42 protein-coding genes are annotated in these 47,859 nt (G+C 46.1%); 12 read left to right on the forward strand and 30 right to left on the reverse strand.

The features are described 5' to 3' along the window. Together A3766_RS22080 and A3766_RS22085 are read right to left on the reverse strand one after the other, a co-directional pair. The coding region (locus A3766_RS22080) for a hypothetical protein (RefSeq protein WP_156509048.1) at positions 1-389 on the reverse strand (389 nt) is incomplete at its 3' end. A 90-nt stretch (positions 390-479) separates the two neighbouring features. Further along, a complete protein-coding gene (locus tag A3766_RS22085; RefSeq protein WP_068516241.1) occupies positions 480-2,933 on the reverse strand; it encodes a hypothetical protein in 2,454 nt (817 codons plus the stop codon). 223 nt (positions 2,934-3,156) lie between these two features. Here A3766_RS22085 and A3766_RS22090 point away from each other — a divergent pair, with 223 nt between their 5' ends. The 5 genes from A3766_RS22090 (at position 3,157) to A3766_RS22110 (ending at position 8,794) form a co-directional block, all read left to right on the forward strand. Further along, the gene (locus A3766_RS22090; RefSeq protein WP_068516238.1) at positions 3,157-4,839 is read left to right on the forward strand and encodes a flagellar hook-length control protein FliK; all 1,683 of its coding nucleotides are present in this window, start codon (positions 3,157-3,159) and stop codon (positions 4,837-4,839) included. Next, the gene (locus A3766_RS22095; RefSeq protein WP_068516235.1) at positions 4,836-5,141 is read left to right on the forward strand and encodes an EscU/YscU/HrcU family type III secretion system export apparatus switch protein; all 306 of its coding nucleotides are present in this window, start codon (positions 4,836-4,838) and stop codon (positions 5,139-5,141) included. The genes A3766_RS22090 and A3766_RS22095 overlap by 4 nt, the downstream gene beginning before the upstream one ends. A 17-nt stretch (positions 5,142-5,158) precedes the next feature. Further along, the gene (locus A3766_RS22100; RefSeq protein WP_068516232.1) at positions 5,159-6,181 is read left to right on the forward strand and encodes a diguanylate cyclase domain-containing protein; all 1,023 of its coding nucleotides are present in this window, start codon (positions 5,159-5,161) and stop codon (positions 6,179-6,181) included. Beyond that, positions 6,181-7,182: a GGDEF domain-containing protein gene (locus A3766_RS22105; protein ID WP_068516229.1), complete on the forward strand. Its 1,002-nt coding sequence runs from the start codon at positions 6,181-6,183 to the stop codon at positions 7,180-7,182. The genes A3766_RS22100 and A3766_RS22105 overlap by 1 nt, the downstream gene beginning before the upstream one ends. A gap of 163 nt (positions 7,183-7,345) precedes the next feature. Beyond that, positions 7,346-8,794, forward strand: a complete 1,449-nt coding sequence (locus tag A3766_RS22110) for a bifunctional DedA family/phosphatase PAP2 family protein (RefSeq protein ID WP_068516227.1) — start codon at positions 7,346-7,348, stop codon at positions 8,792-8,794. Between the two features lie 39 nt (positions 8,795-8,833). On the opposite strand, the gene A3766_RS22115 is transcribed toward A3766_RS22110, so the two are convergent. Then, on the reverse strand, positions 8,834-9,421 hold the full coding sequence (locus A3766_RS22115) for an LON peptidase substrate-binding domain-containing protein (protein WP_082865204.1): 588 nt from the start codon (positions 9,419-9,421) through the stop codon (positions 8,834-8,836). Between the two features lie 167 nt (positions 9,422-9,588). On the opposite strand from A3766_RS22115, the gene ilvD reads away from it, so the two are divergent. Continuing rightward, complete coding sequence (ilvD, locus tag A3766_RS22120) at positions 9,589-11,433, forward strand: dihydroxy-acid dehydratase (RefSeq protein ID WP_068516225.1); 1,845 nt, start codon at positions 9,589-9,591, stop codon at positions 11,431-11,433. A 45-nt stretch (positions 11,434-11,478) separates the two neighbouring features. On the opposite strand, the gene A3766_RS22125 is transcribed toward ilvD, so the two are convergent. Genes A3766_RS22125 through A3766_RS22140 form a run of 4 tightly spaced genes read right to left on the reverse strand, consistent with a single transcriptional unit; the run spans position 11,479 to position 14,516 of the window. Further along, entirely contained in the window at positions 11,479-11,982 is a 504-nt protein-coding gene (locus A3766_RS22125) for a dihydrofolate reductase (RefSeq protein WP_068516222.1), read from the reverse strand. A gap of 24 nt (positions 11,983-12,006) precedes the next feature. Next, positions 12,007-12,858 (reverse strand): thymidylate synthase, encoded by an 852-nt coding sequence (locus tag A3766_RS22130; protein WP_068516218.1) that lies wholly within the window; start codon positions 12,856-12,858, stop codon positions 12,007-12,009. Between the two features lie 29 nt (positions 12,859-12,887). Next, positions 12,888-13,697: a prolipoprotein diacylglyceryl transferase gene (gene lgt / locus A3766_RS22135; protein WP_068516215.1), complete on the reverse strand. Its 810-nt coding sequence runs from the start codon at positions 13,695-13,697 to the stop codon at positions 12,888-12,890. Between the two features lie 33 nt (positions 13,698-13,730). Continuing rightward, complete coding sequence (locus tag A3766_RS22140) at positions 13,731-14,516, reverse strand: sulfite exporter TauE/SafE family protein (protein ID WP_068516211.1); 786 nt, start codon at positions 14,514-14,516, stop codon at positions 13,731-13,733. A 68-nt stretch (positions 14,517-14,584) separates the two neighbouring features. Here A3766_RS22140 and A3766_RS22145 point away from each other — a divergent pair, with 68 nt between their 5' ends. Then, on the forward strand, positions 14,585-15,379 hold the full coding sequence (locus A3766_RS22145) for an NRDE family protein (RefSeq protein ID WP_068642983.1): 795 nt from the start codon (positions 14,585-14,587) through the stop codon (positions 15,377-15,379). 23 nt (positions 15,380-15,402) lie between these two features. Here A3766_RS22145 and A3766_RS22150 read toward each other — a convergent pair whose 3' ends face one another. The 3 genes from A3766_RS22150 to pomA are packed head-to-tail and all read right to left on the reverse strand — an operon-like array spanning position 15,403 to position 17,866. Next, positions 15,403-16,011 carry a PilZ domain-containing protein gene (locus A3766_RS22150; protein WP_068516205.1) on the reverse strand — a complete coding sequence of 203 codons (609 nt, stop codon included), beginning with the start codon at positions 16,009-16,011 and terminating at the stop codon, positions 15,403-15,405. Positions 16,012-16,051: 40 nt separating this feature from the next. Next, entirely contained in the window at positions 16,052-17,047 is a 996-nt protein-coding gene (locus tag A3766_RS22155) for a flagellar motor protein MotB (protein WP_068553495.1), read from the reverse strand. A gap of 60 nt (positions 17,048-17,107) precedes the next feature. Then, positions 17,108-17,866: a flagellar motor protein PomA gene (gene pomA / locus A3766_RS22160; RefSeq protein WP_068516334.1), complete on the reverse strand. Its 759-nt coding sequence runs from the start codon at positions 17,864-17,866 to the stop codon at positions 17,108-17,110. A 291-nt stretch (positions 17,867-18,157) separates the two neighbouring features. Here pomA and A3766_RS22165 point away from each other — a divergent pair, with 291 nt between their 5' ends. The 3 genes from A3766_RS22165 to dxs all read left to right on the forward strand — a co-directional run bounded on the left by A3766_RS22165 (position 18,158) and on the right by dxs (position 21,363). Further along, positions 18,158-18,406: an exodeoxyribonuclease VII small subunit gene (locus A3766_RS22165; RefSeq protein WP_068515370.1), complete on the forward strand. Its 249-nt coding sequence runs from the start codon at positions 18,158-18,160 to the stop codon at positions 18,404-18,406. Positions 18,407-18,438: 32 nt separating this feature from the next. After that, positions 18,439-19,344 (forward strand): polyprenyl synthetase family protein, encoded by a 906-nt coding sequence (locus A3766_RS22170; RefSeq protein WP_068516336.1) that lies wholly within the window; start codon positions 18,439-18,441, stop codon positions 19,342-19,344. A 96-nt stretch (positions 19,345-19,440) separates the two neighbouring features. Then, positions 19,441-21,363: a 1-deoxy-D-xylulose-5-phosphate synthase gene (dxs, locus tag A3766_RS22175; RefSeq protein WP_068516339.1), complete on the forward strand. Its 1,923-nt coding sequence runs from the start codon at positions 19,441-19,443 to the stop codon at positions 21,361-21,363. Here the strand turns inward: dxs and ribA are convergent. Further along, positions 21,360-21,977 carry a GTP cyclohydrolase II gene (gene ribA, locus A3766_RS22180; protein ID WP_068508589.1) on the reverse strand — a complete coding sequence of 206 codons (618 nt, stop codon included), beginning with the start codon at positions 21,975-21,977 and terminating at the stop codon, positions 21,360-21,362. The genes dxs and ribA overlap by 4 nt on opposite strands. 238 nt (positions 21,978-22,215) lie before the next feature. Here ribA and A3766_RS22185 point away from each other — a divergent pair, with 238 nt between their 5' ends. Further along, positions 22,216-22,836, forward strand: coding sequence for a class I SAM-dependent methyltransferase (locus tag A3766_RS22185; RefSeq protein ID WP_068516341.1), 621 nt, complete (start codon positions 22,216-22,218; stop codon positions 22,834-22,836). Positions 22,837-22,852: 16 nt separating this feature from the next. On the opposite strand, the gene moaA is transcribed toward A3766_RS22185, so the two are convergent. The 6 genes from moaA to A3766_RS22215 all read right to left on the reverse strand — a co-directional run bounded on the left by moaA (position 22,853) and on the right by A3766_RS22215 (position 30,810). Further along, positions 22,853-23,860, reverse strand: a complete 1,008-nt coding sequence (gene moaA / locus A3766_RS22190) for a GTP 3',8-cyclase MoaA (RefSeq protein ID WP_068516344.1) — start codon at positions 23,858-23,860, stop codon at positions 22,853-22,855. 24 nt (positions 23,861-23,884) lie between these two features. Beyond that, the gene (moaC, locus tag A3766_RS22195) at positions 23,885-24,373 is read right to left on the reverse strand and encodes a cyclic pyranopterin monophosphate synthase MoaC (protein WP_068516348.1); all 489 of its coding nucleotides are present in this window, start codon (positions 24,371-24,373) and stop codon (positions 23,885-23,887) included. A 49-nt stretch (positions 24,374-24,422) separates the two neighbouring features. Next, the gene (locus A3766_RS32510) at positions 24,423-25,463 is read right to left on the reverse strand and encodes a Nudix family hydrolase (RefSeq protein ID WP_082865281.1); all 1,041 of its coding nucleotides are present in this window, start codon (positions 25,461-25,463) and stop codon (positions 24,423-24,425) included. Between the two features lie 91 nt (positions 25,464-25,554). Further along, positions 25,555-26,787: a bifunctional glutamate N-acetyltransferase/amino-acid acetyltransferase ArgJ gene (gene argJ / locus A3766_RS22205; protein WP_068516350.1), complete on the reverse strand. Its 1,233-nt coding sequence runs from the start codon at positions 26,785-26,787 to the stop codon at positions 25,555-25,557. Positions 26,788-26,823: 36 nt separating this feature from the next. Then, positions 26,824-29,559 carry a preprotein translocase subunit SecA gene (gene secA, locus A3766_RS22210; protein ID WP_068516353.1) on the reverse strand — a complete coding sequence of 912 codons (2,736 nt, stop codon included), beginning with the start codon at positions 29,557-29,559 and terminating at the stop codon, positions 26,824-26,826. Between the two features lie 318 nt (positions 29,560-29,877). Further along, positions 29,878-30,810 (reverse strand): M23 family metallopeptidase, encoded by a 933-nt coding sequence (locus A3766_RS22215; RefSeq protein WP_068516356.1) that lies wholly within the window; start codon positions 30,808-30,810, stop codon positions 29,878-29,880. Positions 30,811-30,985: 175 nt separating this feature from the next. On the opposite strand from A3766_RS22215, the gene A3766_RS22220 reads away from it, so the two are divergent. Further along, positions 30,986-31,459, forward strand: coding sequence for a DciA family protein (locus A3766_RS22220; RefSeq protein WP_068512459.1), 474 nt, complete (start codon positions 30,986-30,988; stop codon positions 31,457-31,459). Positions 31,460-31,509: 50 nt separating this feature from the next. On the opposite strand, the gene lpxC is transcribed toward A3766_RS22220, so the two are convergent. From lpxC to A3766_RS22285, 13 genes are all read right to left on the reverse strand, one after another. Then, on the reverse strand, positions 31,510-32,421 hold the full coding sequence (lpxC, locus tag A3766_RS22225) for a UDP-3-O-acyl-N-acetylglucosamine deacetylase (RefSeq protein ID WP_068512462.1): 912 nt from the start codon (positions 32,419-32,421) through the stop codon (positions 31,510-31,512). Positions 32,422-32,551: 130 nt separating this feature from the next. Then, on the reverse strand, positions 32,552-33,718 hold the full coding sequence (ftsZ, locus tag A3766_RS22230) for a cell division protein FtsZ (protein ID WP_068516357.1): 1,167 nt from the start codon (positions 33,716-33,718) through the stop codon (positions 32,552-32,554). Positions 33,719-33,791: 73 nt separating this feature from the next. Then, a complete protein-coding gene (gene ftsA, locus A3766_RS22235; RefSeq protein WP_068516361.1) occupies positions 33,792-35,027 on the reverse strand; it encodes a cell division protein FtsA in 1,236 nt (411 codons plus the stop codon). 90 nt (positions 35,028-35,117) lie between these two features. Then, positions 35,118-35,939: a cell division protein FtsQ/DivIB gene (locus tag A3766_RS22240; RefSeq protein WP_068515626.1), complete on the reverse strand. Its 822-nt coding sequence runs from the start codon at positions 35,937-35,939 to the stop codon at positions 35,118-35,120. After that, the gene (locus A3766_RS22245) at positions 35,940-36,911 is read right to left on the reverse strand and encodes a D-alanine--D-alanine ligase (protein ID WP_068516364.1); all 972 of its coding nucleotides are present in this window, start codon (positions 36,909-36,911) and stop codon (positions 35,940-35,942) included. Then, positions 36,908-38,425 (reverse strand): UDP-N-acetylmuramate--L-alanine ligase, encoded by a 1,518-nt coding sequence (gene murC / locus A3766_RS22250; RefSeq protein ID WP_082865279.1) that lies wholly within the window; start codon positions 38,423-38,425, stop codon positions 36,908-36,910. Before murC ends, A3766_RS22245 begins: the two co-directional genes overlap by 4 nt. After that, a complete protein-coding gene (gene murG, locus A3766_RS22255) occupies positions 38,418-39,500 on the reverse strand; it encodes an undecaprenyldiphospho-muramoylpentapeptide beta-N-acetylglucosaminyltransferase (protein WP_068516366.1) in 1,083 nt (360 codons plus the stop codon). The genes murC and murG overlap by 8 nt, the downstream gene beginning before the upstream one ends. After that, positions 39,493-40,710 carry a putative lipid II flippase FtsW gene (gene ftsW / locus A3766_RS22260; protein ID WP_082885796.1) on the reverse strand — a complete coding sequence of 406 codons (1,218 nt, stop codon included), beginning with the start codon at positions 40,708-40,710 and terminating at the stop codon, positions 39,493-39,495. Before ftsW ends, murG begins: the two co-directional genes overlap by 8 nt. Then, the gene (murD, locus tag A3766_RS22265) at positions 40,707-42,050 is read right to left on the reverse strand and encodes a UDP-N-acetylmuramoyl-L-alanine--D-glutamate ligase (RefSeq protein WP_068516369.1); all 1,344 of its coding nucleotides are present in this window, start codon (positions 42,048-42,050) and stop codon (positions 40,707-40,709) included. Before murD ends, ftsW begins: the two co-directional genes overlap by 4 nt. Before the next feature lie 8 nt (positions 42,051-42,058). Beyond that, positions 42,059-43,141, reverse strand: coding sequence for a phospho-N-acetylmuramoyl-pentapeptide-transferase (gene mraY / locus A3766_RS22270; RefSeq protein ID WP_068516372.1), 1,083 nt, complete (start codon positions 43,139-43,141; stop codon positions 42,059-42,061). Then, positions 43,141-44,532, reverse strand: a complete 1,392-nt coding sequence (gene murF / locus A3766_RS22275) for a UDP-N-acetylmuramoyl-tripeptide--D-alanyl-D-alanine ligase (RefSeq protein ID WP_068516376.1) — start codon at positions 44,530-44,532, stop codon at positions 43,141-43,143. Before murF ends, mraY begins: the two co-directional genes overlap by 1 nt. Continuing rightward, the gene (locus tag A3766_RS22280) at positions 44,525-46,054 is read right to left on the reverse strand and encodes a UDP-N-acetylmuramoyl-L-alanyl-D-glutamate--2,6-diaminopimelate ligase (RefSeq protein ID WP_068516379.1); all 1,530 of its coding nucleotides are present in this window, start codon (positions 46,052-46,054) and stop codon (positions 44,525-44,527) included. The genes murF and A3766_RS22280 overlap by 8 nt, the downstream gene beginning before the upstream one ends. Position 46,055: 1 nt before the next feature. Further along, a complete protein-coding gene (locus tag A3766_RS22285; RefSeq protein WP_068642985.1) occupies positions 46,056-47,777 on the reverse strand; it encodes a penicillin-binding protein 2 in 1,722 nt (573 codons plus the stop codon). Positions 47,778-47,859: the final 82 nt, after the last annotated feature.

A 47,859-nucleotide genomic window follows, 5' to 3' on the forward strand; every position in this document is an offset into this window, starting at 1 on the left:
AACTGAGAGTCCACCAGTAGACGCAAATCGTACAAGTAGACTATTGCGTCCTGAACATTACCTTGAGCAAGTTTTTGCTTGGCAACACTAAAAATGACCTGAAAGTCAGTCTCGGATAGCTGAGCCTTATTCTCAAGCTGATCGGCAAGAAGCTCGATATCGGTCATTTCGGTTTTTGTAGAAGTACTGTCAACAGAATCCAGGCTAGCCGGTTTCTTTAAATTCTGCTCCTTTGAGCGCAAGTTTTTTAGGCGCTGCTCATTTCGAAGCAAATCTCTCTGAGAGCTGGAAACTTGCTGATCGAGACCAGCAAACCAGAACTGCTGCGCTAGCCAACCCAAAGATACTCCAGCACAGAGCGCTAATAAGTAGCCTGACGTTCTATTCAAGATAAGCCCCCTTTCAGACCAGTGATAGCTCACTACACCACTCATGAAGACGCGGACTACCTATTCTGAACTTGAAATATTTTTCTTTGTCTATTCAGATGAACCCGTTGACTTTGGCGCAGTGTCAAATCGTTTAAAGACTGTTTCCGCCAACCTTGGAGTCTGACGTACCGAAACAGCACTATTATCATCACTCAAGGTATTAACAATAGCATACTTGGAATGACGACTAAGTAATTCCTGACCTGAAGCACCCTCTTCCTCCGAGACAGACACGTCATAAGAAAGGACATCCAGCAAGCCCTCAAACAACGGTTCAGCGCCACTCGCTTTCTGATAAAGCACTCCGCCAATAACCGTCTCAACAACATCATTCAATACGCCAAGCTCTGAGCCAAGAGAGCCATCGTTATCGTCAATTTCATACAAGGTAGGTGTCAGCAAGCGTCCTTCATCAAGAACCTGTTCATCAAGCGCTTCCTGATGCGAGGACGTCAATAGATATACTGTCTGCCTATCAGCCTCGTCACCACTCAGGTCAAGCATGCGCACCCATTTACCATCTTCATCGCTTGCCTCAGTACGAATTGAGCCTGAGTCAAGACTAGCATCAGCACATACTCTAGTTAATACCTGATTAGGAGTGCAAAACAGTGCTGTAGATTCAAATTCGGTAAAAGAAGAGAAACACGTACCCTCTGCCAGATCAGCCCCCGTACATCGGTCACTCCCACCACCTTCTTGGGAACCCAGGTCACACTCAACACGAAGGTAGTTTTTATAACACTCATTACTTCTCACCGCTCCTGGAATCAAAGCACTGATATATACGTTGTTATTTTCAACAAAGTGCTCCAGAGCATATAGATCTGATTCAGCACCAAACATAACATGCTCACGTACTGATTTTGGCGCTGACAAAGACTGCTTATAAAAATAACGAACAATCAGATCTTTTTCGAGCATTGATGCAGATAACAACAAGCTGTCTTCAAAAATACTCACTTCATACTTATTCAAGGAATCTGCCAAGTACTGCATATAACCAACGAACTGGGCATCGTTCTCTGTATTATTCAACTCCCCCAAGTGCTCAAAAAACTCGGCAGAACAAATATTTCTGCCAGACTGGCTCACATCATGTTCTTCTTGAGTCTCACACAAGTCTGCAACATCCTGCTCCAACTGACAGCCGAGATCGGCATCACAATCCGTTATAAACTGCCAGGAAGAAGCCGTGACATCATGAGCGGCATTACAAGCATCATCCTCTTCGTCACAGCGCTGATAGTCGAATTGTGAAAACGTTTTCTTGCGTCTGTGTGCTTGTTCCTGATAGATAAATCCGTCATTTGTCTCAACAAGGTAGTCATGACTGACGCTATCAGGCGTAAATTGGTTTTGTAAAAATGGGTAGGTAAAAATCTTCCCTTCATCAATGATCACTAAGTCATCATCATCATGATACGCTTCTACTTCATAAATCCCTGGCTCGACACCCCCCGCGATATAAGGAGCATAGCTGCCGATATTTATTATCCGATCGGTCAATATTGTGCCGACATCACTCTGAGTCTTTGCAAAAAACTCTGTGCTTGCATCGACAACAAAAATATCCTGATTCATTTGGACCAGGTATTGATAATTATCCAAGGTACGTACATCAAAGAGATAAAATGGAGACGTAAACCCATTCGCGTCAATTGATGGGTAGGAAGCAAGCTCTCTGGTTTGCGACCATACAGAATTCCTGTCCTGGTCAAAAAACTCTAACTTCCTCAGCGCAAAGCTATAACCAAGGTAACCATAATTTAAAATATATTCCCCTGCATTATCCGGGTTATCAATCCAGCCAAACACTAACTTTGCTTTAGCCTGAGCTTCATCAACAATAAGCAACTCATCAGTAAGAGAGGGGTCTGTAAACGAAGCATCGAACTGATAGTTTAAGGGTAGTTCATAATATGTTCGACTTGCATCCATGTTTTCACACGCTGAACCGTCTTCCTCATCGACTGCGGTCACAACATAAACCGACTCCGCATGCCTAACCGAAAAGGTCTCAACGGTACCGGTACCGGAATCAGAAAGAGAAGAGACGACTAGCTCTTTTGGATGAATCTCACATATTTCATTCTTAAAGTGATTGATAGCCTTGAGTTCATTCGTTTCATGGTCAACTTTATAGACGGTATCGGTACTCACCAAGATTGAAATATCCGGCTTGGCTCCATTGCTATCGGAAGTATTCAGGCTCAAGATCATTCCTGATTCAGAGGAAAAAACTGCCTCATGCTGAATCGTCGAACTTTCTGTTTCTGGAGCACTGAAGGAATATAAGCCCAAACTGTCACTCACCTCGTCAGACGGGCGAGAGAAAAAAGTTTCGTCGATAGCAACATCTTGAAAATCTTGCCCCGGAGTAGAAGGTGGTGAAGTATCGTCTACTGTTTCTGGTGCCGTTTCTGCCACTCGCCCTTCGCAACCTGCCAGAACGATTGAAACACACCAAGCGAGAAATAATTTAAATGCCTGCTTTGTCATAACACCCTAATTTCCTATGAGCTAATCCATGTACCACTCTATTTCCTGAGACACTATTCAAAAACATCAGGAATATCTTTCCGTAATTCTATTTTTTGCGTCTCCATTATATCTGGGATAATCTGTGAAATAATCTATAAGCGTCTTGATTGGGAGCCTGTTCACAATAAAACCCTGTCCCAATCGAGATTTATTCTGGCAGCACCTGGGATACAGCAACGTCATGGACATCACACCAAAACCACCGTCAACGCCAGAGGTCGTCAGCAAAGGTACAAGCACTCTTTCTAGATCACAAATTACCAGCATTGAAGAGCTTAAACTGGTACCCGGTAAGCAATACCAGGCAACTGTTCAGGCACCCCCCCCCAAAACTAACCAGGAACAGCCGGTAATCGAAGGAAAAGCAGCCACAGTAAACACTCACAGCAGTAAAGAATGGCTACTCAATATTAATGGCAAACTTGTCACAACCACCAGCAGCATTCCTTTAGAGATAGGTCAGACGCTATTAGTCAAGCTTGAAAGCTCATCAACAAAACAGAGCAAGGCTTTGATCCTTGTCAGTCCGACTAATAGAAGCACAGCTCAAATCCCAGCAGACAAAGGCAGCATCAATACCGAAATACTATTAGGCACCTTAGCAAAACTGCTACCGAAGCAACTGTCTCTTGGTACCGGCTTCGCTGCCCTGAATGAGATGAGTAAAGCGACTTCGCAAACGCCGCCCATTTCTCAAAATCAAACAAAGATAGCCAGCGCTCAACAAACCCAGCTCTCCCCTACACAAGGCTCATCGCCGCTTACTCGAAAAGTTGCGCTAGAAAGCATCGCAACACTGATCAAATCTCTTCCTCACGCAGAGCAGATCTCTCAAGCCAGCCGTCAAGGCGACACTCTAAGCTCTCCTGACACAATTAGAAACGCCTTAAAACACAGCGGTCTTTTCATGGAGTCACAGCTCAGTAACACCACCAACAAACAACAAATACTCGAGCAACTCCAAAACCTCAAAACCTTGAACAAAATAGCATTAGCGCAAGCAGACCAGACCAAACCTACTGCCAATAACCCGCTTTCTGGAACCCCCTCTCCTCAAAATACCAACCAAACAAGCTCTGCAGTCACGAAGCAAGCACTAGACATGCTGCAGCAACTTGTAAAGCAACATAGCAACACGGCAGCCGATCCAAGCCAAGACAAGACAATATCAAGCGATTTAAAAGCGACCCTGCTAGGCATTAGCCGAAACTTATTACCTGCCGCAAATAGCAGCGGCGAACAAAACCAGGCGATAGAGAAACTCCTTGGCAGCCTTTTAGAGCCTGAACTATTAACAACTCCCTTTAATTTTCCGCGCATCCAGTCCGACACAACAGCGAAGGCCAAAGCTCTTTTTGCCGAGCAAGAGTTTTCTACCGGGCAGCTTTTGAAAATACTTGCCGGAATGCTTAATCGTATTCAGTTCAACCAGTTGAACAGCCTCTTTCAAAGCCAAACCAGTGACGGCAATACACTTCAATCATGGTTTTTTGAATTGCCCGTGGTGAATGTCAACCAAGGGGTCACCACCTTCAGCCTGAGACTCGATAAGGAAAAAAGCGCCACTCAGAACCAGGAAGAGGAATCTGAGGACAAAGCATTGCAGTGGAAAATATCACTATCCTTCGACTTAGAAGGCCTGGGAGCAATATATATTCAAGTAAGCTTGCTCCCTCCTTCTATTTCATCCATTATCTGGGCAGATCAAGCCGATACTTTCGCGCTCGCGCAAAGGGAGAGCAAACATTTTAAGGAAAAGCTTTCAGAGCTAGGCCTAGAAGTAGGCGATATTATTTGCCAACAAGGCCTACCAGAACAACAGGCCACCAAGTTGACACAAAGCCTGGTAGATATTCAAGCATGAACAACAATAACAAAACCAGCTCGAAAACAAGAGCCATCGCGCTCAAGTACGATGAAGTTTCAGCGCCCAAACTTACTGCCAAAGGTGAGAATGAGCTCGCTGAGGAAATAATGCGCATTGCCGAAGAGCACGGCATACCTTTATACGAAAATAGTGAATTAGTCAGCATTTTGTCTAAACTAGAACTGGGAGAAGAAATCCCCGAAGTTCTATATCGGGTAATAGCTGAAATAATTGCCTTTGCATATTACCTGCAAGGAAAGACACCACAAGGCTTTGGCGAGCCAACGACCAGAACATAACGAGCAACATTTTCAACATGGCACATTCTGACCACCAACTACTTATTAACTCAAAATCCTACTTATATGCCCTTATTCTGGCAGGTACCTTAGCGCTCGCCCTGCTCTTTCAGGGGCAATTGATCAGCGCTTGCGGCATCGGTGTTCTGTGTGCGCTACTCATTGTAAACCAGTGGCAAAGTAAAAACCGAAATGCCGATAAAGAGAGCTTCATCTGGTTTAAACACAGTTCTCTGGCTCTCGCCTGCATTGCCCTAATAGGCTTAATGACAGGCCTGGAAGACTTTAAAACATGGACCTATTTCATTCCCTTATTGCTGTTCTTTTTCTATGAATTCAAACCTGCCCTATGGCTTGTCGGGATATTCTCAGTATTTGCCCTGGCCTCTTTGAATGCTAGCGGCTCTCCGTTTGAAAACATTCAAAATACTATGAGCTACCTTTTGTACCTAAGCATGAGCTGCTGCCTGGTTTACTTGAGAGAACTAAGACGAAAACAGCTTAAGCCACTGCGTCGTACAGATAACCTGACCAAAGCAGCCACCAAAGAACATCTAGATGATGACCTGACAAAAGAAATTCAACGCAGTGAACGTGAAGGCAGTGAATTGTCTACAGCCGCGTTGGCAATTGACAAAATATGTCTTTCCAAACTAAACCCTAAAGAACAAGATGCTGTCACGATTGCCATTGGCAAGTTGCTCCATAACAACCTTCGCTTGTTCGACAGTTACTACCTTTGGGAACATCATGAGTTTCTTATCGTCTTACCTCATACCAGCTCGATTCAAGCAGTCAAGATAGCAGACAGCCTGCGACTTAAAGTCCGCAAAGAAATTGAGATTCATGGAGAAAGTATTACCGTTAGTGCTGGCGTGTCCTGCTTAAATATCGGCGATGACAGTACCTCCATAACAGGCCGGGCAAGCCATGCCTTATCAGAAACACAAGCTACCAGTATTAATAGAACACACATCTATCGAGACATCGATGAGCTGCCCCAAGACGCAACGCCAGCCAATGCAGAAGGAGCACAATAATGTTCTCTGAAATCCAGCTTCAAACCCGTCTTACTGCCACATTATTTCTGCTTGGCGCAATTGCTATGGTTGTGCTTGGTATACAAAATTATCGCTACGGTCTCTATGAGCTCGTTTACGTTGCAACACTTCTAAGCATCGTTTATTTAAGCACAAGCCTCTACGCCAAGTTCTCCCCCGAAGCCAAATACCTCAAGCAAGCCTGTCTCGCTGTAGGTGTTATATCTGTTCTCAGCATTTTCGCCAATGCAGGCGAACACCCTGAGGAGCTTAAGCACTGGATATTTCCGATTGGTCTTCTTTGTTATCTATGCCTTCCCTATCGCCAAGCAAGCATATTCAACGTGGTGATGGGTGTGTGTTACTCACTGCTACTGCTATTTGCCAGCAGCATCATCTCAGCACTAGAGTTTGCAACCAGCTTTGCATTATTTATGGGGCTAACAAGTACTTATGCTCAGCTTCATCAGAAACGCAGTCGCACACTGGTAGAACTTGAGATACATGACCCACTAACTAAAGCTTATAACTACCGCCATTTGAGAGATACCCTTAAAAAAGAAATGTGCCGAGCTGACCGAACAGGCAAACCCCTTTCTCTGGTTTCCCTTGAAGTCGATTACTTCCCTCAAATTCAAGACATGCACGGTCTCCCAAATACAAACGACCTTCTTGCTCGATTTGCAGAGACACTTAAAGCAATGATTCGCGCAGGAGATAGCGACTACTTTGATGGAAAGCAGACCTCTTACCTCCTCTTACCTTGCACACCTTCAGAGGGCGTTTTAGTTATTGCGGAAAGAATTCGACGCACCATAGAGGAATGCAACTGGCCAGTGGTTGATGCAATTACGGTTAGCCTGGGCTGCACAACCTATATACCTGATGACTGCTCAGGCGATCGAGATGGCGAAGCAAAGAAATTAATTGAGAACGCTCAGATTGGTTTGATCGAAGCACAAAAAAACGGCCATAACCGCGTCTGCCTGCATAGTCACTAAACAGACAAGTTCGTTGTTTACAGCTTTCTCCCCTCTATTGGCGAAAGCTCAAGACTTCTGACAATTTGTCTCGCTTGTCATTAGTGTGTAAAGTGACCCAACGAGGCTAAGTCTGTTTACCCCGGCACATCTTTCAATACTATTCGCACTTACACCCGGCACAATGACAGAATCTGATTTCCAACCCCTTATTGCATGGCTTGAACTAAACCCAAACTGGGTTTTCGTGGCTGTTTTACTTATTGCATTTATTGAGTCTCTGGCGCTTGCAGGAGTAATCGTACCCGGCGTATTGCTGCTCTTTCTTGTGTCAGCCTTGGCAGGTCACATTAATCTACCTATTGAGTGGCTTTTATTATCGGGCTTTCTCGGTGCCATATTGGGAGACGGCATCAGCTTTTTTCTTGGTCATTATTTTAAAGATAGCTTGCGAAACATTTGGCCCTTCTCCCGCTACCCTAAAACACTTCAGTCTGGTGAGCGTTTCTTCCATAAGCACGGTGGGAAAAGCGTTATGCTCGGCCGCTTTATCGGCCCTATTCGTCCAGTCATTCCTATTGTCGCAGGAATGCTTGGAATGTCTCAAACCAGATTCACTGTCTTCAATGCCCTCTCGGCAACCATTTGGGCACCGTTTTATATCTTGCCTGGCTACCTGACTGGCAGTGCCGTCCATCTGGTTCTGCCAAGTAACTTTTATCCGGCCTTGTTCTCTCTAATTGCTGCGCTGCTCATTATCACTCTCAGCTTTCGCTATGCCAGCCTTAACCTTCAGCATGGATCTCGCATCTATGCGGCGCTATTGCGCAATAACAAAAGCCAAAACACGTCATCAAAGGACTATGAGTTTCCACTTGCGTCACTGAGTTTATTCATAGGATCAAGCTTATTCTTTATTATTTGGAGCTTTCTGGTTTTACGAACAGGCTTGCTAAGCCAACTAGATGCCAGCGTACTTCAACTCGGCGCTGAGCTGCGCAACATCAGTACCTTTGTCAGCGATATCAGCTCTCGGATATTTATCCATCTAACCCTGCTTGGCGATGAAAAGTTTTTGTATGCCTCCTTTATAACACTCATCGCTTTGATGCTTTATCTAAGGCAGTTCCGAGCCTCCACTTTACTGGTGATTTCCGGCTTAAGTACTGCGGCAATTACACACACACTAAAAGCAGTATTTAGTATTGCCCGACCTGAACTAGTACTCTCACCGCCTGTTTCATATGCCTACCCTAGTGGCCATAGTTCAGGCTCAACCGTTTTCTACGGCCTGATTGCAGCATTTATTGCCCAACAGCTACCCAAGACCCAACGCTGGCAGTGCTACTTGCTATTCTTTGTGCCGATGTTTCTGATCGCTTTTAGCCGGGTTATGCTCAGCGTTCACTGGTTGTCTGATATTGTTGGGGGCATAGCGCTAGGTTTAGCGATTTGTGGAATTAGTAGAGTGTTATATAGCACTCACCAAGCTTATGACGCCGCGAACCGTCGAGATATCACTGTTGAAAAGAAAGCGGTTATGACAGCACTTTGTCTATGGCTCGGCATCTTAATTGGCTATCAGCTTTATTTCTTTCCAGAAGCCTTGCAGGCTTACCAGTTACGCCCCTAAACGCAGAGCCGTCTGATCAAGACTCAAGATTTATACGGCCTAAGTAACCATATCAGAAATTTGACGAGAGATTGCTTGCAGACGCTGAAGCGGGTCGCTCATTTCATAAAGATGCTGTTTCTGTTTATTGCCTAGCGGCAGTAACTCAGTCAAGCGCCAGCCTACTTGGCGCCCATCTTCATAATCAATATCCATATTCAAATCGCGAACAAAGGGGTGTTTGACCAGAGCCTGCAGTACCACACGCAGCTCATCAAACTCCTCGGGCAAGTCAATATGCTGCTCTTCACCAATAGCCTCAAGCTCGGCATACCAGACGCCATTTTCACGTTCTTCAAGTGAGGATAGTTTGACTTGTTCCAGACCTTCAACCGTCAGATTTAACACCCCGGTACTAGGCGTCTTGCCAAAATCTACAATTTGAACACGCGTGCCAAGTTCATAGAACTGCCCTTCTCGCACGTGTTCAGTCGGTGCATTTTCACTGCACATCAACACTGCCACAAAGCCTTCGCCTTGCTTCATCGAATCAGCAATCATATCTAAATAGTGCGGCTCAAAAATCTGCAAAGGAATACGACCTTGCGGACAGACAATAGCATTGAGCGGTAACAGCGGCAGTTTCATAGTTTATTCAGGTATTCACGGTTGGCTTTTAAGTAAGCATAGACTGATTTTTCCAATCTTATAGTTTCGTATTGAAGATTCGCCATTTGGTGCCAGCATGCATTTTTTTTGCTATGCTGCCTGCTTCAGATTTTTCTTTCTAACAACGATTATTTAAGAGACCAACGATGCCGACCTATCGCTCAAAAACCTCTACTCATGGCAGAAATATGGCGGGAGCACGCTCATTATGGCGTGCCACCGGGATGACAACAGAAGATTTTGAAAAGCCAATTATCGCTGTTGCAAACTCCTTCACCCAGTTCGTTCCAGGTCACGTCCACCTTAAAGACATGGGGCAACTTGTAGCACGCCAGATAGAAAAAGCAGGAGGCGTTGCAAAAGAATTTAATACCATCGCGGTCGATGACGGTATCGCGATGGGTCATGACGGCATGCTATATAGCCTACCTTCCAGAGAGCTGATTGCCGACTCGGTTGAATACATGGTGAATGCTCACTGTGCCGATGCACTGGTTTGCATTTCCAACTGCGATAAAATCACACCGGGAATGTTAATGGCTGCTTTGCGTCTGAACATTCCGGTTATCTTCGTATCGGGTGGCCCAATGGAAGCAGGTAAAACCAAGCTTTCGGAACACAAGCTCGACCTGGTCGATGCCATGGTCATTGCTGCAGACGATAGCGCTGATGATGAAACGGTTGCAGAATATGAGCGCAGCGCCTGCCCAACATGCGGCTCTTGTTCAGGCATGTTCACGGCTAACTCAATGAATTGTCTGACTGAAGCTATTGGTCTATCTTTACCAGGTAACGGCACAACATTGGCAACTCATGCAGACCGTGAAAAGCTATTCCTTGATGCTGCAGACCGCATCGTAGACATTACACGCCGCTATTACGAACAAGATGACGAATCAGTTCTACCACGCTCAATTGCCAGCCATAAAGCCTTCGAAAACGCTGTGATGCTTGATATCGCCATGGGCGGCTCAACCAATACCATCCTTCACCTTTTGGCAGCGGCTCAAGAAGCGGAATTAGATTTCGACCTAAAGAACATCAACGAACTAAGCAGACGCGTCCCTCAGTTATGTAAGGTTGCACCGAACTCTCCTCAATATCATATTGAAGATGTTCATAGAGCTGGCGGCATCATGGCTATTCTGGGCGAACTAGATCGAGCCGGAATTCTGCATACCGACCTGCCAACGGTCCACAGTAAGACAATGAAAGAAGCGCTAGCAAAATGGGACATTATGCAAAATAATGATCCAGAAATTGCCGAGTTCTTTAAAGCTGGCCCTGCTGGCATTCCAACCCAAACGGCTTTTAGTCAATCGACTCGCTGGCCGACACTGGACGGTGATCGCGCTAACGGTTGTATCCGCTCATTAGAAAATGCATTTTCTTTAGAGGGTGGACTCGCAGTCTTGTACGGCAATATCGCTGAAGACGGTTGCGTGGTAAAAACAGCTGGCGTTGATGACTCTATTCTCGTGTTTGAAGGCAAAGCCGTTATCTTCGAAAGCCAGGATTCCGCAGTAAAAGGCATACTTAATGATGACGTAGTTGAGGGCGATGTGGTTATTATTCGCTATGAAGGCCCTAAAGGTGGCCCGGGTATGCAGGAAATGTTGTATCCAACCAGTTACCTGAAATCAAAAGGCCTAGGTAAAGCTTGCGCCTTGTTAACCGACGGTCGCTTCTCAGGGGGTACCTCTGGCCTATCAATTGGCCACGCTTCCCCTGAAGCAGCTGCCGGTGGCGCTATCGCATTGATTGAAGCCGGCGACAAAATCAAGATCGATATCCCTAATCGCTCAATTGATGTTGTCTTGGAAGAAGGGGTACTTAACTCTCGACGTGAAGCAATGGAGCAGAAAGGCAAGCAAGCCTGGAAACCAGCAGAGCATCGCGAGCGAAAGGTCTCTAGCGCTTTGAAAGCCTATGCCATGCTGGCAACAAGCGCCGATAAAGGTGGTGTTCGTAATTTGGATATGCTGGATTAAGCTCGACGAAACATAGGACTGAGCAGAAGTTCAGTCCTTTTCTTTTTACTTACGATCCAAAACGATAAAACTATAATCATAGGGATTCGGCCCTTCGGCTTCAAAATCTTCCCGCCCAATTTCACGCCACTGAGTCCAATCGACTTCGGGAAAATAAGCATCGCCTTCGACTTCTGCATGAACTTTCGTTAGATAGATACGATCAACATCCGGCAGACTCGTTTGATAGATCTGGTCACCACCAATGATCATCACTTCCGACTGACCGTCAATATCACAAACCGACTCTCCTAAATCAAAAGCCTGCTCAAGAGAGTGCACGACTTTCACGCCTTCAGCCGACCAGCTTTCATTTCGCGTTATAACGATATTGCATCGACCTGGAAGCGGCTTACCAATCGACTCATAGGTTTTACGCCCCATTAGAATCGGCTTGCCCATCGTCACTTGTTTAAAGTACTTAAGATCATTGGGCAAATACCAAGGCAGCTTGTTGTTAATGCCGATAACTCGGTTTTCTGCCATCGCGACGATCATGGAGCGCTTCATTGTTTCTTCCTACTCGATATATATTTAAACTGAAAAAGGGTACTGGATACTGTCATGCGACTCATAGCCGACGACTTCAAAGTCAGCGGTCGTCACCCAGGTTTCAAGGTCTTCGAGTGACTTGATATCAGGGTTGATATTTAGTCTCGGAGAAGCGAAAGGCTCACGCTTTAGCTGCACATCTCGCATCAATTCTAACTGGTTCTCGTAGATATGAGCATTGACTATTTTGTGGTAAGCCTTACCGGCTTTATGCCCCGTGATCTGTGCCATTAGAGCAAGCAGAACATAGACCTGAACCTGATTGAAATTCAGCCCCAGCGGCACATCACAAGAACGCTGATAACTAGTCAAATACAGTGTATCCCCTAGCAAAGAAAATGTGTGCGTATGCATGCAAGGGCGCAGACAACCCATTTCGAACTCGCCCGGGTTATAGAAGCTTAGAATTTCTCCGCGGTCATCGACCCCTTTCGAAAGGTTATCGACGATCTTTTTAAGCTGGTCTAATGGCGTGCCATCCGGCTTTTGCCACGCCCGGCCCTGAACGCCGTATACTCGCCCCATATCATCCTCACCTTTACGATGCGGATTATTCAACCAGGCTTCATTCTCATTGGCATTAGCATTCCAGGTGTTACAGCCGATCTCGCGAAATTGCGCAGCACTGCTATACCCACGGAGATAACCCAGAAGTTCTGCAATGGCTGCTTTATAGTAACTTTTGCGAGTGGTAATTAACGGAAATACATTGTTCTCAACGTCATACTCCAGGTCAGCATTGATTAGGGTCAGGCAGCGCGTTCCGGTACGTTTATTATCTACCCACACACCCTCATCAATAATACGCTGACAAAGCGCTAAGTACTGCTTCATATGCTTCTCTCAATTTTTTATTTTCTAGTTTATGCTCGGTGCGATAGTTTATCGGAGTTAAATTTGTAGGCATACCAAATAAAACCCACACCTATTAATATCATCGGGAATGACAGTAGTTGACCTTTCGTCAGCCAACCCCAGGCAACAAAACCAATATGTGCGTCAGGCTCTCTTACGAACTCAACAACAAAGCGGAAAATTCCATAGAAGATCATAAACATACCCGAGACCGATGCCGCAGGCCTGGGTTTAACGGAATAAAACCATAAAATACAAAAGAACATCAGCCCTTCAAGCCCTGCCTGATAAAGCTGAGAAGGGTGCCTAACCAATTGCTCCGGGTCGTTTGGAAATACCATTCCCCAAGAAACATCTGTCGCCCTGCCCCATAATTCTGCACCAATAAAATTTCCGATTCGTCCCAAACCCAAACCTATTGGCACAAGAGGCGCGATAAAGTCCAATAGTTGAAAAAAAGTGCAGCCAATCTTTCGTGCATAAAAAACAATGGCTAACATCACACCGATTAAGCCGCCATGAAAGGCCATTCCACCTTCCCAGATTCTAAACAACCAAGCTGGGTCATCGAGAAATTTGTCGAAGTTATAGAAGAATACGTAGCCCAGGCGCCCCCCCAGGATTACCCCCAATGCGCAGTAATAAATCATATCTCCGACTTGCTCTTTGGCAATTGGAGCACCAGGTCGTTGGGCTCGTCTCTGCCCTAGTAAGTAAGCCGCCACAAAACCAATCAAATACATTAAGCCATACCAATGAATTTGAATTGGCCCTAAGTCCAAAGCAACCGGATCTATCTGGGGATACGACAACGCCATTGTAATTCCTTAAATTTTTAATATTAAACAGAGCTAAGTCACTAGAAAGCGAACACCAACTAATAGCAGAAAACCTGCAAACAATCTTTTCAGTAACAGAGGCGACAAGCGATGCGCCAACTGCGTTCCAACCCTCGCGAAGTATACAGAGCAAATAGATATTCCGAGTAAAGCAGGTAGGTAGATCAATCCCAAACTCCATTCAGGCCGTCCTTGCAAATCACTTCCCATCATCACATTACTGAGCGTGGCAAATAAAGCGATGGGTAAACCACATGCAGCGGCGGTACCCACCACTTCTTTCATCTCAATACGATACCGACTCAAATAAGGAACGCTAAGTGTTCCACCACCAATCCCGAAGATAGAAGAAAACCACGCAATGACCACGCCCATTATAGATAGTGCGATATTTCCGGGTATCGCCAAAGACTGCAAGCTAGCGGATTTGATAAACATTCGCAGCGCTACAATCACCGCAAAAAGTCCAAACAGCTTTTTCAGCATCCAGCCATCTAGTTGCACCAGCGTTAATACACCAAGCACCGCACCTAGCGCAATACCAGCACTCATCGGCCGAAACACCGACCACAAAACCGCGCCTCTCTTATGGTGATTATATACCGAGCTCATCGAGGTAAACACTATGGTCGCAAGTGAAGTTGCTATCGCCATATGGGTCAAGACTTCTGCGGGGAAACCTTGGCTTTCGAAGACAAAAACCAGGATAGGCACGACGACTAAACCACCACCCACGCCAAAGAGCCCTGCCGTTAACCCGGCAAAGATACCCGCCAGCAAGTAGCTCACAATAAACATAGTCCGTATCTACCCCTAAATAATTGCATGGTATGATAGCTGTATTACATTCTGAGGTCATTCTTTCAATGTGTTTAATAGTTTTTGATTGGCAGCCCGAGCAAGCACGAATACTGACACTCGCCTCAAATAGAGATGAGTACTACGCCCGCCCTACACTTAACGCTCATTTCTGGGAAGATAGCCCTGACATATTTGGCGGCCGAGATTTAAAAATGGGTGGCACCTGGTTAGCCCTTTCCAAAGGTGGCCGCCTCGCTGCAATTACAAATTATCGCGCGCCAGACTCCAGAGTATACGAACGATCTCGTGGAGAAATTCCCTCAAGCTTCCTTCAAGCAAGCTGCTCTGCAAATGAGTTTGCAGCTCAAATTTCAAGCGATGAATATGCCGGATTTAACGCTCTTCTGTTTGATGGCTCAGACTTGGTATATTGCCATAATCGTGGTCAGACGAGAGGTAGTCAAACCCTAAAGCCGGGACGGTATGGCTTAAGTAACCACCTGCTAGATACGCCTTGGCCAAAAGTACGAAAAACCAAAACAGCTCTCGAACAGGCCCGGCAGAACCCTGATAACACTGAAGCAGCTAGACACTTACTGTTGGCACTACAGAACCAAGAACAAGCATCGCCTGNAGAACTGCCGCAGACAGGCATCCCTCAAGAGTTTGAGCAAGTGCTCTCTTCCCCCTTTATTAGAACGCCCAACTATGGAACTCGTGCGAGCAGCGTCATCATTATTGATAAAGAAACTTTAGGTACGGCTAAGAACGAGCAGATCAATAAAGCTTTCTTTCTTGAACGTCAGTATCAGAAGGGTAGCAGCAAATTTAACGACAACATAACAAACATAACTTTTTAAGCTAGAGCTCGACAGACTCTAGCTCATTGCAAGCTACCGTCATCTTCAGATCGATTACCTTTTAGCTGTTGAACCTGGCGCTTAATGACATGCTGAACCAATGTTTCCTGATCAATTTCGGTGACATTAACGAAGTCAGCGCGCGCAAGCCAGGGCTTGCCATCAATGCTCTCATCCAATGCATCACAAGCAATAACAGCTGCTAAGAGCTGCAATCGAGTATTACTGGGGTATAGCGTTAGTTCTATATGAACATGCTGATTCAAAGCAGCACTTTCTTCAAGCGGGAAAGCGATTCCACAAGCACTCAAATTAACCTGACAAGCAGAAGTAGACTGCTCGAGACCCTCTTCTTGGCCAGAGGCAAGACCGTGGCCAAAAGCCAAATTTATTTTCTGGTTAAAAAGATCAAGAATATTATGAATTTCAGGTTGGGAATTCTTCAGTACTGTCAGATCTGTTGCTATCTGGTGCTCTATCTGTGACAGCAGAGACTTCAGAGAAGTCGGTTGAGCTTGCACCGCCAAATCAGTTTCACCCTCCGAAAGAAAGCGATAACGAAGACCAACAAGGTCCGTCACTCTAAAATAACGTCTTCTTTCACTGTCGTGCGTCACTGAATTTACACCCATATATATTATCCCTAGATAAACCCATCACACACTCTCCTTTCTAGAAGATCTCGTCAGGGTCCAATTCGAAAAAGTTATCAATTGCTTGAGAGTTAGCATCCAGCGTCTTGCTTTCTTCACGCAGCTCTTCCTTCACCTGCTTATCAGTTTTCTCTTGAAGAATAATCTCTACCCGGCGATTTCGCTTTCTACTCTCAGGCGTATCATTCGGCACCAGCGGCCGAGTATCCGCAAAGCCTGTTATGCTAAACCTATCTTGTTTTAGGTAGCCGTCATCAAATAGCCCGTGCGCAACTTCCAAAGCCCTTGCGACCGACAAATCCCAGTTTGATGGGAACATAACAGTTTGAATCGGCACATCATCAGTATGCCCCTGCACGGCGATATCACCTTCAATTGACTCGAGGATATCAATCAGCTTATCAAGCACTGGAATAAACTCATCCTGAAGCTGAGCTGAACCAGAAGAAAAGGCTCCTTTTTCCTGAATTCGAATAATAATTTTACGACCTTGGGTTTCCAGCTCCACCATATCTTTGGCAACTTCGGTCTGGAGCTTCTCAGCAATTTCTTCTGCCTTGGTTTCAGCCTCTTCTTCCAGCTCCATCATTTTTTGAGCAACAAACTCACTGATTTGGGCCTTTTTATCCTGAGCGTTTTCAGTTGACTCATCACAAGCTTCTGCAACGGCTTTCTCTATCTGAGCCTCACACAATACTTCGAGAGTCTGGTGATCTGAGTCAGTCGTTTGCTGCATCACCACTTGCAAAGGTGTGGGGTCTGGTTTTCCCGGAGAGAACTCTTGAGCAATAATACTGGTTCCTTTCGGGATCGACGTAACATCAACCTGATTCTGAACACCAAAGGCATTACGCATTGAACCAGCTAAACGCTTAAATTTGAGTACATCTATTTCTGCGAACGATAATAGCAGAACAAAGAAGCACATAAGGAGGGACATAAGATCCGCAAAAGTCCCCATCCATGCGGGGAGCCCGGGGACGCAATCGCAATCTTTTTCTTCTTCATCACTCATTGTCGAGTTGTTACCTCAGAGATCAAACTAAAAACATACAGGCTGCTTAATAAACCAGAACTATTCTTCACCTGTTTCTCGCTTGCCTTCAGACAAGTAGGTTCTCAACATAGCTTCAATAACACGTGGGTTTTGACCAGCCTGAATCGCCAAAACGGCATCGATTGACATGGACTTGATCAACTCTTCCTCTTCCATTCTAAGAGTCAGTTTGTCAGCAAAAGGGATAGCAACCATATTTGCAAGCATCGCTCCATATAGCGTGGTCAATAGAGCTAACGCCATCGCAGGACCAATGGACTTCGGGTCATCCATGTTGGACAGCATCGCAACCAAACCGATCAAGGTACCAATCATTCCCATCGCCGGCCCCAGGTCTCCTAGAGCAGACCAAACACTTGCGCCTGCCTTATGCCGCGCAACGGCCATATTCTTATCTTTCGTCAGAACTGTTTTAACAACGTCTTCATCATGGCCGTCGATTAAGAGAGCAATACCACGCGCTAGAAAGTCATTATTTATCTCCTTCCCTTCAAGCGATAGCAAACCACCTTTTCGAGCTGCATCTGCCAGCTCTACGACCAAAGTAATCACTTCTTCAGGCGACTCCAACTTGAACATAAACGCTTTGGCTGCAGTCTTTCCTGCGCCAAGAAACTGCCCAAGGTTGTATTTCATCATCAAAACAAGAAAGGAACCAACTAGCACGATCAAAACCGAGGGTACGTCGATAAACAGAACTATTGAGCCGCCCAGGGTCATTGCAAATACAACGATACAAAAGCCACCAAGTAAGCCAATGAGGGTTGCTAAATCCACTAAACGCTCCTAGAAAAAAATTCCCATCTTACAGATATGCCACTTAATGCCTTCAACTATTGAAATTGACTATTAATTCAAGACACTTCCAAGCACGCTAAAAAGAAAATAATTACGTGATTTTGTTACAAGGAAGTTTCATCTGTATGTATAATTGTTCGATTAGGTTTACGTGATCAAACGATCTATGTCGCCTGGCAGTAGTCACACTAATACATATTAATTTACAATTAGTGTAGCCCGAAAAATTGAAAGTTCCTGTTTTTTACCTCTTTTTTAGTTGAGATTTTTATGTCCTCTTCCGATTCAATTAATGACTTTGAAACTTCACTACAAGCTCTCGAAGAAATCGTCAATAAAATGGAGCAAGGACAGCTATCTTTGGAACAATCTCTTGACGCTTTTGAACAAGGCGTCAAGCTAAGCAAAGACTGCCAAAACACCTTGAAGAGCGCTCAACAACGCGTATCTGTATTAACTCAAAGCGACAATGGCTTTGAGTTAAATGCGCTCCAAGAGCAAAGCAATACTGACGCCTAGCCCAAGACCCGATCAATACAAGACTTCTTACCGTGAACGATAATTCAAGTAGTATCCCAAGCTTTCTGAGAGAATATCAGTCTCAAATTAATACAGCACTTAAGGTGCGCCTGGATCAGTTTTGCGCGCCAAACTCTCACTTGGGCGAAGCGATCCGATATAGCACCTTAATGGGAGGCAAGCGCATTCGACCCATTTTAGCCTTAGCGACAGCCAACTGCTTTGCAGTTCAGGCAGAGCAGGCAATGGATGCAGCCTGTGCAATTGAATTTATTCACGCCTACTCTCTTATCCACGACGACCTACCCGCGATGGACGATGATGACTTGAGGAGAGGTCAGGCCACCTGCCATAAAGCGTTTGATGAAGCCACGGCTATTCTGGCAGGTGATGCCTTACAAGCAATGGCCTTTGAATTACTCAGCCAAGCCAAACACTTTGGTCTCGAAAGCCAGATCAAAATGATCCAGCTGCTGACAAAAGCAAGTGGTGCCAGAGGAATGGTGCTAGGGCAAGCAATCGATTTTAACTCTGTCGGGCAAACCTTGTCTCTGAGCCAGCTTGAAAACATGCATCGACATAAAACTGGTGCCCTGATTGAAGCCTCTGTACAAATAGGCGCGCTAAGCAGCCCGTCAGGCGTGACGAAACAAGAATATGAAGCGCTAACCAACTACGCACAGGCTATTGGCTTAGCTTTCCAGGTTCAAGACGACATTCTGGATATTATCAGTGACACCCAAACACTTGGAAAAACCCAAGGTGCTGACATCGCGCTAAACAAACCGACCTATCCTGCCCAGCTTGGTTTAGAGGGCGCTAAAGAAAAACTTATAGCGCTACACCAAGAGTCTATCAACGCGCTGAGTAATCTCGGCGACAAAAATGTTCAGCAACTTACAGCGATTAGTGACTATATTATTTCCAGAATAAAGTAAGAGGTGTAACGTCGATTAAGTCGTAAAAACTGCACTCCTCCCTTTAAGGTTTCTGTTATACTTCGACCCTTACTATCTATCTGTAATTTATAGCCAATGCATACAACTTTTCCGATCTTTCAAGAAATTCCTTTGCAACGACCCAATACGCCATTGCTGGACAAGGTGAATGAACCTTTTCAGTTGCGCTTACTATCGGAAGAACAGCTGGCCCAGCTTAGCCATGAGCTGCGAGCCTACCTGCTATACAGTGTCGGACAATCAGGTGGTCACTTTGGTGCCGGGTTAGGCGTCATCGAACTTACGGTTGCACTGCATTACGTATTTAACACCCCTGAAGATCGTGTCGTATGGGATGTTGGACACCAAGCTTACCCTCATAAAATTCTAACAGGCCGACGCGAGCAAATATTAAAAATTCGCCAACATGACGGCCCTGCGGCGTTTCCCGCAAGAGAAGAAAGTGAATACGACACCTTCGGTGTCGGGCATTCTAGCACCTCAATCAGTGCAGCTCTTGGCATGGCTCTGGCTGCAAAAATGCAGTCCAGCTCTCGCAAGTCTATCGCAGTGATTGGCGATGGCGCTCTAACAGCAGGCATGGCATTTGAAGCAATGAGTCATGCCGGAGATATCGCTCCTGACATGCTAGTTATTTTAAATGACAATGACATGGCGATTTCGGACAACGTAGGCGGTTTGAAGAACCATCTGGCGAGAATTCTGTCAGGAAAAACATACAATCAGATGCGCGATGGCGGCAAGCAAATTCTGAGCAGCACTCCCGGCCTAATGGAGTTTGCCAAGAAAACTGAAGAGCACGTCAAAGGCTTGGTTGCACCCGGTACGCTTTTTGAGGAATTAGGCTTTAACTACATTGGCCCTATCGATGGTCATGACTTGCCAACCTTAATCAAAACATTAGAAAACATGAAGGAGCTGAAAGGCCCTCAATTCCTTCATATTGTCACCAAAAAAGGGAAAGGCTTCGCACCAGCAGAAATCGACCCGATTGGCTACCACGCAATCAACAAAATAGAAGCAAAACCCAAAGTAAGCCCTGTTGAAAATAAGCCTGCCAGCCAACCCAAGTACTCAAACGTTTTTGGCCAGTGGCTTTGCGATATCGCCGCACAAGACAGTCGGGTCGTCGGTATTACGCCAGCGATGCGAGAAGGTTCCGACCTAGTTCGTTTTTCCGAACTCTACCCTGAGCGCTACCATGACGTTGCCATCGCCGAACAGCATGCCGTAACACTGGCAGCAGGCATGGCTTGTGAAGGAGTGAAGCCTGTTGTCGCAATTTACTCAACCTTCTTACAGCGCGCATATGATCAGCTCATTCATGATGTCGCCATCCAGAACCTGGATATTTTGTTTGCCATAGACCGGGCTGGCCTGGTTGGTGAAGACGGCGCAACGCATGCCGGAAGTTTCGACCTATCCTTCTTACGCTGCATTCCCAAGCTAGTTGTGATGGCGCCTTCGGACGAAAATGAACTTCGGAAAATGCTCTACACAGGCCACCAATATGAAGGCCCAGCTTGCGTGCGCTACCCACGAGGCACAGGCCCGGGTGCAGAAATTGAAAAAGAGATGCAAGCCTTGGAATTAGGCAAAGCCAAAGCAATTCGCGAAGGAAAGAAAATAGCCATTCTATCATTTGGCTCTTTGCTGGAACCGGCGAAAGCTGCTGCCGAAAAGCTCAATGCAACACTCGTGGACATGCGTTTTATCAAACCACTCGATACGCAAATGATTGATGAACTGGCGAATAAGCACGAGACCTTGGTCACCTTGGAAGAAAATGTGATCGCCGGCGGCGCAGGAAGCGGCGTGTCTGAATACTTACGCGGGCAAGGACTTGTTTCGCAGGTCATTCATCTAGGCCTTCCCGATAAGTTTGTCGCTCACGGTAAGCCTCAAGACCTGCTTAAACAGTGCGGTTTAGATGCAGAAGGAATTGAACAGAGCATCTTGGCGCTTAGCAACCGAAAAGCAATCGAAAACGCCAGTTAGTCCGCTGGCGCATCATCGTCCTGATGGTCGCGCAACCAATGGCCTAATTTGCTCGCCTTGGTCGAAAGGTAACCGTCATTATGCGGGTTACGGCCAACCTGAATTGGAATTCGCTCGACAACCGAGACTCCACCACTCTGCAAAGCTTTTACTTTTCGTGGGTTATTGGTCATCAGCTTCAGCTCCTTAACACCCAAATGTGCGAGCATGTCATAACAAATCGTGTAATCTCGGAGATCTGCCGCAAAACCTAACTTTTCATTGGCCTCAACCGTATCAGCACCTTGGTCTTGTAACTGGTAGGCACGAATCTTATTTAATAAGCCGATACCACGACCCTCTTGACGTAAGTACAGCAATACACCACGACCTTCATCAGCAATGCTTTGCATCGCCTGCTCTAACTGGTAACCACAGTCGCAACGCATACTAAACAAGGCATCGCCAGTGAGACATTCAGAATGCGTTCTCGCTAATACAGGAGCACCGTTTGAGATATCCCCTAAGGTCAATACAACATGCTCCTGACCAGACTCCACCTCTTCAAAGCCATGCATATCAAACACGGCAAAAGGCGTTGGTAAACGGCATGTTTCAATAAAGCGAACTTTCACAGACGATCCTCTTGGCACAAACTAAAAAGGCATACTAAGGGCTTACAAGCAAGCATCCAAACAAGCTATAAGACCTGCAGGGCGCGCATTGTATCACATTCTGACAAGCGAGCTTAACTCGAATGTAAATTGAAACTGTCTTTTCCGCGACAAATTAGTGAATTCAAACTTACATAACTTGAAAGCCCCGAAAGCAGCTGCTCTAATTAGCCTCCCAAAGATAATAAGAACTAAGAAAATGAACCTATACGAAGAGCGTATTCTTCCACATCTGATCAATGCTGCCTGCACCTCTCCCCCTATTCAGAAACTCCGTAAAAGAATAGTACCGAAATGCACCGGACGAGTTCTCGAAATTGGCATGGGCTCTGGCGCCAACCTTGAATTCTACAACAGTAAGAACATCGACTTTGTATGGGGCCTAGAGCCCTCTGAAGGAATGCGAAGAAAGGCCGCAGCTAAGGTGGCAAAGTCCGATATTGAAGTAAAATGGCTGGACTTACCTGGTGAAGAGATTCCGCTTGAAGACGACTGCGTTGATACCATCCTGCTAACCTTCACCTTATGCACAATCCCCGACTACCACAAAGCCCTTCAGCAAATGCATAGAGTACTCAAGCCTGAGGGTAAGCTTCTATTTAGTGAGCATGGCCTAGCGCCTGAACCAAAAGTTGAGAAATGGCAACACCGTTTAAACAAACCCTGGGGCTGTGTTGCAGGAGGTTGTAACCTGAACCGCCCGATTGATAAGCTCATTCAAGCAGGCGGGTTCGAAATTGTAATGATTGAGCGCTTCTACGCTCCTAAAGCACCAAAGTTCGCAGGCTATATTTATCTAGGTGAAGCTCGAAAACTATAAATTCGGACTTAGGAGCTTAACCACCTGTCATATTCATAAAGCGAACAATTTGAGGCTCTTCAGACAAGTTAAACTCATGACGCTCTGGCTTAAGGTCCATTGCCTCGATAATGCTTCGCTTCAGACGCTCTCTGTCTCCGGGGTGGGCACGCAAGACGGCACGCAAGTCAACCGCATGCTCATTACCCAAGCATAGCAAAAGTAAACCCTCAGCAGTCACTCGCACCCGGTTACAGTCACCACAAAAGTTATGACTATGAGGCGAGATAAATCCGATGCGAGTCTTTTCTCCGGGCAATTGATAATAACGCGACGGGCCATCGGAGCGATTGCCGGTCGACACTACCTGAAGCGGCCAAACCTCACTGATAATTTCTTTAAGCTCTTGATTCGAGCAAAAAGCTTCTTCGCGACTATGTTCCGAGATAACGCCTAAGGGCATCTCTTCGATAAAGCTAATATCAATGCCTTTGCTCACTGCAAAACGTATCAGGGGGATTACTTCGTCGGCATTCCGACCCTTCATAATCACAGCATTCAATTTGATCTTCTCAAAGCCTGCGTCAATTGCTGCATCGATTCCCTGAAGCACTTTTTCAAGATCACCAACGCGAGTTAACTCTTTAAACTTGTCAGCCTTTAGAGTGTCCAGACTTATGTTTAAACGCTTTACGCCCGAGGCGAGCAAAGACTTCGCGACTTTTGATAACTGTGAACCATTTGTCGTCATCACCAGCTCATCCAAACCAGGCAAGGCGCCTACCGACTCGCACAAGGACATTACGTTTGCTCGAACTAAAGGCTCACCACCCGTTAAACGTATCTTTCCGACACCTAGCTCGACAAAGGCCTCAGCAACTTGGTGCATTTCTTCCAAAGTCAGGACTTTTTGTCTCGGAACAAAGGTCATTTCTTCGTCCATGCAATAGACGCAGCGAAAATCACAGCGATCAGTCACAGACATACGCACGTAGCTAACGCGACGGCCAAACTTGTCAATTAACTGATTGCTATTAATACTCATCGACTCTCACTCAATAGTTCAATTTTACGATGCCAAATAGTGACCACTACGGCCACCTTTCTTTTCGAGTAATCTTACCTGATCGATCACCATACCTTTATCAACCGCCTTACACATATCATACAAAGTCAAGCAGGCGACACTCACGGCCGTTAAGGCTTCCATTTCAACACCCGTTTTGGCATCAAGCTTACACTGGGCCGTCATTCTTACCCGGGGTTCACCCTCTTCGAGACCTAGCGCTTCAATCTCTATGCTTACAGAACTGAGGTTCAAGGCATGACACAAGGGAATCAGCTCCGAACACTTCTTTGCCGCCATAATTCCGGCTATTCTGCAGGTCGCGAATACATCACCTTTCTTGTGACGACCTTCGGTAATCATCCGAAGGGTTTCTTCCTTCATTAAAACGTAACCTTCTGCGCGTGCAATACGGTGGGTAACTTCTTTTTCACCCACATCTACCATATGCGCTGCACCTTGCTCATTCAGGTGCGTTAGATTGTCGGACATACTTACCTCTTTCCCAGACTCTAATGACTCATTCTATCAGACCAAGCTGCTATCTTTTAGACCACGCACCAATACCTGCTACACCTTGCGCTCCTGCCTGAAAAGCACGAGGTAAATCAGCAGGGCTCATTCCCCCTAATGCATACACTGGCAGCGTCGCTAACTTAAGCCAGGCACTGAAGCTAGACCAGCCAATTGCGATGGCATTAGGGTGAGTAGCTGTTTCCTGCACCGGTGACAATGTTGCAAAGTCTGCCCGAATACTTTGTGCATGTGCCAGCTCATCTAAAGAGTGGCAGGACACCGCTAAATAAAAGTTTTCTTTAAAAGGTCTAACATGACAACGCTTCGCCACATAAGTCGGCAAATGAACACCTCTAACACGCGTTTTGTATTGCTCAAAACGAAGCAAGCATTCACCTAGCAGCTCCGCCGAAGCCTCCGCATCAAAAGACAACTCAAGGTGCGCACTCAGCATTAGGCTCTGCCCTAAACCGGGAATCGTCGCCAGCAAGTCATCCAGCCAAATAAAATACTCATCAATACTTAAATCTGGCTGCCTTAAGAGTATCATGCCTGGACATTTTTCGAACAAAACTTCTACTTCTTTTCTTGCCCTATCCAAATTTGGGTAGGTAGGCGTAACTATATATTGCTCTGGAAGTTGGCAGGCGGTGATGATAGGCACATTAGCATCAGGGAAGCTGTATTTTGATAAATCCCCACACTCAACCCACTTTACTTGCTGACCTTCTCGGCCAAGACCATCGCTTGGCGCTTTCGAGAATTTGGACACCAGCCAGACATCGAGCAGCACTTGCTTGTCACCATAGTCATGAGAAATCTGAATCAACGGTCGCAGTGCGCCAGCCTCTTCAGGATCGAACACCAGGCCAAGTTCTTCCTCCAGTTCTCTGGCTAAAGCAACAGGAAGCGTTTCACCACTTTCGACCTTGCCGCCTGGAAACTCCCATAAGCCGCCTTGATGAACCTCATCAGGACGCTTAGAAATCAGGATCTCTCGGGCACCGGCAGCAGATGTTCTCTCTATGACGCCAACGGCCACATGAACTATTTTTGATGACGACATAAGCCCCTTTACAAAAAAACGGCCCATAAGCTTTACAGCTATGAGCCAGATAATAATTCAAAAAAGTGTATGCTTTATCTAGAAATAAAGCTTAAGTCCGGTATTCGGCATTAATCGTCACATAGTCGTGAGACAAATCAGTTGTCCATACCGTTTCTTCAACACTGCCACGCGCTAAGTCGATACGTATGGTGATCTCTTCTTGATCCATCACTGCCTGACCGCGCTCTTCAGTATATTCGGCACACTTCTCGCCTTGATGAACAATCCTGACATCACCCAAGTATATCTCGACCAAGCTCAAATCAAACGCCTCAATCGAAGCCCGGCCCAAGGCGGCCAGAATACGACCCCAATTCGGATCGCAGGCAAATAAGGCGGTCTTAATCAAAGGAGAATGAGCAATGGTGTAAGCCACTTCAAGTGCTTCTTCAGTACTTTTAGCCTGCTCAACCTGAACCGTTACAAACTTGGTGGCACCTTCGCCATCACGCACGATCAATTGCGCCAGCTCGACCAAGACATCACTTAAGGCGTCTTTAAGGGCTGGAAAATCAGCATGAGACTTATCAATCAAAGGTGCTTTTGACTTGCCTGTCGTAAACAGAATACAAGAATCGTTTGTCGAGGTATCGCCATCGACAGTAATTCGATTAAATGAGGCCTCAGCAAGCTCCTGCAATAATTCATCTAGCAAAGCTTGAGGCACGCTCGCATCACATCCGACATAGGCCAGCATGGTTGCCATGTTTGGCTTAATCATGCCCGCGCCTTTACTGATGCCATTAATACGAACAGTCTCGCCTGCGTAGCTAATTTCAGTCGACACACCCTTGGGTCGAGTATCGGTTGTCATAATACCTTCGGCCGCATCGGCCCAAGCATCACCTTTTAACTGAACTTTAGCCTGAGGAATTGCCGCTACGATCTTCTCTATAGGCAGTTTTTCACCAATAACACCGGTTGAAAAGGGCAACACTTGTTCTCGCGCAACACCAAACTGTTCAGCTATAGCAGCACAACTTTGCAAAGCATCATCCATACCCTGCTTACCCGTGCCTGCATTGGCATTACCGGTATTCACCACTAAATAGGCATTTGAAGCCTGAGCAAAGCTACCTGTCGCCAAGTGCGCTTTACAGAGCTGAACCGGTGCAGCGCAAAAAGCATTCTTTGTAAAAACGCCTGAACAGGTGCTCCCCTGAGCCAGCTCGATCAAAACCAGGTCTTTACGACCCTCTGTTTTGATACCAGCCTCAACAACACCGATACGCGCACCGTCTATGTCAAAAAAGGCAGGTAAATCACCCTTACCAACAGCCATAATTCCTTCCAATTAAAATATTTACTAACAGTAAGGCTATGAAACCTTACCGTGGCACTGCTTATACTTCTTGCCCGAGCCACATGGGCAAGGCTCATTACGCCCTACTTTACGGCCTTCTCGCGTCACAGGGGCCTGCTTTTCTTCAGCCGCCGGAGCCGAGCCACCTTCACTACCGGCTGCATTGGCATCTGCATGTTCAGTCTTTGCCCGGCCCAATTGCTGTTCTAGCTCTTGCTGTCTGCGTCGCTCTAGCTCTTCAGCCTCGTCTTGAGTCTGAATCTTCACGTGACTGGTCACACGTACCACGTCATTTTTCAAATTGCCCAGCATCGATTCAAATAGAACAAATGCTTCTCGCTTGTATTCCTGCTTAGGGTTTTTCTGAGCGTAGCTGCGTAGATGGATACCCTGACGTAATGCATCCATTGATGCCAAGTGCTCCTTCCAAAGCGTATCAAGAATATGTAGAAACACTTGTTTCTCGAAGTTACGCATAGACTGCGCACCCGCCGTCTCTTCTTTCTCTTTGTAAACTTTAACGATCTCTTCAATAATCTTGGTTCGCAAGGTTTCTTCGTGCAAGCTATCGTCACTATCCAACCATTCTTGTACGGGGAGTTTAACCGCAAACTCTGACTCAAGATGGCTTTCAAGCCCGGCGATATCCCACTGCTCGTCTAGGCTTTGCGGTGGAATAAAGCGACTGATCGTATCATCAACAACTTCTTCGCGAATCGCTGCAACGATATCTGAAATATCATCAGACTCCATCACCGAGTTACGCTGCTCATAAATCACACTACGCTGATCGTTCGCCACATCATCGTATTCCAGTAAGGACTTACGAATATCAAAGTTACGGCCTTCTACTTTACGCTGAGCCTTTTCAATCGCATTACTCACCATCTTGTGCTCGATGGCCTCACCTTTGTCCATACCCAAGGCTTGCATGATGTTACGTACACGATCCGAGGCAAACAGACGCATCAAGTTATCTTCTAAAGACAAGAAGAAACGGGTACTACCTGGGTCACCCTGACGGCCAGATCGTCCACGAAGCTGGTTATCGATTCGACGAGACTCGTGACGTTCGGTACCCAAAATATGCAACCCGCCTGCCTCAAGTACGGCTTTATTTCGTACTTCCCAGTCAGCTTTGATTTTAGCGATCTTGTCATCACTTGGGTCTTTCAATGCTTTAATTTCAGCTTCCCAATTACCACCCAGAACAATATCCGTGCCACGACCAGCCATGTTCGTCGCAATGGTTACAACACCCGGCAAACCGGCTTGCGCAACGATCTGAGCTTCTTGAGCATGCTGCTTCGCATTCAATACACTGTGCTTAATGCCTGCTTTCTTAAGTAATGCAGACAAAAATTCAGATGATTCAATAGATGCAGTACCCACTAGTATCGGGCGCTTTTGCGCAACCACAGCTTTTACTTCATCAATGATCGCTTGGTATTTTTCTTCCTGCGTCAGATAGATCAGGTCGTTATGATCAATTCGCTGAATCTCTTTGTTTGTCGGAATAACGACAACATCCAAACCATAAATTTGCTGGAACTCGAATGCTTCGGTATCCGCCGTACCCGTCATACCAGCCAGTTTCGAATAAATTCGGAAGAAGTTCTGGAAGGTGGTTGAAGCCAAAGTCTGGCTTTCAGCCTGAATTGCAACATTCTCTTTAGCTTCTATCGCCTGGTGCAAACCTTCGCCCCAACGACGACCAGCCATGGTTCGGCCGGTATGTTCATCGATAATAACAATTTGCTTATTCTGAACGATATAATCGACATCTTTCACATATAGGTAATGCGCACGCAAAGCGGCATAGACGTGGTGCAGTATGTTCAGGTTAGTCGCAGCGTAAAGGCTATCGCCCTCTTCCAGCACGCCATGCTCAATTAAGAGTCCTTCAAGATAGGTATGACCCGCTTCAGTCAAATCGACATTTTTCGATTTTTCATCAATTGTGAAGTGACCGTCATCAATAGGCTTATCGTCTTCACCTACCTCCGCTTTCTTCAGCATCGGTACCAAAGCATTAATCTGCTTATAACGCTTGGAACTGTCCTCAACTGCGCCAGATATAACCAAAGGCGTACGCGCTTCATCAATCAGGATCGAATCAACTTCATCGACAATCGCAAAGTTCAGACCACGCTGATACTTACCTTCAAGATTGAAGGCCATATTGTCACGCAAGTAATCGAAACCAAACTCGTTATTAGTACCATAGGTGATGTCTGACTGGTAAGCTGCTCTCTTTTCATCTGGCTGCTGGCCACCATAGACAACACCAACACTTAAGCCCAAAAAGTTATAGAGTGGCTCCATCCATTTGGAGTCACGCTTTGCAAGGTAGTCGTTCACGGTCACAACGTGCACACCCTTACCTTCCAGAGCATTAAGGTATACAGCCAAGGTTGCTACCAGCGTTTTACCTTCACCAGTTCTCATCTCTGATATTCGACCTTCGTGCAGCGTCATACCACCAATCAACTGAACATCGAAATGACGCATAGATAAGACACGCTTACCAGCCTCACGACACACTGCAAAAGCTTCAGGCAAAATCTGATCCAGGCTCTCACCCTCACCAACTCGCTTCTTAAACTCTGCACTTTTAGCTTTTAAGCTTTCATCATCTAGTTTGGAAAGATCCTCTTCCAAAGCGTTTATCTTCGTGACGACCTTTCTCATTCTCTTGAGTTCGCGCTTGTTCTTACTACCAAAAATCTTGGTCATTGCTGATGAAAACATAATGATCTTCTATATTCGTATCTTGTTAATTGAGAGCTCTGCAGACAGAGCGCTATTCTATAGAATGCGCCCGCACATTGATTTCTAATGGTCACGTTCGGCGTGATAAGCCAAAGATGAAACAGCGATCCCTGATTATTGTTGAAAAAATAAGTTCAAGTCTACAGTGAATTGAAACCAGGCTCAAAGGCTAAAATGGGTATGAGATGAAGTAATACAAGGGCAGAGAAGAGAAAAACAAAAGAAAAGTCGATAAATAGCGAAATGGGTCAGGTTTTTGGTAAATCAGACCCATTACCTCAACAAAGAAATAAGGCACTAACGACGATGAATATACTTCTTGGGGTTAATGACTTTGCCGTTTTTGCGTACTTCATAGTGCACGTGAGGGCCGGTTGAGCGGCCGGTGCTGCCCATTGATGCGAGCACTTGGCCTTTGTCGACAATATCGCCTACTTTTGCTTTGAGTTCTTTACAGTGAGCATAGCGGGTTGTGAAGCCTCCACCATGGTTGACTTCAACTAAGTTACCGTAACCGTAGCGGTCACCTGAGTATGTAACGACGCCCGAGGCAACGGCGATGATGTCACTATCTTCCTTACCTGCGAAGTCTACTCCGGCATGCCAGGCACGCTTTCCTGAAAAAGGGTCTGTTCGGTAGCCATAGGCTGAGGACATCCATCCCCAGGTAATGGGGCGGCCGGCAATAAATAATTCTTCTTGGGTTTTGCGGCTAACAAACAGCGCGTCAATCACTTCTAGCTGCTGCTCACTATCAGTAAGTTGTCGGTCAATCTGATCAAGACTTTCAACAATGCCTGGCAGCACGTAAGACTCGCCCAGCTTTGCATCGGTGGGGCCACCTAGCGCAGGGCTCGCACTGAAGTCAAATTCGCCATTCTTTAGCTTCGCTACTTCTGTCAGTCTTTGACCAAGCGCATCAAGGCGTAACAGTCTGGCCTGCATATCACCCATTCTTAAGGTTAGCGCATCAACCTTTTCCTGAGCTGCTCGCTTAATCCTGGTCACTTGTTTCTTTTGTGCGTTGATATCTTGCTGCCAACCAACAATTATTTCTTTATCTAAAGTCGACTCGGCTTCTCCGGCCACCCAGGTCTGTAGACGGTAGCCCGAAAACACTAGTACGGCCATGAGAAAAACAAATAGCGCACCAACAATGACGAGCTGCTTATTTCCTAACTGATAAGTTTTAGACTTTCCGTGGTTTCGACCAACAAAAATAATATTCATAGCTTTTCTTATATCGTTCTTTTAGCATATCCCTATTCCATGATGTCATTCCATGACTCAATTTGCGCTAGTTTGACCAAGCATCAAGCTCTTTGCAAGCGCTAGTCGCTTTGCTCTTGAGCCTTGTCACGCCGAACTTAGCAAAGCCAATTTAGCCTGTCACACTTTTAAGTTTATGAGACAACCAAAGCAGCAAAAGTTTGCCCCTAAAATCAGCTTAAAAAGACTGAGTGCGAAATCAAACAATCTTCAGTCTCTGATTAAACAGGCCGCCAGCCGAAAGTCGCTGGAAGTTCTGTTTGACGAAACCTTGCCAAGCGCTTTTAAAGGCAAGTTTCAAATAAACGCCTTTAGCCAAGGCAGGCTCACCCTCACCTGCTCGTCTGCAGCGCTCATGACCAAATTCCGTTTCTCTCAAGAGCAGGTGATATCTATGCTCAATGCAAAAATTCACCCAGAGAGAATAGAGCAGATCAAAATCAAAGTGCGACCCAAAGGGGCATTTTCAAACAAAGCACCCATTGATACGCCAAGTACACCTAAACACTTAAGCAAAAAAAATGCCCAGATTCTAAGAGAAGAAGCTGAGCATACTGATGATTTGAAACTAAAAAAGATTTTACTTCAGTTAGCCAGACATACTGATTAGCAGATTAGTATCAATATATCCGGCTCGCTGGTTTTCTCTTATGCAGCCACTTAAGCAGCTAACACTGGCTTCATATATGAAATTGGAGCTGTACTTGCGTCTTCGAAAGTATTCACTTCCCAAGCATCGGTTTCCTTGATGAGTTTTCGCAGCAACTTGTTGTTCAAGTCATGACCAGACTTGTAACCTTTAAACTCACCAATCAAGCTATTGCCCAATAAGTATAAGTCGCCGATAGCATCCAAAATTTTGTGTTTTACGAACTCATCGTCATAACGCAAACCATCTTCGTTCAAGACCTTGTAGTCATCAACAACAATTGCGTTATCGAAACTACCGCCTTGAGCTAGATTCATTGCTTGCAAACGTTCAAAGTCACGCATAAAACCAAAAGTCCGGGCACGGCTTACTTCTTTTACAAACGAGGTGCTCGAGAAATCAATCGCCGCATCTTGAGTACCCTGATGAAAAACAGGGTGATCAAAGTCAATTGAAAAGCCAACTTTGAAGCCATTAAAAGGCACAAACGTCGCTTTCTTACCGTCTTCTTCGATCGTCACTTCTTTGGTGATGCGAATAAACTTCTTAGCCGCTTCTTGCTCTTCAATTCCCGCAGACTGGATTAGAAAAACAAAAGGACCAGCACTACCATCCATAATGGGTACTTCTTCAGCACTTAACTCAACACGGCAGTTATCAATACCTAAACCAGCCATGGCTGAAAGCAAATGCTCTACAGTCGCTACTTTAACGCCGTCTTTAACAAGCGTTGTTGAAAGCAAAGTCTCACCTACGTTTTCCGCACGCGCTTCTATCTCCACAGCTGGAGACAAATCGGTACGACAAAACACAATCCCTGAGTCGATCGGTGCAGGCATAAGCGTTAAATACACCTTTTTACCTGAATGAAGACCCACTCCAGTGGCTCGAATTGTATTCTTTAATGTGCGCTGTTTAATCATATTTTGATTTCTATCAACCTTTATAAATTGCTGAACTGGTCAAAAAACAGGCGCATAATAACAGAATGCGCCGAATTTCCCAACTAAAACGATCAACTATTCATCAAGATGTAATATTAGGCGCGGATAATTAATCCGCTTGACGCCTCAAAAATGCTGGTATATCCAAGTAATCAACACTTGGAGCCGCATCAGTTTTGCTCGTATCAACCGCAGCATTACCTACGCGGTCAACGCTTGGACGACGGCGACTTACAGCTGGGCGCTCCAATTCACCGTAATCTAGCGTACCGTCCTTTTTAGTCGGCGTATTGTCAACAACCTTAACCGGCTTATCCATTGCAGCTGACAAACCTGTTGCAACAACTGTTACTTTTAGTTCATCTGTCATCTCAGGATCGATAACCGTACCTACAACAACTGTTGCTGAGTCTGAAGCAAATTCTTCTACAATATTACCCACTTCCGAGAACTCACCCAAGTTCAAGTCAACACCCGCAGTAATGTTAACCAAGATACCACGCGCACCCTGAAGGTTAATGTCTTCTAGCAGCGGGCTTCTAATCGCAGCCTCTGCAGCTTCCTTAGCTCGCTCTTCACCCGATGCTGAACCGGTACCCATCATAGCCATGCCCATTTCAGACATAACTGTTTTTACGTCTGCAAAGTCAACGTTGATCATACCTGGGCGGATAATTAGATCCGCAATACCTTGAACAGCCCCTTGAAGTACGTCATTCGCTGCACCAAATGCATCAAGCAAGGTCGTATTTTTACCTAAAACTGATAGCAGTTTTTCATTTGGAATCGTGATCAAGGAATCAACATTCTCAGCCAGTTCCTGCAAACCTGCTTCAGCGATTTTCATACGCTTGCCGCCTTCAAAAGGAAAAGGCTTAGTCACAACAGCAACCGTCAAAATACCTAATTCACGCGCTACTTCAGCCACAATCGGTGCTCCACCCGTACCTGTACCGCCGCCCATACCGGCAGTAATAAATACCATGTCAGCACCCTTTAGGGTTTCCGCAATGCGCTCTTTATCTTCTAAAGCCGCTTGACGTCCAATCTCAGGATTCGCGCCTGCACCAAGGCCTTTAGTAATTGTGCTACCCAATTGGATAACTGCTTTGTTTTCTAGATCTTTTAGAGCTTGTGAGTCTGTATTTGCACAAATAAACTCTACACCGTCTACATCGCCAGATAGCATGTGGCGCACTGCGTTACCACCGCCACCGCCGACACCAACGACTTTTATTACGGCGTTTTGTGAAACATTCTCTACGAGTTCAAACATCACTCTTTCTCCTAATATTATATTTTCAATCTGCTAGTTGCTGCTTTGTATTGTTGGTTTTTGTAGGCAATTTTTAGAAGTTGCCGGTAAACCATGTTTTTATTTTTTCCATAAAACTTTCGCCTCCCTCAGACCTCATCATCGGCTCACTATCCGTTGTCCTCTGCTTCAGTCCATACATCAATAAACCAACGCCCGTTGCATACATCGGATTATTGACGACATCCGCCAAACCAGATACACCCTGCGGGGATGCTAATCTGACAGGCATATGGAATATCTCTTCTGCTAACTCAACAACGCCTTCCATCTTTGACGTCCCGCCCGTTAACACAATCCCGGCGGCAATTACATCTTCAAAGCCACTTCTACGTAACTCTGACTGTATCAAGGTAAATAACTCTTCATAGCGAGGTTCAACCACCTCAGCCAATGCCTGCCGAGACAAGTCTCGTGGTGGGCGATCCCCAACACTAGGCACTTTTATGGTTTCTTCTGCACCGGCCAATTGCGTCAAGGCACAGGCATATTTAATCTTTATCTCTTCCGCGTTTTGTGTCGGTGTACGCAGTGCCATGGCAATATCATTCGTCACCTGGTCGCCCGCTATCGGGATTACTGCGGTATGACGAATCGCACCACCGGTAAATATTGCGATGTCGGTTGTTCCACCACCAATATCCACAACACAGACACCTAACTCTTTCTCATCGTCAGTGAGCACCGCATAGCTTGAAGCCAACTGCTCTAAAATAATGTCATCAACGTCCAGATCACACTTCTGCACACACTTTTCTATATTCTGAGCTGCGTTAACCGCACAGGTCACCAAGTGCACCTTTGCTTCTAGACGCACACCAGACATACCCAAAGGCTCTTTAATGCCTTCCTGGCTATCAATCACAAACTCCTGAGGGAGAATGTGCAGCACTTTCTGGTCTGCTGGTATTGCCACAGCCTGTGCAGCATCGATAACACGATCAATATCGGCCTGAACAACTTCTCGATCTCGAACCGCAACAATGCCGTGCGAATTCATACTGCGAATATGGCTCCCGGCTATTCCTGCATAGACAGAGTGAATCTGGCACCCTGCCATCAGCTCAGCCTCTTCGACAGCTCGTTGAATTGCGTTAACTGTTGACTCAATATTGACAACAACCCCTCTCTTTAAGCCACGAGAAGGGTGCGAACCGATACCAACTATTTCGATCTGTCCTTCACTATTCTTCTTGCCAACAATTGCAACAATTTTGGAGGTTCCAATATCCAACCCCACGGTAAATTCATTTTCTAATGAGCCAGCCATTCTGGTGTTCCCACGTTACTTTTGTACCAACTTTGCTTTCGCGAAGCCTAAGGCCATCCGATGCCCGGCTCACAAACACATTCCTAATTCTTACTTTTTACCGGATCGCCACTTGATCGCTACACCGTTCGGGTAGCGAGCGTCGATTCGGCTAATATTCGCCACGTCAATATTTGCTCTGGAGCTGAAAACCTTACCAACTCGTTCCAGCTTGGCTTCAAGGTTCTGCTGCCCTTCGCGATCTTGTAGCTTAATTTCACCCATTGCGACCGCCACACCATTACTCAAGGTCATATTCCAGACATTTCTAGGTTTCAATTCCAGCGCTCTAATAGCCAAGCCATACTCTTTAAGGCCTTGCTGTAGTACTCCGAGCGTTGAATACATCATATTTTTCTTCGACGCACTGAACTGCTCACTGCCGATCAGTTGCGGTAAAACCAATAAATCACTTCTTAGTTCAGCAGGCTTAAAGACAACACCTTCTGCATTGAGCAACGCTCCGTCATTCCACTGACTCACCGCAACTTGTTCATTTATTAGCAGCTTGATTTCGCCCGGCCAGACTCTACTCACAGTCGCACTGTTAACCCAGGCCAAGCCCTCTACTCGTGTTTGAACGTCTTTTAAGTCAGTCGCTATAAATCCGGCGCCGACTAAACCACTCAACGCTTGTGTCACTTCACTTTCGTTCAGATAAGAAAACGCGCCTGTTACCTTGATCGATGAGATAGGGTGGTCAACTACTTGTATCAGACTGTCTCTTTTAGTCAGTAATACAAGTAGCGCTAAACAAATTAGCGTCACAGTTAGAACACGCTTGAGCACCAAAACAGTCTCTTCACGTACAGCGTTTCCTTCTGCCAACTGAGCGCCCTGCCCCATTACATGAATTGCAGCATTATGTGCCATCTAACTATCCCCTTTATCATTATTATTGTTCTTGCTTAAGCGCTTGTTTGTCACTGCTGACTTCAGTATTTCCAGTAGCAAATCATCAAACTCTAAACCTGAAGCTTTCGCGGCCATAGGAACCAGACTATGGCTGGTCATTCCTGGTATGGTGTTAACTTCTAACAACCAAAAGCGCCCTTTGCTATCGCGCATTACATCGACACGCCCCCAGCCAGAACAGCCTAAGGCACTAAATGCTCTTTCCGCCAAATTCCCCAGACTCTGCTCTTCTTCATCAGATAAGCCTGAGGGTAATAAATATTGTGTAGAATCTGACTCGTACTTCGCTTCATAGTCATAAAAGGTATGGCTGGTTTTTAAGCCAATTACCGGTAATGGCGAACCATTCAACAAGCCAACTGTATATTCATCACCTTCTATCCACTGCTCCAAAAGCACTTGCTCATCCATTTCCAGAGCCTTACTTACTGCGGCTTCCAGCTGTGTCTGATTATTTACTTTAAACACACCAATCGATGACCCTTCACGAGAAGGTTTAACTGCCAACGGGAAACCCATCAATGAAACCAGGCGGGTGAGCATTTCCGGGTTCAACTTCTCTACATAACTAAACTTAGGTGTCGGTAAATTCATCCCCTGCCAAAGGTACTTAGTTCGTGTCTTATCCATGCCAATGGCAGAGCCCATTACACCACTACCGGAGTACGGAATATTCAGGGTCTCTAAAACACCCTGTATCGTGCCATCTTCACCACCACGTCCATGAAGCGCTAAGAATGCCCGGTCAAAAGGCATGTGTTTGACCAGGTCTTCAATCTCTCCACCAAAATCCAGTTTGAAGGCATCAACACCTTTACGCAGCAAGCCATCCAGGACAGCCTGACCACTTTTCAGAGACACCTCGCGCTCCGCCGAGGTTCCTCCCATAATAACGGCAACTTTACCTAGCTTGTCCGCCACTGAACTCATGAACAAGCCTCCAACAACTCGCCATCTTCCGACAAACGAATAGCTATCTGACCGACGCTACCCGCCCCCTGAGTAAGTAATAAGTCGCCGTCTTGAAGCACTGTGGACAAAAGTTTTTCCAGGTTCGGCACTACCTCATCTACCTGGTGACCACCATCGATATAAATTGGCTCAGCACCACCACGCTGACGAATACTGCGGCACAATGCGCGACTATCAGCACTTGGAATTGGTGTCTCGCCAGCGGGGTAAACTTCCATCAATAGCAACACATCCACCTTGGCGAGAACTTTTACGAAGTCCTCATATAGGTCACTGGTACGGCTATAACGATGCGGTTGAAAAACCATGACCAATCGTTTGTCTGGCCAACCCGCACGAATCGCCTGGAGTGTCGCTTCCACCTCACTTGGGTGATGCCCGTAATCATCAACCAACATAACTTTTGAAGCGCTCTTCGCTTCAGTATCTTGTCGTTGAACAGCGTAGTCGCCATACACCTGAAAACGACGCCCTACCCCTTGGAAACTTTCCAAGGCTCTTTGAATTGCGGCATCTTCAACACCCTCATCACTCGCCACAGTGATAGCAGCCAGTGCATTCAGAACATTATGATGCCCCGGCATTTGTAGCGTGATATCCAGGTCATTCATACCCGCCGGTCTCTGTACGGTAAAGCGATTGTGCATACCGTCTTGGCGAATATTATGCGCCCGATAATCCGCACTTTCTGACACACCATAAGTAAGGACGGCACGTGATACCTGAGGCATTATTTCTTCTACTACTGGGTCGTCTACACACATCACCGCAGCACCGTAAAACGGCAGGTTATGAAGGAAGTCTACAAAGGTCTGTTTAAGCTTTGAGAAGTCGCCACCATAGGTATGCATATGATCCGCTTCGATATTTGTAACCACTGAAATCATCGGTGTAAGGTGCAAGAATGACGCATCACTCTCATCTGCTTCAGCAACCAGGTATCGAGACCCACCCAGACTTGCATTGGTACCCGCGCTATTTAAGCGACCACCGATCACATACGTAGGGTCTAAACCTGCCTCGGCGAGTACCGATGCAATCAAACTGGTTGTAGTTGTTTTGCCATGCGTTCCCGCAATCGCGATACCGTGACGATAACGCATTATTTCAGCCAGCATTTCTGCTCGCGGAACAATTGGCGTACGGTGCTCTCTGGCTGCAGCCACTTCCGGGTTGTTTTCATCAATCGCAGAAGAAACCACTACTACATCGGCTTGTGCGACATTTTCCGCATCATGCCCAAAATAGATTTTCACTCCTAATGAAGCGAGTCGTTTTGTCACTGCTGACTCATTTAAATCTGAACCCGAGATTTGGTAACCCTGGTTACGTAGCACTTCTGCAATTCCGCACATGCCCGCGCCACCAATACCTACGAAATGGATCAGACTGATACGGCGCATCTCTGGAATTTCACTCAATACCATGCTTCCTGCATGCTTTAGTACACTCGCATTTGGTTTATCAGGCATAGCAGACTCTCCTACATTCACTGGCTACATTCTCTGTTGCGTCTGCTTTGGCTAATTTTCTTGCTGCCTCGGACAAAATCGATATTCTCTCGGGTTTACTAAATAAAGGAGCCAAGACCTCACTCAAGGTCGACTCGCTCAAATCCTGTTGGTCTAATAACCATGCCGCACCGCCCTTGGTCATATACTGGGCATTGAGCGTTTGGTGGTCATCGACCGCATGAGGATAAGGGATGAGGATCGCTCCCAAGCCCGCCACACATAGTTCAGATATGGTTAAAGCACCGGCTCGACAGATCACAAAGTCAGCCCAGCGATAGGCTGCGGCCATATCATCAATAAACTCACTTACCTGAGCTTTGACACCATACTTTTCATAACTTGCAGCCACGCCTTCGGACTTATTACGCCCTGTCTGGTGCCAAATTTCCGGTCTAATTTCTGCCCCCAAAGAGCTCATCGCACCAGGAAGCACTTCGTTTAATCTGGCAGCTCCAAGGCTCCCACCCAACACCAGCACTCTGATCGGCCGAGATTTCGAAACACTGTCTTTGCTTGAATAAAATAACTCGCAGATTTCATCTCTCAATGGGTTGCCAGTCAGCACAACTTTACTCGCATCTTCAAAGGCTTCAGGAAAAGCTGACATCACTGAATCTGCCATTTTCGCGAGTACTTTATTGGTCATTCCTGCTACGGCATTCTGTTCGTGAACCAATAAAGGCTTACCCAAGAGTTTTGCCGCCAAGCCACCAGGCCCAGAAGCGAAGCCTCCCATACCTAACACGGCATCGGGTCTTGTTTTCCTAAGCACTAATAAAGCCTGGAAAACGGCTTTAGCGATCTTCAAGGGTGCTAAGGCTTTGCTTAATATGCCTTTACCGCGAACACCACTGACAGAAATACCGTAAAAAGGAATTCCAGCATCTTGCACTACTCGCTCTTCCATACCACCGACTGAACCTAGCCAAACAACTTTGTCATTGCGGCTCATTAGTTTCTTTGCCGTTGCTAAGGCTGGAAATACATGTCCGCCAGTGCCACCAGCCATCACAAGGAATGTTTTATCACGCATGGATAAGCTCCTTGTCTCGGGCCTGTTCTGAGTCTGGCTCATCTTCGATCAGCATCAGGTCACGGTGAATTCTTAACAAAACACCTATGCACATACAACTCACAATCAGGCTACTACCGCCATAACTTACCAATGGCAGTGTCAGACCTTTAGTCGGTAGTAAGCCCATATTGACGCCTATGTTTATAAAAGACTGAACCGCGAATAAGATGCCAATGCCGTAGGCAAAATAGGCGCTGAATAATTGCTTTTTCTTTTCTGCCAAATAGCCTATGCGTAAGGATCTGTAGACCAAAACGACAAACAACGAAACAACAAGCAATGTACCAATCAAACCAAACTCTTCTGCCATAATGGCAAAAACGAAATCGGTATGAGCCTCGGGCAAGTAAAATTGCTTTTGAATACTGTTGCCTAAACCTACGCCCGACCAGTCCCCACGCCCAAATGCGATCAAAGACTGAATCACCTGATATCCACTACCATAGGGATCTGCCCAAGGATCGGTATAGCCCACTAAACGCTTTAATCTGTAGGGCTGCGAATAAATCAGTAAGGCCACAGATGCTAAACAGCCTAGAATCAGAATAATAAACTGCCCTAATCTCGCACCACTGAGGAAAATCATTCCCAGAAAGGCACAACCAATTACAACGGTAGAACCTAAGTCCGGCTCACTAAGCAGCAATAAGGCAACCAAAGCCAAGACCAACATCGGCTTTGCAAAGCCCCACCATGTTGTACGCACCTCATCTAAACGTCTCACTAAATAGCCTGCGAGATAAGCCACCAACAAAAGCTTCGCCAATTCAGAAGGCTGAAAATTCAAGCTACCTAAACTAATCCAGCGTGTACTGCCATTAACTGTTTTACCAACGCCTGGGAGAATGACCACCAAAAGCATTAGTAAAGACAAACTCAGCGCAAGCCAGCCAGTCTTCTGCCACCACGAAGATGGCAACTGGTAAGTAAATACGCCGGCGATACAACCCAAGACAATGAAAATGCCGTGGCGAATCACATAGTGAAATGGGTTTCCATTTCTGGCATCCGCAATATCTACCGAAGCCGATGCAATCATAATCAAGCCAGTCAGCAGCAATAGAACACTAACGAACAACATGACATGATCTGTACGTGGTTCAATGCGAAGCGAGTCTTTGCTTTGCAGCAATCCAGGCATGCCAGCTCTAGCGATAGAAAGTGTCATAAGGCCAAAACCTCCTGCTCAAACATATCGCCTCGCTGCTCGTAACTTTTGAACATATCGAAACTTGCGCACGCTGGAGACAACAACACAGCGTCACCTTCTTCTGCCCGCGCCTTGGCTTGTTGAACTGCCTGCTCCAGGTTAGCAACACGAAGCGTTTCAACCTTATCTTTTAAAACAGCTTCTATTAACTCCGCATCCTGTCCAAATAGCAGCGCCAGTTTCCCAAACTTTTGCATAGGCTCGAGCAAGCCGGAAATATCAGCACCTTTACTATCGCCTCCGGCAATTAGCAGTACCTTTCCATCTAAATTCGCACCAATACTGCTAATGGCTGTTTGGGCTGCACCCGCATTCGTTCCTTTTGAGTCATTGATATAATCAACACCGTCTACAGACCTGATATGCTGACAACGGTGACGTAGCCCCTTATAACTTTTCAGAGCATTCGCCATCGCATCCATAGGCAAGCCAACAGATGTTCCTAATGCCAAAGCAGCTAGCGCGTTCGAAAGATTATGCTCGCCGCAGATCTTCAAATCTTTTACGGGCAAAATACTGTCAAAGCCCTTCACTAGATGACGCTGGCCATCAATGTCCATACAGGAAAACTTATTTAAGTCTGCTCTATTCAAGCCAAAGTGAAGCAGCTCCATTCCTTCAGCTTGTAAGGGCTGACTGAGCACCTCATCATCATTAACAATGACTTTTTTAGCGCCAAAAAATATACGTTGCTTAGCCTGTAAATATGCAATTTTGCTCTCATAGCGATCCATATGATCTTCAGAGAGATTTAGCATAACAACGCTTTCTGCACTTAAATGGTCTGTCGTCTCTAGCTGAAAACTGGATAGTTCTAGAATATATAGCTCACACGAGTTATCTAGTAACTCAAGTGCTGGGGTCCCTAGGTTTCCACCAACACCAACATTTAGCCCTGCCTGCTCTGCCATTTCACCCAGCAAAGTTGTGACGGTACTTTTACCATTAGAGCCGGTAATCGCAACAATCGGCGCCTTAGCGGCTTCGGAAAACAGGTCGATATCACCTCGAACTCGCACACCGCTTTTGATAGCGGCCTGGATTTCTGGTGTTGCCAGTGCAATTCCCGGGCTCAGAATGATTTCAGTTGCTGAGCACAAAAGCTCTTGGTCAAAGCCACCTGTTATACATTGAACATTCGGATAATCAGCATGCAAGCCTTCAAGCCCGGGCGGCTCTTCACGGCTATCCATGACACATAGCTGACAGCCTTGCGACGCTAAAAAGCGCACGCACGAAAGCCCGGTCTTACCAAGACCGACAATAACGACTTTCTTATCTGTCACAATTGTATTCACAGCTTGCCTTATCTAACTTTCAGGGTCGCAAGACCAATTAATACCAATACCACGGTGATTATCCAGAAACGCACGATTACACGAGGCTCTGGCCAACCTTTTAATTCAAAATGGTGATGCAAGGGAGCCATTCTAAATATTCTGCGCCCGGTCAATTTAAACGAAGCGACCTGCAGAATGACCGATACGGTTTCCATCACAAATACGCCCCCCATAATGAATAAAACAATTTCCTGCCTTACCATCACAGCGACAACACCCAAGGCGGCACCCAACGCTAAGGCGCCAACATCCCCCATAAATACTTGAGCGGGATAGGTGTTAAACCAAAGAAAGCCCAAACCGGCACCTAACAAGGCACCACAAAAAACGATTAACTCACCCGTACCTGGCAGATAAGGGATATGTAGATATTCCGCAAACACACTATTACCTGATACATACGCAAAAATACCTAAGGCACTCGCCACGAGAACCGTAGGCATAATCGCCAAGCCGTCAAGACCGTCCGTCAGGTTGACGGCATTACTTGTCCCAACGATGACGAAGTAACTTAAGACGATGAACATGGGCCCTAAATCAAAAACAAAATCCTTAAATACCGGTACAATTAACGCGGTCTCCTGAGGTAGATCTGCTGTAAAGTACAAAAGCAATGCCGCAGCACCACCACAAACTGACTGCCAAAAGTATTTTGCTTTCGCTGGTAAACCTTTAGAGTTCTTTTCAACCACTTTTCGATAGTCATCTACCCAACCAATCGCACCGAATGACAGTGTCACGAATAGTGTAATCCAGACATATTTGTTACCCAGATTTCCCCAGATCAAAGTACTAATCGCCACAGCAACAATGATTAGAGTACCGCCCATCGTTGGCGTACCCGCTTTGCTTAAGTGAGACTGAGGACCATCATCCCTTACAGACTGACCAATTTGATAATGGCTCAACTTCTTGATCATCATCGGGCCAACCCATAAGGAAATCATCAGGGCAGTTAAAACCCCTAGGATTCCTCGCAAGGTTAAATACTGAAACACCGACAAGAACCCAAATGTTTCAGATAAAACGGATGACAACCAATACAGCATTAGTGAACTCTTCTCTTAATTAAATTTACAACTTCATCCATTGCTGCGCTTCTGGACCCTTTGATCATCACGATCTTATTTTTGTGCTGATCTTTCACTAGGTGCTCTGCAAGCAAGGCTTTGTCTTCAAAAACCAATGCATTCTCACCAATACTTTCACTCATCTGTTTTGCGTATTGCCCTATCAAGCAAAACTCTTCGATTCCTAATTCAAGCGCATAAGTCGCGACATCTATATGCGCGTCATGCGCATGAGCACCAAGTTCGGCCATTTCACCCAGCACGGCAACTCGATACCCCGCCTGCATAGACAAGACATTAAGGGCTGCTTTCATCGAAGCCGGATTTGCGTTGTAACTGTCGTCTAATAAAGTGATATCATTAATGACAGCTGTATTCATACGCCCTTCTGTCGACTCAACCTTTGCCAAGCCTTTTGCTACACCTTCCAAGTCGCATCCAACAGCAATTGCAGCAGTCGCTGCTGCGAGAGCATTTTGGATTTGATGCAAACCTGGCACAGGTAAACCAACCCTTACGCTCTCTTCGTGATAATTCAATGTAAAGCAGCTTCCTTCGGCTTCACATTCAACATCACTTGCAAAGACATCAGCATTTTCACTTTCCTGTGAGAAAGACAAACTTTGCCTTCCTCCCAAGCGCTCTAACCAAGTCATATAGGCTGGGTCATCGAAGTTTATTATTCCAACGCCGTCAGCGCTTAAGGAGTCATAAATTTCTCCTTTGCCTTCGACGATCGCTTCGTAATCACCAAATACTTCAATGTGAGCGCTGCCAGCATTCAAAACCATTGCAACATCTGGTCGGGCCATATTGCTTAGATAGGCAATATCACCTTTCGCTCTCGCTCCCATTTCCACAACTGAAAACTGGTGTTCAGCATTTATGTCTAACAAAGTTAGCGGCACACCCACTTCGTTATTGAAATTACCCTTCGTTGCCGCGGTCTTGCCGTATTCTGATAAAACAGCTTTCAACATATTCTTAGTACTGGTTTTGCCTGCTGACCCCGTCAAACCAACTAACTTTCCGCAAAACCTCTGTCGATTAAGTGAAGCAATTGAAGCAAGCGCTTTGTCAGTATCGTTAACTTGTAAATATGAAATCTGTTTGGCTGTCATCCCCTTATCTTCGAAATACTGCGATACACTTGCTAAATCTTGTTCGCCAATAACACCTGCACAGCCCTTTCGCAGCGCATCAACAATAAATTCATGCCCATCAAATCTTTCGCCCTTTAAGGCCAAGTAAACATCACCTTCGTTAACGGTACGTGAATCAATAGATAGGCAAGTAAAGCCCGTATCATCACCCAATAAAGTACCCGGCAAAGCTTTAGCCAAAGAGGAGAAAGTCATGACATCAATCATTAATGACCTCCTCTAGCGCCTTAGGAAGAACAGCTGCTCCCGAAATCAATTCGCGCACAGTTTCGATATCACTAAAGTAGTGGCGCTGACCTTTCACTTCTTGCCACGTTTCATGACCTTTACCCGCCACAAGAATGACATCATCTGCTACTGACTTTTCGAGCATTTTCTGTATTGCCATTCGTCGCTCGTGTATCACTTCCACCTTCGATGGCTGCGCAAAGCCCGCTAAAATATCTGCGATGATTGCTTCTGGTGATTCTCCTCGTGGATTGTCATCACTGAGGACAATGTCATCTGCAAACGCTTCGGCAACTCTTGCCATCTCGGCGCGTTTTCCTTGATCACGGTCACCACCACAACCAAATATCACCCTTAGAGAGCCACTGCAAAGAGGCGCTAGCGTTTTAAGTACATTTTCCAAAGCATCAGGTGTATGTGCATAATCAACTACGACTGTAGGTTGATTCACAGACCGAAGCACTTCCATACGGCCATCAACCGCTTTAATCTTTTTAACTCGCGACTCAACGCTTTCGAGGTCGTTCATCGCCGTGGCAGCTGCAAGCACAGCTAACAAATTGCTTAAGTTAAATTCGCCCAGCAATGGGGAGTCGATCATTACCTGACCTACTGAAGCCTTGATCAATGCGTGTATACCCGATGACGAAAGCTCGTTCGTCAATACCGCAACATCAGCAGCTTTACTTGAAACCGCATAACTCGTAATGTTTGTGCCTGGCGTAACAGCGGCTTTAAAATCGCTGAACAGGTCATCATCTCGATTTAGTACTGCAAAGGCCAAGCTCGTGTTCTGAAATAGCTTCTGCTTGGCTTGCGCGTAGTCGGACATTGAACCATGGTAATCCAAGTGATCACGAGTCAAATTGGTGAACACTGCTCCATAAAACTGGACGCCATCTACCCGGTTCTGACATAAGCCGTGCGAAGATACTTCCATCACTACAAACTTTGCACCCGCGTCACGCATATTAGCCAAATGCCGATGCACCTCGATCACATCGGGTGTCGTGTAACCGGTCGCAACCAGAGCTTCCGTCTCCTCACCAAGCAAGCCATAACCCAAGGTTCCCATCACGCCACACTTATGCGGTCCTTGGGATATGTAAGAGGCAAGGTGGTTTGCTACTGAGGTCTTGCCGTTCGTACCGGTGACACCGATTACTTTAATTTCTTCACTTGGCCTAAAGAAGAAGCGAGCCGCTATCTCTCCCATACTCTGGCGAAGGCCCTGCAAGCAGATCTCTATCGCTGCTTTATCTTCATATATTCGGCAGTTAGTATTTCCATCGCGTAGTACTGCGTTTGCACCGCGTTCAATAGCTTCTGCAACGTACAGCTCAAGCTGAGCTTCATCACTAGCAATCGCAATGAACACATCACCTTTTTGAACTTTTCTACTATCGATCGAAATACCTGAAACTCGTGTATCCAGCGCTGCAGGCACATTACAAATACCTCGGAGCAAATCAACCAATGAGTGAGCATAGATATTTTGCATACTACCCTCTGCTCGCTAAAATTGATTTGCCAGAAGACAAGGCTGAACTTTCTTTATCGGGGCTGACATCAAGCAAGCGCATCGTGCCATTCACAACTCGTGAAAAAACTGGCGCCGCAACCTCACCACCATAATATTCCGCACCTTGCGGACCATCGATCACTACCACCATGGCGACTTCGGGTTTATCTATTGGCGCGACGCCGGCAAACAGCGCTTTGTACTGGCTCTCTTCATAACCCGAGCTTCCTACACTGTGAACAGTGCCCGTTTTGCCTCCGACTCCATACATTGGCAATTGCGCTCGCGTTCCTGTTCCACCCTTGGCAACAACAGCCTTCATAGCTTTTCTCAAGGAATCAGAAACATCCGAGCTCAAAATCTGCTCTCCTGGGTAATGCTCTTCACGATAAACAAGACCCAAAGGGTGCTTTACACCACCATTCCCTAATATCATATAAGCTTGGGCAAGTTGCAGTGCGGTAGCATTCAGACCGTAACCATAAGACATGGCTGCAACTTCAATTGGCTGCCAATGCGAAGAGTCTGGCAAAGAACCTATACTCTCTCCAGGAAAGCCAATTCCCGTTCCCTGCCCAAAACCAAGCCGGCTAAACATATCCCAAACGACATCACCACTAAGATCCAGCGCTATACGACTGGTTCCAACATTACTACTTTTGGCAATAATATTAAGGACACTTAGCTCACCGTAGTTTCTGTGATCTCGAATTGACTTACGCCCTAAACGCAAATAACCCGGAGATGTATCCAGGCGGGTATTCAGTGTGTATTTGTTTGTCTCTAATGCCGCGGCTATCGTTGCTAACTTCATCGTCGAGCCCGGTTCAAATACATCGGTGATCGCTCGATTCCTCAAATGCGCAACATTTATATTGCTACGATTATTTGGGTTATAGGAGGGCTGATTTGCCATCGCTAAAACATCGCCTGAGTGAATGTCGAGTACGACTATCGACCCGGCTTTCGCTTTATGAGTCTCGACGGCAGCCTTGAGTTCTCGATAAGCCAGATATTGAATCCTCATATCTAGACTCAAACGAATATCCTTTCCTGGGCTAGCTGTTTTTACAGCACCAAAATCTTTGATCACTCGCTGCTTTCTGTCTTTCAGGACTCTGCGCTTTCCCGGTTCGCCGCTTAGCCAGTCATCATAGGAGAGTTCAATCCCCTCCTGGCCGTGCTTATCAATATTAGTAAAACCGACAACATGAGCAGCCACTTCACCCGCTGGATAGTATCGCTTGTATTCTCGTTTGCTATAGATCCCATCTAAATTTAAAGCAAGCACTTTGCTTACTTCATGAGGCGCCATTTTTCGCTTAAGGTAGATGAAGTGCCTATTTTTGCTGCGCTCTAGCTTGTCGGCCAGTTTCTCATAGCTTTGTCCAAGCGCTTCAGCCAAGGCTTTAGCTTGGGCAACATTCACGTTCAGATAACGAGGATCTGCATAAACCGTTTCAACCGGAGCGCTAACCGCCAAAGGCACACCATGGCGATCCATAATTACGCCACGATGAGCATCCAGCGTTTCAAAGCGAATAGTACGTGCATCACCCTGCTCTGCTAAAAATGCCTGCTCATAAACATGCAAGTCTATCGCACGATAAAAAAGTGCGAGACCACACAAAGCCAAAAAGCCCAGCAGAAACCAATACCGCCAGGCTAAATTGCTTTTAGAAATGTCTTTTGAGCGATTCACTAATCAGCACTCTTTTATTTATAGTTAGTAAATTAACTGGATTTTTTCAGTTTCTGGCACTTCCATACCCAAGCTTTCGCGC

It is taken from the genome of Oleiphilus sp. HI0132 (assembly GCF_001635845.1).

Bases quoted from the DNA above. Each gene is read 5' to 3' on its own strand.
- argJ (WP_068516350.1), bottom strand. From the start codon at position 26,787: ATGGCTGTTGGTAAGGGTGATTTACCTGCCTTTTTTGACATAGACGGT.
- mraY (WP_068516372.1), bottom strand. From the start codon at position 43,141: ATGCTGTATTGGTTGTCATCCGTTTTATCTGAAACATTTGGGTTCTTG.
- murF (WP_068516376.1), bottom strand. From the start codon at position 44,532: ATGATTGATGTCATGACTTTCTCCTCTTTGGCTAAAGCTTTGCCGGGT.
- ilvD (WP_068516225.1), top strand. From the start codon at position 9,589: ATGCCGACCTATCGCTCAAAAACCTCTACTCATGGCAGAAATATGGCG.
- A3766_RS22220 (WP_068512459.1), top strand. From the start codon at position 30,986: ATGAGACAACCAAAGCAGCAAAAGTTTGCCCCTAAAATCAGCTTAAAA.
- A3766_RS22110 (WP_068516227.1), top strand. From the start codon at position 7,346: ATGACAGAATCTGATTTCCAACCCCTTATTGCATGGCTTGAACTAAAC.
- moaA (WP_068516344.1), bottom strand. From the start codon at position 23,860: ATGAGTATTAATAGCAATCAGTTAATTGACAAGTTTGGCCGTCGCGTT.
- secA (WP_068516353.1), bottom strand. From the start codon at position 29,559: ATGTTTTCATCAGCAATGACCAAGATTTTTGGTAGTAAGAACAAGCGC.
- lgt (WP_068516215.1), bottom strand. From the start codon at position 13,697: ATGGCGTTGTCGTATCCCCAGATAGATCCGGTTGCTTTGGACTTAGGG.
- A3766_RS22100 (WP_068516232.1), top strand. From the start codon at position 5,159: ATGGCACATTCTGACCACCAACTACTTATTAACTCAAAATCCTACTTA.
- A3766_RS22085 (WP_068516241.1), bottom strand. From the start codon at position 2,933: ATGACAAAGCAGGCATTTAAATTATTTCTCGCTTGGTGTGTTTCAATC.
- ftsA (WP_068516361.1), bottom strand. From the start codon at position 35,027: ATGGCTGGCTCATTAGAAAATGAATTTACCGTGGGGTTGGATATTGGA.
- A3766_RS22130 (WP_068516218.1), bottom strand. From the start codon at position 12,858: ATGAAGCAGTACTTAGCGCTTTGTCAGCGTATTATTGATGAGGGTGTG.
- A3766_RS22095 (WP_068516235.1), top strand. From the start codon at position 4,836: ATGAACAACAATAACAAAACCAGCTCGAAAACAAGAGCCATCGCGCTC.
- moaC (WP_068516348.1), bottom strand. From the start codon at position 24,373: ATGTCCGACAATCTAACGCACCTGAATGAGCAAGGTGCAGCGCATATG.
- A3766_RS22105 (WP_068516229.1), top strand. From the start codon at position 6,181: ATGTTCTCTGAAATCCAGCTTCAAACCCGTCTTACTGCCACATTATTT.
- murC (WP_082865279.1), bottom strand. From the start codon at position 38,425: ATGCCTGATAAACCAAATGCGAGTGTACTAAAGCATGCAGGAAGCATG.
- A3766_RS22165 (WP_068515370.1), top strand. From the start codon at position 18,158: ATGTCCTCTTCCGATTCAATTAATGACTTTGAAACTTCACTACAAGCT.
- A3766_RS22245 (WP_068516364.1), bottom strand. From the start codon at position 36,911: ATGAGTTCAGTGGCGGACAAGCTAGGTAAAGTTGCCGTTATTATGGGA.
- lpxC (WP_068512462.1), bottom strand. From the start codon at position 32,421: ATGATTAAACAGCGCACATTAAAGAATACAATTCGAGCCACTGGAGTG.
- A3766_RS22240 (WP_068515626.1), bottom strand. From the start codon at position 35,939: ATGGCACATAATGCTGCAATTCATGTAATGGGGCAGGGCGCTCAGTTG.
- A3766_RS22125 (WP_068516222.1), bottom strand. From the start codon at position 11,982: ATGAAGCGCTCCATGATCGTCGCGATGGCAGAAAACCGAGTTATCGGC.
- A3766_RS22155 (WP_068553495.1), bottom strand. From the start codon at position 17,047: ATGAGTGATGAAGAAGAAAAAGATTGCGATTGCGTCCCCGGGCTCCCC.
- A3766_RS22185 (WP_068516341.1), top strand. From the start codon at position 22,216: ATGAACCTATACGAAGAGCGTATTCTTCCACATCTGATCAATGCTGCC.
- A3766_RS22090 (WP_068516238.1), top strand. From the start codon at position 3,157: ATGGACATCACACCAAAACCACCGTCAACGCCAGAGGTCGTCAGCAAA.
- A3766_RS22140 (WP_068516211.1), bottom strand. From the start codon at position 14,516: ATGTTTATTGTGAGCTACTTGCTGGCGGGTATCTTTGCCGGGTTAACG.
- A3766_RS22115 (WP_082865204.1), bottom strand. From the start codon at position 9,421: ATGAAACTGCCGCTGTTACCGCTCAATGCTATTGTCTGTCCGCAAGGT.
- A3766_RS22215 (WP_068516356.1), bottom strand. From the start codon at position 30,810: ATGAATATTATTTTTGTTGGTCGAAACCACGGAAAGTCTAAAACTTAT.
- murG (WP_068516366.1), bottom strand. From the start codon at position 39,500: ATGCGTGATAAAACATTCCTTGTGATGGCTGGTGGCACTGGCGGACAT.
- dxs (WP_068516339.1), top strand. From the start codon at position 19,441: ATGCATACAACTTTTCCGATCTTTCAAGAAATTCCTTTGCAACGACCC.
- A3766_RS22280 (WP_068516379.1), bottom strand. From the start codon at position 46,054: ATGCAAAATATCTATGCTCACTCATTGGTTGATTTGCTCCGAGGTATT.
- A3766_RS22150 (WP_068516205.1), bottom strand. From the start codon at position 16,011: ATGGGTGTAAATTCAGTGACGCACGACAGTGAAAGAAGACGTTATTTT.
- ftsW (WP_082885796.1), bottom strand. From the start codon at position 40,710: ATGACACTTTCTATCGCTAGAGCTGGCATGCCTGGATTGCTGCAAAGC.
- A3766_RS32510 (WP_082865281.1), bottom strand. From the start codon at position 25,463: ATGTCGTCATCAAAAATAGTTCATGTGGCCGTTGGCGTCATAGAGAGA.
- ftsZ (WP_068516357.1), bottom strand. From the start codon at position 33,718: ATGTTTGAACTCGTAGAGAATGTTTCACAAAACGCCGTAATAAAAGTC.